Source organism: Bacillus sp. SA1-12, from assembly GCF_000981385.1.
In the GTDB taxonomy this organism is placed as follows: Bacteria; Bacillota; Bacilli; order Bacillales; family Bacillaceae; genus Metabacillus.
Map to the genome: position 1 here is coordinate 57,672 of NZ_LATZ01000135.1, position 57,671 is coordinate 115,342.

At 36.3% G+C, this 57,671-nt stretch carries 62 protein-coding genes (2 of these 62 cut by a window edge); 52 read left to right on the plus strand and 10 right to left on the minus strand.

Translation table 11 applies throughout. The annotated features are described in order from the left end of the window. The 27 genes from mtaB to WQ54_RS30785 form a co-directional block, all read left to right on the plus strand. Positions 1-531: the 3' portion of a tRNA (N(6)-L-threonylcarbamoyladenosine(37)-C(2))-methylthiotransferase MtaB gene (gene mtaB, locus WQ54_RS30655; RefSeq protein ID WP_046590622.1), read on the plus strand. It extends 831 nt beyond the left edge of the window; only the last 531 of its 1,362 coding nucleotides appear in the window; its start codon lies off the left edge, out of view; the stop codon is at positions 529-531. A 278-nt stretch (positions 532-809) separates the two neighbouring features. Further along, positions 810-1,481 carry a deoxyribose-phosphate aldolase gene (gene deoC / locus WQ54_RS30660; protein ID WP_046590777.1) on the plus strand — a complete coding sequence of 224 codons (672 nt, stop codon included), beginning with the start codon at positions 810-812 and terminating at the stop codon, positions 1,479-1,481. Between the two features lie 219 nt (positions 1,482-1,700). Beyond that, positions 1,701-1,874, plus strand: a complete 174-nt coding sequence (gene rpsU / locus WQ54_RS30665; RefSeq protein ID WP_010678174.1) for a 30S ribosomal protein S21 — start codon at positions 1,701-1,703, stop codon at positions 1,872-1,874. A gap of 14 nt (positions 1,875-1,888) precedes the next feature. Beyond that, positions 1,889-2,335, plus strand: coding sequence for a GatB/YqeY domain-containing protein (locus tag WQ54_RS30670; protein ID WP_046590626.1), 447 nt, complete (start codon positions 1,889-1,891; stop codon positions 2,333-2,335). A gap of 286 nt (positions 2,336-2,621) precedes the next feature. After that, positions 2,622-3,917, plus strand: a complete 1,296-nt coding sequence (locus tag WQ54_RS30675; protein ID WP_231597717.1) for a nodulation protein NfeD — start codon at positions 2,622-2,624, stop codon at positions 3,915-3,917. A 91-nt stretch (positions 3,918-4,008) separates the two neighbouring features. After that, positions 4,009-5,001, plus strand: coding sequence for a flotillin-like protein FloA (gene floA, locus WQ54_RS30680; protein ID WP_046590630.1), 993 nt, complete (start codon positions 4,009-4,011; stop codon positions 4,999-5,001). 73 nt (positions 5,002-5,074) lie between these two features. After that, positions 5,075-5,551 (plus strand): hypothetical protein, encoded by a 477-nt coding sequence (locus WQ54_RS32305; RefSeq protein WP_052738052.1) that lies wholly within the window; start codon positions 5,075-5,077, stop codon positions 5,549-5,551. Positions 5,552-5,622: 71 nt separating this feature from the next. Continuing rightward, positions 5,623-5,910, plus strand: a complete 288-nt coding sequence (gene yqfC / locus WQ54_RS30690; protein ID WP_046590632.1) for a sporulation protein YqfC — start codon at positions 5,623-5,625, stop codon at positions 5,908-5,910. A 123-nt stretch (positions 5,911-6,033) separates the two neighbouring features. Next, a complete protein-coding gene (gene yqfD / locus WQ54_RS30695; RefSeq protein ID WP_046590634.1) occupies positions 6,034-7,221 on the plus strand; it encodes a sporulation protein YqfD in 1,188 nt (395 codons plus the stop codon). A gap of 3 nt (positions 7,222-7,224) precedes the next feature. Further along, positions 7,225-8,190 carry a PhoH family protein gene (locus WQ54_RS30700; protein ID WP_046590635.1) on the plus strand — a complete coding sequence of 322 codons (966 nt, stop codon included), beginning with the start codon at positions 7,225-7,227 and terminating at the stop codon, positions 8,188-8,190. Positions 8,191-8,438: 248 nt separating this feature from the next. Continuing rightward, positions 8,439-10,565, plus strand: coding sequence for an HD family phosphohydrolase (locus tag WQ54_RS30705; protein ID WP_231597718.1), 2,127 nt, complete (start codon positions 8,439-8,441; stop codon positions 10,563-10,565). Continuing rightward, positions 10,562-11,044 carry an rRNA maturation RNase YbeY gene (gene ybeY / locus WQ54_RS30710; protein ID WP_046590639.1) on the plus strand — a complete coding sequence of 161 codons (483 nt, stop codon included), beginning with the start codon at positions 10,562-10,564 and terminating at the stop codon, positions 11,042-11,044. The genes WQ54_RS30705 and ybeY overlap by 4 nt, the downstream gene beginning before the upstream one ends. Beyond that, positions 11,016-11,390 (plus strand): diacylglycerol kinase family protein, encoded by a 375-nt coding sequence (locus WQ54_RS30715; RefSeq protein WP_046590640.1) that lies wholly within the window; start codon positions 11,016-11,018, stop codon positions 11,388-11,390. Before ybeY ends, WQ54_RS30715 begins: the two co-directional genes overlap by 29 nt. A 167-nt stretch (positions 11,391-11,557) precedes the next feature. Further along, complete coding sequence (locus WQ54_RS30720; RefSeq protein ID WP_046590642.1) at positions 11,558-11,956, plus strand: cytidine deaminase; 399 nt, start codon at positions 11,558-11,560, stop codon at positions 11,954-11,956. Then, positions 11,949-12,860 (plus strand): GTPase Era, encoded by a 912-nt coding sequence (gene era, locus WQ54_RS30725; protein ID WP_046590644.1) that lies wholly within the window; start codon positions 11,949-11,951, stop codon positions 12,858-12,860. Before WQ54_RS30720 ends, era begins: the two co-directional genes overlap by 8 nt. A 188-nt stretch (positions 12,861-13,048) precedes the next feature. Further along, the gene (locus WQ54_RS33220; RefSeq protein WP_084822393.1) at positions 13,049-13,192 is read left to right on the plus strand and encodes a YqzL family protein; all 144 of its coding nucleotides are present in this window, start codon (positions 13,049-13,051) and stop codon (positions 13,190-13,192) included. Between the two features lie 33 nt (positions 13,193-13,225). After that, positions 13,226-13,978, plus strand: a complete 753-nt coding sequence (gene recO, locus WQ54_RS30730) for a DNA repair protein RecO (protein ID WP_046590646.1) — start codon at positions 13,226-13,228, stop codon at positions 13,976-13,978. A gap of 456 nt (positions 13,979-14,434) precedes the next feature. Next, a complete protein-coding gene (gene glyQ, locus WQ54_RS30735; protein WP_046590647.1) occupies positions 14,435-15,325 on the plus strand; it encodes a glycine--tRNA ligase subunit alpha in 891 nt (296 codons plus the stop codon). After that, positions 15,318-17,381 (plus strand): glycine--tRNA ligase subunit beta, encoded by a 2,064-nt coding sequence (gene glyS, locus WQ54_RS30740; protein WP_046590649.1) that lies wholly within the window; start codon positions 15,318-15,320, stop codon positions 17,379-17,381. The genes glyQ and glyS overlap by 8 nt, the downstream gene beginning before the upstream one ends. A gap of 231 nt (positions 17,382-17,612) precedes the next feature. Further along, a complete protein-coding gene (locus WQ54_RS30745; protein ID WP_046590651.1) occupies positions 17,613-18,245 on the plus strand; it encodes a helix-turn-helix transcriptional regulator in 633 nt (210 codons plus the stop codon). A 27-nt stretch (positions 18,246-18,272) separates the two neighbouring features. After that, positions 18,273-19,088 (plus strand): pyruvate, water dikinase regulatory protein, encoded by an 816-nt coding sequence (locus tag WQ54_RS30750; RefSeq protein ID WP_046590653.1) that lies wholly within the window; start codon positions 18,273-18,275, stop codon positions 19,086-19,088. A 493-nt stretch (positions 19,089-19,581) separates the two neighbouring features. Beyond that, positions 19,582-20,034 carry a YaiI/YqxD family protein gene (locus tag WQ54_RS30755; protein WP_046590655.1) on the plus strand — a complete coding sequence of 151 codons (453 nt, stop codon included), beginning with the start codon at positions 19,582-19,584 and terminating at the stop codon, positions 20,032-20,034. A gap of 32 nt (positions 20,035-20,066) precedes the next feature. After that, on the plus strand, positions 20,067-21,878 hold the full coding sequence (gene dnaG, locus WQ54_RS30760; RefSeq protein ID WP_046590657.1) for a DNA primase: 1,812 nt from the start codon (positions 20,067-20,069) through the stop codon (positions 21,876-21,878). A 147-nt stretch (positions 21,879-22,025) separates the two neighbouring features. Next, a complete protein-coding gene (gene rpoD / locus WQ54_RS30765) occupies positions 22,026-23,144 on the plus strand; it encodes an RNA polymerase sigma factor RpoD (RefSeq protein WP_046590658.1) in 1,119 nt (372 codons plus the stop codon). Positions 23,145-24,074: 930 nt separating this feature from the next. Next, entirely contained in the window at positions 24,075-24,434 is a 360-nt protein-coding gene (gene cccA / locus WQ54_RS30775; RefSeq protein WP_046590662.1) for a cytochrome c550, read from the plus strand. A 293-nt stretch (positions 24,435-24,727) separates the two neighbouring features. Beyond that, positions 24,728-25,444 carry a tRNA (adenine(22)-N(1))-methyltransferase TrmK gene (locus tag WQ54_RS30780; protein ID WP_046590663.1) on the plus strand — a complete coding sequence of 239 codons (717 nt, stop codon included), beginning with the start codon at positions 24,728-24,730 and terminating at the stop codon, positions 25,442-25,444. Beyond that, positions 25,441-26,562, plus strand: a complete 1,122-nt coding sequence (locus WQ54_RS30785) for a Nif3-like dinuclear metal center hexameric protein (protein ID WP_046590665.1) — start codon at positions 25,441-25,443, stop codon at positions 26,560-26,562. The genes WQ54_RS30780 and WQ54_RS30785 overlap by 4 nt, the downstream gene beginning before the upstream one ends. Positions 26,563-26,692: 130 nt before the next feature. Here the strand turns inward: WQ54_RS30785 and WQ54_RS30790 are convergent, their stop codons facing one another. Further along, a complete protein-coding gene (locus tag WQ54_RS30790) occupies positions 26,693-27,646 on the minus strand; it encodes a 4-hydroxy-3-methylbut-2-enyl diphosphate reductase (RefSeq protein WP_046590666.1) in 954 nt (317 codons plus the stop codon). 160 nt (positions 27,647-27,806) lie between these two features. Then, a complete protein-coding gene (locus WQ54_RS30795) occupies positions 27,807-28,484 on the minus strand; it encodes a YqfQ family protein (RefSeq protein ID WP_046590668.1) in 678 nt (225 codons plus the stop codon). 215 nt (positions 28,485-28,699) lie between these two features. Between WQ54_RS30795 and WQ54_RS30800 the strand changes: the two genes are divergently transcribed. Then, positions 28,700-30,016 (plus strand): DEAD/DEAH box helicase, encoded by a 1,317-nt coding sequence (locus WQ54_RS30800; protein ID WP_046590669.1) that lies wholly within the window; start codon positions 28,700-28,702, stop codon positions 30,014-30,016. Between the two features lie 11 nt (positions 30,017-30,027). After that, the gene (locus WQ54_RS30805; RefSeq protein ID WP_046590671.1) at positions 30,028-30,921 is read left to right on the plus strand and encodes a deoxyribonuclease IV; all 894 of its coding nucleotides are present in this window, start codon (positions 30,028-30,030) and stop codon (positions 30,919-30,921) included. A 157-nt stretch (positions 30,922-31,078) separates the two neighbouring features. On the opposite strand, the gene WQ54_RS30810 is transcribed toward WQ54_RS30805, so the two are convergent. Further along, a complete protein-coding gene (locus WQ54_RS30810; RefSeq protein ID WP_046590673.1) occupies positions 31,079-31,333 on the minus strand; it encodes a DUF2624 domain-containing protein in 255 nt (84 codons plus the stop codon). 175 nt (positions 31,334-31,508) lie between these two features. On the opposite strand from WQ54_RS30810, the gene WQ54_RS30815 reads away from it, so the two are divergent. Genes WQ54_RS30815 through WQ54_RS30825 form a run of 3 tightly spaced genes read left to right on the plus strand, consistent with a single transcriptional unit; the run spans position 31,509 to position 33,534 of the window. Then, the gene (locus tag WQ54_RS30815; RefSeq protein WP_197089702.1) at positions 31,509-32,270 is read left to right on the plus strand and encodes a metal ABC transporter ATP-binding protein; all 762 of its coding nucleotides are present in this window, start codon (positions 31,509-31,511) and stop codon (positions 32,268-32,270) included. Positions 32,271-32,284: 14 nt separating this feature from the next. Further along, entirely contained in the window at positions 32,285-33,127 is an 843-nt protein-coding gene (locus tag WQ54_RS30820; RefSeq protein ID WP_046590675.1) for a metal ABC transporter permease, read from the plus strand. Then, complete coding sequence (locus tag WQ54_RS30825; protein ID WP_046590676.1) at positions 33,124-33,534, plus strand: Fur family transcriptional regulator; 411 nt, start codon at positions 33,124-33,126, stop codon at positions 33,532-33,534. Before WQ54_RS30820 ends, WQ54_RS30825 begins: the two co-directional genes overlap by 4 nt. A gap of 138 nt (positions 33,535-33,672) precedes the next feature. Here WQ54_RS30825 and WQ54_RS30830 read toward each other — a convergent pair whose 3' ends face one another. After that, the gene (locus WQ54_RS30830; protein ID WP_046590677.1) at positions 33,673-34,245 is read right to left on the minus strand and encodes a nucleotidase; all 573 of its coding nucleotides are present in this window, start codon (positions 34,243-34,245) and stop codon (positions 33,673-33,675) included. Between the two features lie 142 nt (positions 34,246-34,387). Here WQ54_RS30830 and WQ54_RS30835 point away from each other — a divergent pair, with 142 nt between their 5' ends. Continuing rightward, the gene (locus tag WQ54_RS30835) at positions 34,388-34,783 is read left to right on the plus strand and encodes a DUF4190 domain-containing protein (protein ID WP_197089703.1); all 396 of its coding nucleotides are present in this window, start codon (positions 34,388-34,390) and stop codon (positions 34,781-34,783) included. A 112-nt stretch (positions 34,784-34,895) separates the two neighbouring features. After that, positions 34,896-35,111 carry a hypothetical protein gene (locus WQ54_RS30840; protein ID WP_046590678.1) on the plus strand — a complete coding sequence of 72 codons (216 nt, stop codon included), beginning with the start codon at positions 34,896-34,898 and terminating at the stop codon, positions 35,109-35,111. A 73-nt stretch (positions 35,112-35,184) separates the two neighbouring features. Here the strand turns inward: WQ54_RS30840 and ispG are convergent, their stop codons facing one another. Continuing rightward, a complete protein-coding gene (gene ispG / locus WQ54_RS30845; protein WP_156178284.1) occupies positions 35,185-36,333 on the minus strand; it encodes a flavodoxin-dependent (E)-4-hydroxy-3-methylbut-2-enyl-diphosphate synthase in 1,149 nt (382 codons plus the stop codon). Positions 36,334-36,425: 92 nt separating this feature from the next. Further along, entirely contained in the window at positions 36,426-36,761 is a 336-nt protein-coding gene (locus tag WQ54_RS30850) for a hypothetical protein (RefSeq protein ID WP_046590682.1), read from the minus strand. Positions 36,762-37,003: 242 nt separating this feature from the next. On the opposite strand from WQ54_RS30850, the gene WQ54_RS30855 reads away from it, so the two are divergent. Continuing rightward, a complete protein-coding gene (locus WQ54_RS30855; RefSeq protein ID WP_046590684.1) occupies positions 37,004-37,507 on the plus strand; it encodes a hypothetical protein in 504 nt (167 codons plus the stop codon). Between the two features lie 504 nt (positions 37,508-38,011). Here the strand turns inward: WQ54_RS30855 and WQ54_RS30860 are convergent. Further along, entirely contained in the window at positions 38,012-38,791 is a 780-nt protein-coding gene (locus WQ54_RS30860) for a DUF1189 domain-containing protein (protein WP_046590686.1), read from the minus strand. Between the two features lie 230 nt (positions 38,792-39,021). On the opposite strand from WQ54_RS30860, the gene WQ54_RS30865 reads away from it, so the two are divergent. The 9 genes from WQ54_RS30865 (at position 39,022) to phoU (ending at position 48,320) form a co-directional block, all read left to right on the plus strand. Beyond that, positions 39,022-40,662, plus strand: a complete 1,641-nt coding sequence (locus WQ54_RS30865) for a Na/Pi cotransporter family protein (RefSeq protein ID WP_046590687.1) — start codon at positions 39,022-39,024, stop codon at positions 40,660-40,662. A 91-nt stretch (positions 40,663-40,753) separates the two neighbouring features. Next, positions 40,754-41,236 (plus strand): DUF456 domain-containing protein, encoded by a 483-nt coding sequence (locus WQ54_RS30870; protein WP_046590688.1) that lies wholly within the window; start codon positions 40,754-40,756, stop codon positions 41,234-41,236. A gap of 165 nt (positions 41,237-41,401) precedes the next feature. After that, complete coding sequence (sodA, locus tag WQ54_RS30875) at positions 41,402-42,010, plus strand: superoxide dismutase SodA (protein ID WP_046590689.1); 609 nt, start codon at positions 41,402-41,404, stop codon at positions 42,008-42,010. 234 nt (positions 42,011-42,244) lie between these two features. Continuing rightward, positions 42,245-43,534: an MFS transporter gene (locus WQ54_RS30880; protein WP_046590691.1), complete on the plus strand. Its 1,290-nt coding sequence runs from the start codon at positions 42,245-42,247 to the stop codon at positions 43,532-43,534. A gap of 300 nt (positions 43,535-43,834) precedes the next feature. Continuing rightward, on the plus strand, positions 43,835-44,815 hold the full coding sequence (locus WQ54_RS30885; protein ID WP_046590692.1) for a PstS family phosphate ABC transporter substrate-binding protein: 981 nt from the start codon (positions 43,835-43,837) through the stop codon (positions 44,813-44,815). A gap of 70 nt (positions 44,816-44,885) precedes the next feature. Further along, on the plus strand, positions 44,886-45,833 hold the full coding sequence (pstC, locus tag WQ54_RS30890) for a phosphate ABC transporter permease subunit PstC (protein ID WP_046590694.1): 948 nt from the start codon (positions 44,886-44,888) through the stop codon (positions 45,831-45,833). A gap of 1 nt (position 45,834) precedes the next feature. After that, positions 45,835-46,713 carry a phosphate ABC transporter permease PstA gene (gene pstA, locus WQ54_RS30895; RefSeq protein ID WP_046590695.1) on the plus strand — a complete coding sequence of 293 codons (879 nt, stop codon included), beginning with the start codon at positions 45,835-45,837 and terminating at the stop codon, positions 46,711-46,713. A 26-nt stretch (positions 46,714-46,739) separates the two neighbouring features. Beyond that, entirely contained in the window at positions 46,740-47,552 is an 813-nt protein-coding gene (pstB, locus tag WQ54_RS30900) for a phosphate ABC transporter ATP-binding protein PstB (protein WP_046590697.1), read from the plus strand. 108 nt (positions 47,553-47,660) lie between these two features. Further along, a complete protein-coding gene (gene phoU / locus WQ54_RS30905; RefSeq protein WP_046590699.1) occupies positions 47,661-48,320 on the plus strand; it encodes a phosphate signaling complex protein PhoU in 660 nt (219 codons plus the stop codon). A gap of 136 nt (positions 48,321-48,456) precedes the next feature. Here the strand turns inward: phoU and WQ54_RS30910 are convergent, their stop codons facing one another. Both WQ54_RS30910 and WQ54_RS30915 read right to left on the minus strand, forming a co-directional pair. Beyond that, positions 48,457-48,960 (minus strand): endolytic transglycosylase MltG, encoded by a 504-nt coding sequence (locus tag WQ54_RS30910; RefSeq protein WP_046590700.1) that lies wholly within the window; start codon positions 48,958-48,960, stop codon positions 48,457-48,459. Then, the gene (locus WQ54_RS30915; protein WP_046590702.1) at positions 48,957-49,316 is read right to left on the minus strand and encodes a hypothetical protein; all 360 of its coding nucleotides are present in this window, start codon (positions 49,314-49,316) and stop codon (positions 48,957-48,959) included. Before WQ54_RS30915 ends, WQ54_RS30910 begins: the two co-directional genes overlap by 4 nt. A 278-nt stretch (positions 49,317-49,594) precedes the next feature. On the opposite strand from WQ54_RS30915, the gene WQ54_RS30920 reads away from it, so the two are divergent. From WQ54_RS30920 to WQ54_RS30945, 7 genes are all read left to right on the plus strand, one after another. Further along, positions 49,595-50,059, plus strand: a complete 465-nt coding sequence (locus WQ54_RS30920) for a hypothetical protein (protein WP_046590704.1) — start codon at positions 49,595-49,597, stop codon at positions 50,057-50,059. Continuing rightward, positions 50,052-51,263 carry a glycosyltransferase family 4 protein gene (locus tag WQ54_RS30925; protein ID WP_046590705.1) on the plus strand — a complete coding sequence of 404 codons (1,212 nt, stop codon included), beginning with the start codon at positions 50,052-50,054 and terminating at the stop codon, positions 51,261-51,263. The genes WQ54_RS30920 and WQ54_RS30925 overlap by 8 nt, the downstream gene beginning before the upstream one ends. A 98-nt stretch (positions 51,264-51,361) precedes the next feature. Further along, entirely contained in the window at positions 51,362-51,511 is a 150-nt protein-coding gene (gene rpmG, locus WQ54_RS30930; protein ID WP_046590706.1) for a 50S ribosomal protein L33, read from the plus strand. A 491-nt stretch (positions 51,512-52,002) separates the two neighbouring features. Continuing rightward, positions 52,003-52,560 carry a 5-formyltetrahydrofolate cyclo-ligase gene (locus tag WQ54_RS30935; RefSeq protein ID WP_046590708.1) on the plus strand — a complete coding sequence of 186 codons (558 nt, stop codon included), beginning with the start codon at positions 52,003-52,005 and terminating at the stop codon, positions 52,558-52,560. A 1-nt stretch (position 52,561) separates the two neighbouring features. Continuing rightward, entirely contained in the window at positions 52,562-53,371 is an 810-nt protein-coding gene (locus WQ54_RS30940; protein ID WP_046590710.1) for a DUF92 domain-containing protein, read from the plus strand. Positions 53,372-53,671: 300 nt separating this feature from the next. Continuing rightward, entirely contained in the window at positions 53,672-53,839 is a 168-nt protein-coding gene (locus WQ54_RS34095; protein ID WP_156178278.1) for a hypothetical protein, read from the plus strand. 227 nt (positions 53,840-54,066) lie between these two features. Next, the gene (locus WQ54_RS30945; RefSeq protein ID WP_046590712.1) at positions 54,067-55,608 is read left to right on the plus strand and encodes a rhomboid family intramembrane serine protease; all 1,542 of its coding nucleotides are present in this window, start codon (positions 54,067-54,069) and stop codon (positions 55,606-55,608) included. On the opposite strand, the gene WQ54_RS30950 is transcribed toward WQ54_RS30945, so the two are convergent. Next, entirely contained in the window at positions 55,598-56,476 is an 879-nt protein-coding gene (locus tag WQ54_RS30950) for a hypothetical protein (protein WP_046590715.1), read from the minus strand. The genes WQ54_RS30945 and WQ54_RS30950 overlap by 11 nt on opposite strands. Before the next feature lie 180 nt (positions 56,477-56,656). On the opposite strand from WQ54_RS30950, the gene WQ54_RS30955 reads away from it, so the two are divergent. After that, a protein-coding gene (locus WQ54_RS30955; RefSeq protein WP_046590717.1) for a spore germination protein crosses the window boundary here: on the plus strand, positions 56,657-57,671 show its 5' portion. 449 nt of this gene lie beyond the right edge of the window; only the first 1,015 of its 1,464 coding nucleotides appear in the window; it begins with the start codon at positions 56,657-56,659; the stop codon falls past the right edge of the window.

Sequence of the window (57,671 nt, forward strand, 5' to 3'; positions counted from 1 at the left end):
GAATTTTTTGCTGATAGATTAGATCGTTTAAAAGAGGCTTTACCTGGTTTAGCAATTACTTCAGATGTGATTGTTGGGTTTCCGGGAGAAACCGAAGAAGAATTTTTGGAAACCTATAATTTTATTAAAAAGTATTCGTTTTCTGAGCTTCACGTTTTTCCTTATTCTAAGCGGACTGGCACTCCTGCTGCTCGAATGGATAACCAAGTCGATGAGGACATTAAAAATGAACGTGTACATCGCTTGATTGAATTATCCGATCAATTAGCAAAAGAATATGCTTCACAATTTGAGGATGAGGTATTGGAAGTCATTCCGGAGGAACCATTTAAAGAAACGGAAAACGAAGGCTTATATGTAGGTTATACGGACAATTATTTAAAGGTCGTTTTCCCTGCTACTGAAGAAATGGTCGGTAAAATTGTAAAAGTTAAAATAACAAAGGCAGGTTATCCTTATAATGAAGGTCAATTTGTAAGGATAATAGAGGAGCCAATTCAAACAGAAGAAAAGATTAGACTTTCTTCTTAATACAATCGGAAAGGGTTGACATTCGTCAATCCTTTTTTAAATAGTAAGAGAGTATAAAATTACTGTCTGGCTTCATGCGCCATCGGATAAAGGTATTAAGTTGAATAGGAATAGAAGGAAAAGAACACCTGCTATTCCTATTCCTTTGTTCTTTAATATCATTTTTTATAGTGTAAAATGTCTTAATTCGTACAAATTAAATTTGTACTCGTTTTTATTTCTCAAAAATGTTAAGATGTAAGAGGTCGGACAACTATATACATAAAAAGGAGCGATGGATTTTGTCAAATATAGCAAAAATGATCGATCACACAGCTTTAAAAGCGGATACAACAAAGGAAATTGTTGAAAAGCTTTGTCATGAGGCCAAAGAATATGAATTTGCATCTGTATGTGTAAATCCAATTTGGGTAGAAACCGCAGCACAGCTATTAGCAGGTTCGGATGTAAAGGTTTGTACGGTAATTGGTTTTCCTTTAGGTGCTAATACACCGGAAACAAAAGCGTTCGAAACAAAGGATGCGATCGAAAAAGGAGCAACTGAGGTTGATATGGTTATTAATATTGGTGCTCTTAAAGATAAAAATAATGAACTTGTTGAACAAGATATAAAAGCAGTGGTGGAAGCTGCTAAAGGTAAAGCATTGACGAAGGTAATAATCGAAACCAGTCTTTTAACGGAAGAAGAAAAGGTAAGAGCTTGTGAGATTTCAGTTCATGCCGGGGCTGACTTTGTAAAAACCTCAACTGGTTTTTCAACAGGAGGAGCGACTGTAGAAGATATTGAGCTTATGAGAAAAACAGTTGGTCCTGATATTGGTGTTAAAGCATCTGGCGGAGTTCGTGATACAAAGGGTGCAGAAGCATTAATAAATGCCGGTGCAACTCGTATTGGAGCAAGCTCGGGAGTAGCAATTGTAAAAGGTGAAACATCGAATTCTGATTATTAATGTTCGTGAGCCCATTTTTTTAAAATATACAATCAGTCATTTAAAGCCTGCATAAAATAATCAAATCATTCAAAGAATATTTTATAAACGGACTTTTTATGATATGAGTTGACCTGCATTATTCGTTATATTATAATTGCAAAGTACATGTTTAGTCATACTATAGACATGTTTTATTTAAAGATGTCGATTGGTTGTATTCGGAGGGAGGGAAAGAGAATGTCAAAAACGGTCGTTCGTAAAAACGAGTCGCTTGAAGATGCTCTTCGTCGTTTCAAACGTACTGTATCTAAAAGTGGTACAATACAAGAAGCTAGAAAGCGCGAATTCTATGAAAAACCTAGCGTAAAGCGTAAGAAAAAGTCTGAAGCAGCTAGAAAGCGCAAATATTAAAAGAGGGTGTACTTATGAGTCTTCTTGAGCAATTTAATCAAGATATGAAACAAGCGATGAAAAACAAAGAAAAAGACAAATTAGCTGTCATTCGAATGGTGAAGGCTGCTTTGCAAAATGAAGCCATTAAGTTTGGCAAAAGCGAATTGTCTGAAGAAGAAGAATTGACGGTTCTTTCTCGCGAATTAAAGCAACGTAAAGACTCCCTCCAGGAATTTAAAAATGCTAATCGTTTGGATTTAGTTGAAAAAACACAAGCTGAAATTGACGTTTTGGTCGATTATATGCCTGAACAGCTTTCAGAAGAAGAGATTCTTGAAATTGTAAAACAAACTATTTCAGAGGTCAATGCTTCATCTAAAGCAGATATGGGGAAAGTAATGGGAGCACTCATGCCCAAGGTTAAAGGAAAAGCAGACGGAAGTCTTGTAAACAAGCTTGTGCAACAACAACTATCATAAATGATAATAAGACACCTTGCTATGCAAGGTGTCTTTTAATTTTGGAAGTTTTTGCGAAACATCTTGTTATGATACTAGAAGTGATAACAACAAATGTGCACTGAATCCCACTTTTTTAGAAAGAAGCAAAAATCTATTAAAAAATAGCCTTAATTATAATGAAATGTTAAAACATACATAAAATTTATTAGGAATGAATGAAACTAATTGTAAACCAAAATCGTATTAAGAGTAGGGCTTAACTGAGAGGAGGGTTTAGACGATGAAAAAGCGCTTTTTTCAGCTTATGATCGCTTTTGCTTTTATTTTGGCCTTATTTGATGGATTTAGTCATGAGCTTCAAGCTGATTCACACCAGAAGGTATTTATTATTCCTCTTGAAGAAACAGTTGAGAAGGGTCTCGCTCAATATATTAAGCGAACAATCTCTGAAGCTAATGCTCAGGAAGCAGACCATATCATCCTAGAAATAGATACATTGGGCGGTGCTGTTGACGGTGCGATGGAAATTGCGGATATACTGCGTTCAAGTGAGATTCCTATAACGGCATATATTAATAGAAGAGCCATTTCCGCTGGGGCTTATATTGCATTGAATGCCGATCAAATCTATATGGCTCCTGGGAGTCAGATGGGTTCTGCAGCCATAATTACAGGAGATGGCAATGCAGCAGATGATAAGGCACAATCACTATGGCTGTCAGAATTAAAGGAATCAGCAGAACGTAATGGTCGTGATCCTAAATATGCGTTAGCTATGGCAGATAAGGATGTTGATATCCCTGAATACGGCGCTGGGAAAGGGGACTTGTTGACTCTTGAGTCAAAGAGTGCTTTAGAGGTTGGCTACTCAGAAGGGACTGCAGAAGACCGTGAAGACTTATTAAATCAATTAAATTTATCAAGTGCTGAGATCATTGAAGCAAAAGAGAGTTTTGCTGAAAAAGTTGCACGATTTCTTACACATCCGGTTGTTGTCCCCATTCTATTGTCAATCGGCAGCTTGGGTTTAGTTGTTGAGCTTTATTCACCCGGCTTTGGTCTTGCTGGAATTACGGGATTAACTTCATTATTTCTATTTTTCTATGGTCACTTAGTCGCGGGATTAGCAGGAATGGAATCAATTATTTTATTTGTATTAGGTATTATTTTTCTGATCGCAGAATTGTTTGTGCCGGGTGCCATACTTGGTGTTCTGGGCATTGGCAGCATTATCACAAGCTTATATATTGCTTCAGGTAATTTTGTAAATATGACGATTTCTTTAGGAATTGCTCTTGCTGTTTCTATTACAGCATCCATTTTATTAGTAAAGGTGTTTGGAAAACGTATGAATCTTTTTAAAAAATTAATTTTGCGTGATTCAACAAATACCGAAAGCGGTTATGTATCAAATAAATCGCGCACTGATTTATTAGGGCTAGAAGGGGTTGCTTTCACAACTTTAAGGCCATCTGGAACAGCAGTGATTGCTGAAGAACGTATTGATGTGGTAACAGAAGGCGGATATATAGCAAAAGGACAGCATGTAAAAGTTGTTAAAGTAGAAGGGGCAAGAATAGTTGTAAGAGAACTGAACTGAATGTTAATTTATCTTAGCATTGTAGTAAGAGTATTAAGTAAAGTAAGTCAATTTAATATGGATAGATTATGAAATATTAGGAGGAAAAACAATGGAAGCATCAGCGATACTGTTCATTGGACTTATTATTTTAGGCTTAATTTTTTTAGGCATTTTCTTTACTTTTGTACCAATAGCTTTATGGATTTCTGCGTTAGCGGCAGGTGTTAGAATAAGCATCTTTACCTTGATTGGAATGAGATTACGACGCGTTATTCCAAGCAGGGTTGTAAACCCCCTAATTAAAGCTCATAAAGCTGGCCTGGATGTAACAACTAATCAGCTGGAAAGCCACTACTTAGCTGGCGGAAATGTAGACCGTGTTGTTAATGCTTTAATTGCAGCAGAAAGAGCGAATATAGAATTAACCTTTGAAAGATGTGCGGCAATTGATCTTGCTGGTCGTGACGTGTTAGAAGCCGTTCAAATGAGCGTCAACCCAAAAGTAATTGAAACGCCGTTTATCGCCGGTGTTGCAATGGATGGGATTGAGGTAAAGGCAAAAGCAAGAATTACCGTGCGTGCAAATATTGAACGCTTAGTCGGCGGTGCCGGCGAAGATACGATTATTGCCCGTGTAGGGGAAGGGATTGTAAGTACCATCGGTTCATCTGATAATCATAAAAAAGTGCTTGAAAATCCAGACCTGATTTCACAAACCGTTTTAGGAAAAGGTCTGGATTCTGGTACTGCCTTTGAAATCCTTTCGATTGATATTGCAGATGTGGATATCGGTAAGAATATTGGTGCCGAATTACAAACAGAACAAGCAGAAGCAGATAAGAAAATTGCACAGGCTAAAGCTGAAGAAAGAAGAGCAATGGCTGTTGCTCAAGAACAAGAAATGCTTGCTCGCGTTCAGGAAATGAAGGCTAAGGTTGTAGAAGCAGAGGCAAAAGTACCTCTTGCAATGGCTGAAGCGCTTCGCTCTGGAAACATTGGTGTCATGGATTATATGAATATTAAAAATATCTCAGCAGACACAGATATGAGAGATTCAATTGGCAAAATAAATCAAGATCAAAATGATAATGACCAATATTAATCAATCCCTATCATCGGATTATTTTTAAACATGGCACTTTATCCCATTCCTCATGTAAAGGAGGGAGCAACTTATGGAGCTGCTTACAGAAATCATTACAAATCCAATCGTTTGGGGGATCCTTGCTTGGGTGTTCACAAAAATTTTCACATCAAAGAAAGACGATGCACCTGCCGAACAACCTAAAAAGCAGGTGAATCAACCAAAAGAGAGAAAAGACTCAAGACCGTATCCTACGCCTGTAAAGTCAACCAGTGAACAAAAGCACCGTAAAGAGGCTACTCAAGTTATTGAGACCGTTCAGCAGGCATATGAAAAAATGAAAAATTTGCAACCTGCAAAAGCTATAAATAATAACCAAGCAAAAGAACAACAAAAAAAGACACAGGTTAATCAAAAAGTATCGACCTCAAATGCAAAACGTATTATTAATAAGAATAGCCTTTCCGTGGATAAACAAAAGGCAGTTCAAGGGATTATTTGGAGTGAAATTTTAGGTCCGCCAAGGTCACAAAACCCGCATTATACCCGAAAAAGAAGACATTCATAACTTCTAACAATAATCGTGTTATAAGAACCCGCTTTCTCTCATACATATGAGATGAAAGGGGGTCTTTTTTTATGGCAAAAAAATGGCGTCAGCAGCTAACGAGATGGATTACAAATACAATTGAACTACCGCCGGATGTCATGATGGATCTTCCTAGAATTACGATGGTTGGTCAGCTTCATATTTACATAGAAAATCATCGAGGTCTCCTTAAATTTACTGATACGGAGCTTCGTCTTCTATTAAAGCAAGGACAGCTTTTAATTAAAGGAGAAGCCTTTGTCATAAAGACGATTTTGCCAGAAGAAATCCTTCTTGAAGGGAAAATAAATCAGGTTCTTTATCTTGATGGAACTTAAGAGAGCATTGCATAAGTTCGTTATTAGAAGTCTGCTGTGTAGTGCACATTTTTACACAGCAGGCAAGCATTGGACTTATAATTAATCACCATATCTATGTTGTTTATATATAGGGGGATGAGCATGAAAAATCAATGGACAAGTTTTTTATTCGGGGTTGTAAAAGTGAGTATTCAAGGACGAGGAACTGAACGTTTTTTAAATGACTGCATTCGTGAGAAGATTGTTGTTTGGAATGTAAGAAGAAATCAAAAAGATGGGATGCATTTTTTCATTCGCCTTCAAGATGTACATGCCTTAAGAAGAGTGGTAAGAAAGAATGAATGCAAATGCCGTTTTGAAAAAAGATTGGGCTTCCCATTTTTCTTGAGAAGATCCTGGCGGAACAGCGGATTTGTATTAGGTCTATTAGCATTTTTGTTTGTTATTTTTGCTTTATCAAATATGATATGGGGTATAAAAGTAGAGGGGGCTTCTCCTGAAACAGAGCATTTAATTAAAAAAGAGCTGTCACGGATTGGGGTTAAAACAGGAAAATTTCAATTTTTTGTAGAAAACCCTGATGAAATTCAAAAAAGCTTAACAGATAATATTGAGCAAATTACATGGGTTGGTGTAGAACTAACGGGCACAACCTATCATTTGAAGGTAGTCGAGAAAAATCAACCTGAAGAAGAAAAACTTGTGAGCCCAAGACATATTGTGGCAAAGAAAAAAGCAACCATTAAGAAAATGTTTGTTGAACAAGGACAGCCCCTAACAACGTTACATGAAAATGTTCAAAAAGGGCAAATATTAGTATCAGGTTTAATTGGAAAAGAAGATGAACAGAAAAAAGTGGCAGCGAAAGCAGAAATTTTCGGTGAGACTTGGCATTTATCGACGATAACCCTCCCATTAAAGACGACTTTTCACGTCTTAACTGGGGAAGATAAGCATAAGCATTATCTTCAACTAGGTTCCGTAAAGATTCCCATCTGGGGGTTTAAAGATCCTGAATTCACCTCCTATATTGTCGAAGATGATGCACGTCATGTTAATTTTTTAAACTTCACATTGCCGATCGCATATGTAAAAGAAACGTATCGTGAGAATGAAAAAGTCACCAGAGAATATACGGAAAAGCAAGCAAAGGAAGCTGCGTTGGATCGTGGCCGCAAAAATATTGAGGATAAACTTGGTGAAGGTGAAAAAGTAATTGGAGAAAAAGTTTTGCACGAGTCGATTGAGAATGGTAAAGTAAAATTAACCGTTCATTACCAAGTAATAGAAAATATCGTAAAAACTACACCAATTGTTCAGGGAGACTAAAGAATGCCAGAAGAATTAGTGACCATGAGTCAAGAATTAGAAAATCCAAATGAAGCCATCGCTTTATTTGGTAATCATGATGTTCATCTTAAGCGGATCGAGGAAGAATTAGCCGTATCGATCGTAACTAGAGGCGGGGCAGTTTTTGTTTCAGGTGACTCCGAACACGTTAAGCTGGTGGATGAACTGTTAAAATCACTGCTAGTTATTATCCGCAAAGGGGTAAATATTAGTGAACGTGATGTGATCTATGCTATCAGCATGGCTAAGGAACAACAATTAGATCAATTTGAAAACCTTTATGTACAAGAGGTAGCAAAAACAGCCAAAGGAAAATCTATCAGGGTCAAAACACTGGGGCAGCGTCATTATATTGCTGCTATTCAAAATAAGGACTTAGTTTTTGGGATAGGGCCAGCTGGAACTGGTAAGACATATTTAGCTGTTGTGATGGCTGTTAATGCTTTAAAAAACGGCAGTGTTAAACGTATTATTTTAACCAGACCCGCTGTTGAAGCTGGTGAAAGCTTAGGCTTTTTACCCGGAGATTTAAAAGAGAAAGTAGATCCATATTTGAGACCTCTATATGATGGACTTCATGATGTTTTAGGAATGGAGCATACCGGAAGGCTTATTGAGAGAGGGACAATTGAAATCGCTCCTCTAGCCTATATGAGAGGCAGGACGTTAGATGATGCATTCGTTATTTTAGACGAGGCGCAAAATACAACACCAGCACAAATGAAAATGTTTTTGACACGGCTGGGATTCGGCTCCAAAATGGTCATTACAGGTGATCGTACACAGGTTGATTTGCCAAAGGGAGTTAAATCAGGCTTAACGGTTGCAAGAGAGATCCTTGCGGACGTTTCTGGCATTTCATTTGTAGAGCTGGAACAATCAGATGTAGTTAGGCATCCGCTTGTTGCAAAAATTATTTCAGCATATGAACATGCCAATGAAGGTTAAGTGACCCGGCCTTAATTCGGGTCACTTCTTTTTTAGGGATGTAGAAAACAACAGAATGTTGTAAAATAAAAACGGAAAAATTCTTTTTGAAAAGGTGTTTTTTTACCGTATTTTGTCCTAAAGGTTGAACATTTTGGGGTAAAAAGAAATAATGAAAGAAGTGAACCAAAAAATTTTAGTTTTATGCGCAGTAAAAGGTGGTGCCTTTTGTGAAAAAAAAGACTGAGAAACAAAAACCAAAACAATTTATCGAAAAACTAAATAATTATAAGTTCCTTCATGTTTTTTTATATGCCATTTTAGCTGTGATCTTATTCGTATCTCTTTATAGTAATGTAAAGCCGGAAACATTGGACATCGAGCTTTTTACTGTTTCAGATGAAACAATTTATTCACCAACGACGGTTGATGATAAAGTTGAAACGGATAGAAAAAAGCAAGAGGCGTATGATTCGGTTGAAGATCAATATGTTTTAAAAAAGGAAATTTCAGAAAAACAGGTTGATCTCATTTCGTCTATATTCGATGCGATTATTGAAGTTCACCAGGAAGAAGAAGCAGAAAAAAATGCGGAAAACACTTCAGACGCTATGTTAACCCCTGAAGAAAAGGTAAAACGTTTACAAGATAAATTAACACCGTCAATTAACGAAAAAATTTCGAAGGAAACATTCATCCCTTTGCTTACAACGACCAAAGATGAGATAGTCCTTTCAAAGGATGCTGTTGTCACGGCGGTCAATAATATTATGAGCATGGAAATCCCGATTATTCAATTATCTGAAGCGAAAAAACAGGTGGTTGAAGAACTGCAATATACATCGCTGAAACCAGACGTTCTTCAAGCTTCTCAAGAACTAGCTCGTTATGCGATTACTCCAAACGTTGTGTTTGATTTGAAAGCGACAGAGGAAAAAAGACAGCAAGCTGTTGATGCAGTGAAGGAAGCTCAAATTAAACAGGGACAAATTCTTGTTGAAGAGGATGAACTGATCAACCGGGAAGTTTATCGGAAACTTGGATTAGTAGGATTGCTGGATAATCAACAATCATACAAACCATTTTTAGGATTAGGACTGCTCATTCTTTTAATTCTTATCGGAGTTATCTATTATTTTGAGAAGAAGGATCGTCCAATTTCTAAGAAAAACAATTCATTGCTTCTGTATTGCTTAATATTCGCTATTACCATTCTTTTAATGAAAATCGTTAGTCTGTTTCAAAAGATTGATTACACCCATATAGGCTATCTTGTTCCTGTAGCAATGGGTGCTATGCTTGTTAAGTTGTTGCTAAATGAACGTTTAGCGACTTTGACATGTATGATATTTGCAATTTGCGGCAGTGTTATATTTAATGAAGGTGTTACTGGAAGTTTTAACTTTTCAGTAGGGATTTATTATTTATTTGGCTGTCTTGCAGCGGTATTATTTTTCGGTGAACATAATCTTAGATCGAAAATTTTACAAGCAGGATTATTTGTTGCCGGAATGAATGTACTTGTCATAACAGCAATTATGCTCATTCGAAACAGCAGTTACTCCAATGTTGAAATTAGCTCATATTTTATTATGGCATGTGTGTCAGGGTTAGTTTCTTCCGTTTTAACAATAGGTTTTATGCCATTTTTCGAAACTGGATTCGGAATCTTATCAACGATGAAATTAATTGAACTATCTAATCCTAATCATCCTTTACTTCGAAAGATTTTGACGGAAACACCAGGAACCTATCATCATAGTGTAATGGTTGCCAATTTATCGGAGTCTGCTTGTGAAGCAATAGGGGCAAATGGGTTGTTGGCACGAGTTGGAGCCTATTACCATGATATTGGAAAAACGAAGCGTCCGCAGTATTTTATTGAAAATCAAATGAATATTGAAAATCCACATAATAAACTGTCAGCACAACTCAGTAAGAACGTTATTATTTCACATGTAACTGATGGCGTGGAGATGTTAAAAAAGAATAAAATGCCAAAGGAATTTATTGATATAGCAGAACAGCACCATGGTACATCCTTATTAAAATATTTTTATCATCAAGCAAAGCAAACAAATCCGTCCATCTATGAAGAGGAATTCCGGTACCCTGGTCCAAAACCGCAAACAAAGGAAATTGCGATTATATCAATCGCTGATAGTGTAGAAGCGGCTGTTCGCTCAATGTCAAATCCAACACCGGAAAAAATAGAAAAACTTGTTCGTTCGATTATTTCGGATCGGCTGCAGGACCATCAATTAGATGAATGTGATTTAACTTTAAAAGAACTTGATATCATTGCAAAGTCTTTCTGTGAATCGCTAAAAGGGATTTTCCATTCCAGAATTGAGTACCCGGAATTAACTAAAAAACAGAAGGTGAAACAAGCATGAGACTAATCATCGATTGTATTGACGAAACAAATGAATTATCAGAAGAGAAGCAAACAAAAATAGAGGATTTGCTGCAATTTGCAGCAGATGTTGAAAATGTAAAACAAGATGCGGAGCTATCTGTTACGTTTGTAACAAATGAACGTATCCAAGAAATAAATCGTGAGTACCGAGATAAGGATCAGCCTACAGATGTCATTTCTTTCGCTTTAGAAGAAATGGGAGAGGGGGAACTGGAAATTGTCGGATTAGAACAGCCTCCTATGCTAGGTGATATTATCATTTCCATTCCTCGCGCAAGAGAACAGGCGATTGAGTATGGCCATTCATTTATGAGAGAACTAGGATTTCTTGCTGTCCACGGTTTTTTGCATTTACTTGGATATGACCATATGAATGATGCAGATGAAAAAGTAATGTTTACTAAGCAAAAGGAAATTTTAGATAGCTATGGGCTTAAAAGATCAGCCGAACTCTGAGTGGAACAGATTTTATAAAAGTTTTAAGTTTGCGTGGAGTGGAATTACCCAGACGTTAAAAACAGAGCGAAATTTTCAAATTCATGTGATGATTTCAATCTTAGTCTTTATCGTTGGTTTTTTCTTTGAATTTACAAAAATTGAGTGGGTGATCATCCTGTTTTTAATCGGCGGTATGCTTGCTTTGGAATTAATGAACACGGCAATCGAGCATGTAGTTGATTTAGTAACCGAGGAAGTTAAACCACTGGCCAAAGCGGCAAAAGATGCAGCAGCAGGCGCCGTTTTGGTTTATGCGATTCTATCGGTTATAATAGGGATCATCATTGTGATTAATCATATTTGAATTTACATGGTTCTTATTAATATTCGATATTGTAAGTTTATTGCAAATGTATTGCGAAAATTCTTACATTTTAATTACAAAATTGATGAAAACATGAATTCACTGTGAAAATTAGGTAAAATAAAGGTAAGCAATGGAAATTGCCGTTAGGGAAAGGAAGAAAGATAGTGAACATTGAACAACTCATCAAAGAAGCTAAAGCAGCACGTGATTTGGCCTATACTCCCTATTCAAAGTTTAATGTAGGCGCCGCTTTGTTAACAAAAGATGGTAAAATATATAAAGGCTGTAATATTGAAAATGCTGCTTACAGCATGACCAATTGTGCTGAACGTACAGCCCTTTTTAAAGCTTTTTCTGAAGGTGACAAAGAGTATGCTGCAATAGCAGTTGTTGCAGATACGAAAAGACCGGTTCCGCCATGTGGAGCATGCCGTCAAGTAATTTCAGAGCTTTGTCCAAAGGATATGAAAGTAATTTTAACTAACCTCCAAGGTGATGTTGAAGAATTAACTGTACAAGATTTACTACCAGGTGCATTTTCAGCGGAGGATTTACATGAATAATAACCAAGGATATAAATCAGGATTCGTTTCCATTATTGGAAGACCTAATGTCGGTAAGTCAACTTTTATTAATAGAGTAATCGGCCAAAAAATTGCGATTATGAGTGATAAGCCGCAAACAACCAGAAACAAAATCCAGGGAGTTTATACGACAAACAGTTCACAAACTATATTTATCGATACACCGGGAATTCACAAACCGAAGCATAAGCTCGGGGACTTTATGATGAAGGTAGCTCATAACACCTTAAAAGAAGTGGATCTCATTCTATTTATGATCAACGCTGAAGAAGGCTATGGCCGAGGTGATGAGTTTATCATGGAACGATTAAAGCAGACAAATACACCTGTTTTCTTGATCATTAATAAAATTGATCAAATTCATCCAGATGAGCTTTTACCTTTAATCGAGCAATATAAAAATCTTTACCCTTTTAAAGAAATTGTCCCGATCTCTGCTTTGCAAGGGAATAATGTTGATAGGCTCTTGCAGCAAATTGAAGAAATCTTGCCTGAAGGTCCGCAGTACTATCCTGAGGATCAAGTAACAGATCATCCCGAGCGCTTTATTATCACAGAGTTGGTTCGTGAAAAAGTCCTTCATTTAACAAGGGAAGAAATCCCACACTCAGTTGCAGTTGTTATGGACACACTTGAAAGACGCGAAAATAATCAAGCTATTTTTGTAGGTGCTACGATCATTGTAGAACGTGATTCTCAAAAAGGGATAATTATTGGAAAAAAAGGAAGTATGCTCAAAGAAATTGGAAAAAGGGCCCGTGCTGATATTGAAGCTTTGTTAGGGTCAAAGGTCTTTTTGGAGTTATGGGTGAAGGTTCAGAAGGATTGGCGAAATAAAGCATCACAGTTAAGAGATTATGGATTTAGGGAAGATGAATACTGATCCATTTACTTTGTTCTGATCAGCCAAATAATGCAGCTTCATAACACGTCAAAAAATACACTACTTATTCATGAAATGTATTAGCAAAAATTGTTTAACATGAATCGGACTGAAGAAGGTCAAGATAACTATAAAGAAATTGGATATATATTGCTTGCTAGTCTTAACAACTGAAAGGTGGGGTTATTATGTTGGATTTTACCTGGAAGGTCTTTTCGCAAACAGGTAGCATTGATACGTATCTTCTTTTTAAAGAATTAGAAAAGGAGAATGATGACGGACCCGATTCTCATGATGATGAACTAGCTGAAATGGATTTTCCAATTTCCTAAATCTTGCCTAAACCTTTGGAAGGTGAGGGAAATTTGCTTCAAAAATGTGAAGGAATTGTAATTCGATCTACGGATTATGGTGAAACAAATAAAATTATTACCATATATACTCGTGAAGCAGGAAAAGTTGGGGTAATGGCAAGAGGCGCGAAAAAACCAAATAGCCGCCTCACGTCCATAACCCAACTTTTTACGTATGGAACGTTTTTATTTCAAAAAACAAGTGGTTTAGGCAGCCTTCAGCAAGGGGAAACAATCCGTTCTTTAAGGGGGATTCGCGAGGATATTTTTTTAACTGCATATGCATCTTACATAGCTGAATTATTAGATAAAAGCACAGAGAATCAAGAGCGAAATCCCTACTTATTTGAGTTGTTGAAACAGACTTTCGAATATTTGGATGACGGAGTCGATCCAGAAATCTTGATCAATATTTTTGAAATGAAAATATTGACAGTGTTGGGTCTTCACCCCCAGCTTGATGGTTGTGTTTTGTGTAAAAGCAAGGATGGCACCTTTCATTTTTCAATCCGGGAAGGCGGGTTTATCTGCCATAGATGCTTTGAACATGATCCATACAGGTTGCAAATATCCCAAATAACGGTGAAATTATTACGGCTGTTTTATTATTTTGATTTAAGCCGGCTTGGGAACATTTCAGTGAAGCCCGAAACAAAAAGGGAACTAAAAACTGTGATTCAAGCCTATTACCAAGAATATTCAGGGTTAACACTTAAATCAAAACGATTTTTAGATCAAGTGGATTCCTTAAAAGGCAAACTATAGTGTCTGCACAGTTGACATCCAATCATTTTTCGATTAAGATGCAAGTATAATTTAACATCTTGCGTTGAAGGAAAAGAGTACTTACGAAGTTTCCGATTAAAGCGACCTTAGGATGGTGAAAGCTAAGGATTGGCTCGTAACGAAAGGCATTCTGGAGCATTTTTTTTAAGTGGCTTATCTTCTTTTTTAATGATAAGCAATTAGGGTGGAACCGCGGGTATGCTCTCGTCCCTATGTCATGAATGGTGGCATAGGGACGAGGGCTTTTTGTTTTGTCGCCACTATTCTTAAATCTTAACGGTTAGTAACATTCCCCTTTCGAGATTCGAGAGAAGCTATAAAGAAAAGTGAGGTATTGCTGATCATAATGATCCGAAAAGCTGGGACTTGTACATCCTTACTTCGAGAAATGACGTAAGCATATGCTTTTATTTATTATGGAGGTGTAACAAATCAATGAATATTCAAGAAATGATTTTAACGCTGCAAAAGCACTGGTCTGATCAAGGATGTGTGTTAATGCAAGCGTATGATACTGAAAAAGGTGCAGGTACAATGAGTCCATATACGTTTTTAAGAAGTATTGGACCAGAGCCATGGAAGGTCGCATATGTTGAGCCTTCAAGAAGACCTGCTGATGGAAGATATGGGGAAAACCCTAACAGACTTTATCAACATCATCAGTTCCAAGTTATCATGAAGCCATCCCCGGATAATATTCAAGAATTATATTTAGATTCATTGCGTGCTCTTGGAATTAACCCATTAGAACATGATATTCGTTTTGTTGAGGATAACTGGGAAAATCCATCACTAGGCTGTGCCGGTTTAGGTTGGGAAGTGTGGCTTGATGGAATGGAAATCACGCAATTTACATATTTTCAACAAGTCGGCGGTATAGAATGTAAACCAGTATCAGCAGAAATTACCTATGGAATCGAGAGATTGGCTTCATATATTCAAGATAAGGAAAATGTTTTTGACTTAGAGTGGACAGACGGCTTTACAATCCGGGATATTTTCTTGATGCCTGAATACGAGCATTCTAAATACACATTTGAAACCTCTGATACGGAGATGTTGTTTCAATTGTTCTCTACCTATGAAAAAGAAGCAAATCGACAAATGGATGAAGGGCTTGTCCATCCCGCATATGATTATGTTTTGAAATGCTCTCATACATTTAACCTGCTTGATGCAAAAGGGGCTATTTCTGTCACTGAAAGAACCGGTTATATCGGCAGAGTGCGTAATTTAGCACGAAAGGTAGCAAAAACCTTTTACGAGGAAAGAGAAAAACTTGGTTTCCCAATGTTAAATAAGGAAGGAGGAGCAAAGGATGAGTAAGCAGGATTTATTGATTGAAATTGGATTAGAGGAAGTTCCGGCGCATTATGTAACAGATGCAATGAATCAGTTCAGTGATAAAGTAACAAACTGGTTAAACGATCAGAAACTATCTTTCGGAACAGTAAAGCCATATGCTACGCCAAGGAGATTAGCTGTCTTAGTAAAGGATGTTGCAGTTAAACAGCCAGATATAGAAGAGGAAGCGAAAGGACCGGCAAAAAAAATTGCTCTCGACGAAAACGGCAATTGGTCCAAAGCGGCAATTGGCTTTACAAAAGGTCAAGGTGCTTCTGTATCCGATATTTATTTTAAAGAGATTAAAGGTGTCGAATACGCCCATGTACAGAAATTTATTGCAGGAAAAGAGACGAAAGCACTTTTGACTGATATGCGTCAAATGATCATGGGTTTAACATTTCCTAAAAATATGCGCTGGGGAAGCCAGGAGATGAGGTATATTAGACCAATAAAATGGCTTGTGGCTTTATTTGGCAAGGATGTTATCCCATTTGAAATCGCAGGTATTCACACAAATTCCTTTAGCTATGGACATCGTTTTTTAGGCGATAAGGTTGAAATTGCTGCACCATCATTATATGAAGCGGTATTATTAGAGCAATTTGTCATCGCTGATCCTGTAAAAAGGAAAGAAGCAATTGTCAATCAATTAAATGATTTAGAGAAAGAACAGAATTGGGTTATTCCTGTTGATGAAGACTTACTTGAAGAGGTAAATAATTTAGTTGAATATCCAACAGCATTATTCGGGAATTTTGAAGAGGAATATTTGGCTTTGCCTGATGAAGTTTTGGTAACAACGATGAAGGAGCATCAACGTTACTTTCCAGTAAGAAATCAAAGCGGCAAGCTCCAACCGTTTTTTGTTACAGTACGTAATGGTGATCATAATCATCTTGAAAATGTAGCAAGAGGAAATGAAAAAGTATTACGGGCGAGACTTTCTGACGCAAACTTCTTTTATAAAGAAGATCAGAAGCTGAAAATTGAGAATGCAGTTCAAAAGCTAGATAAAATTGTTTTCCATGAAGAATTGGGAACCTTAGGGGAAAAGGTTAACCGTATTGTGCAGCTATCAAATTTATTAGCAGAAAAACTGGGAGTAAGCAGTGAAGAAAAACAAGTAATTGAACGTGCTGCATCAATTTGTAAGTTTGACCTAGTGACACATATGGTTTATGAATTTCCAGAGCTTCAAGGTAAAATTGGTGAAAAATATGCTCGGATTAGTGGTGAAAAGGAAGCCGTTTCTATCGCCATTAATGAACATTATATGCCGCGCCATGCAGATGATGAAGCACCAGCTTCCACAGTGGGGGCAGTTGTTGCACTGGCAGATAAACTAGATACAATCTCGGGATTCTTTTCGATCGGCAAAATACCGACAGGTTCTCAAGACCCTTATGCATTAAGAAGACAAGCGAGCGGCATTGTGCATATCCTACTTAATAAGAAGTGGAAGCTTGAAATTCCTGAGCTGATTCAAAATGCGCTTTCGCTATTTGGAGAGAGAGCAGCCAATGAAGCAAGTCAAGAACTCCAATCATTCTTTAAACTTCGCTTAAAATATTTATTAGCAGAAGAGGAAATTCGTTATGACATAGTCGATGCCGTGTTAGACTCTTCTACATTTGAAGTTACGTCGATGGTTGAACGGGCAAAGGTTCTTGAAGCAGCAACAAGCAAAGAAGGTTTTAAAGAAACTATTGAGGCCCTTGCGCGCGTAATGAATATCGCGAAAAAAGGAGCTGACCAAGAAATAAATGTACAATTATTTGATAGCGAATATGAGCGGTCACTTTATGATGCATATCTAGATTCAGCAGACAGAATAAACACATACAAAGCTGCGGGTAATGAAGAAGAAGTTTATCATGTACTTGCAAGCTTAAAAACTGTCATTAATGATTACTTTGATCACACAATGGTTATGTCGGAAAATGAAAACACCAAGCAAAATCGCTTAGCTCAAATGGTAAAGCTTTCAAAACTTATCGAATCTTTTGCAAAAATGAGTGTAATCATTGTTAAATAATTGCTATTAAAAAAACAAAAGGGTTTGGCAGATATGTCAGACCTCTTTCTTTTATGAATTGCTATTTTTGTAATCTTTGTTGTTATTTAAAGAAAGATAAAACAAACTACTTTTCAAAAAAATATTAAAGTATATAATAATTTTATATAGTATAACCTATTTGCTTATAAAGCAGCTCGTCTTTTTTTGAACGGTGATAGATAAGGCGATGAAATAGATGGGGCAAGGGTGGTGAGTAAAATCGAACTAAATAAACGGCAAGAACAAATTTTAGAAATTGTGAAGGAAAACGGCCCGATTACTGGAGAGCAAATTGCTGATCAGCTTCATCTAACGAGAGCGACCCTTCGACCAGACTTAGCGATTTTAACCATGGCTGGATATTTGGAAGCTAGACCGCGAGTTGGTTATTATTATACAGGCAAAACAGATACACAGCGTTTAACAGATGAGTTAAAAAAGCTGCGGGTAAAGGATTTTCAATCAATTCCTATTGTTGTAAGTGTGAAAATTTCCGTTTACGATGCGATCTGCACCATGTTTTTAGAGGATGTTGGGACATTATTTGTCGTTGATGACCAGTCTCACTTAGTCGGTGTTCTCTCTCGAAAAGATCTATTACGCACAAGCATTGGGAAACAAGAGCTCACATCCATACCTGTAAATATTATAATGACTAGAATGCCGAACATAACCGTTTGCAGGCCAGATGATCTGATTTTAGATGTGGCCAAAGCCCTAATAGAAAAACAAATAGATGCTTTGCCGGTTGTAAAGGACACTGATGAAGGTCTTGAAGTGATAGGGAGAATAACAAAGACAAATATGACGAAAATCCTGGTTGGTTTTGCGCAGGAATTTTAGCTAAGAAAAAGGAAATGGGGAAAAACGATGAGCTACCGTATGATTTATGTTGTATCAGATTCAGTTGGTGAAACTGCAGAGCTTGTTGTAAAAGCTGCTGCAAGTCAATTTAATGGCGTATCTGCGAACACAAAGATTAAACGTATTCCATATGTAGAAGATAAAGGAACCATTACCGAGGTTATTTCACTCGCGAAAGAAGATAAAGCGATTGTTTGCTTTACTCTTGTAATTCCCGAGTTAAGGGAGTTTTTAATTAAAGAGGCTACAAAACAAGGGGTTGTCTATTATGATATTATCGGCCCGTTAATTGATAAAATGGAAGCATCATACGGGACTGCGGCTAAATATGAACCTGGTCGAGTACGTAAGCTTGATGATGATTATTTTAAAAAGGTTGAAGCCATTGAGTTTGCAGTCAAATACGATGATGGTCGTGATCCAAGAGGTATTTTAAAGGCAGATATTGTATTAATTGGCGTATCAAGGACTTCAAAAACTCCTTTATCTCAATATCTGGCCCATAAACGCTTTAAAGTTGCCAATGTGCCGATTGTACCTGAGGTGGAACCTCCAGAGGAATTGTACAAAGTATCTGCACAAAAATGCATCGGCCTCCGAATTAGTCCAGATAAGCTAAACAATATTCGCAGAGAACGTTTAAAATCTTTAGGGCTTAATGATGAAGCATTCTATGCTAACATTAACCGCATTAAAGAGGAATTGGAATACTTTGACAGTATTGTTGATAAGATTGGCTGTCAGGTAATTGATGTTTCAAATAAAGCAGTAGAAGAAACAGCTAATATCATCGCAAATTTTATGAACAAACAAAATGGATAAGGGGATATAAGCGAGGAGGGTGGCTCCCAGAGATAATACGGACAAACATACTAAGAGCCAGCCTCTTCGCCTTTATTTTGCGACTTGGAATGTAGAGGATATATTATACATTTGAATAGCGCTTTGACATTCAGCTGCAGCGTCTTGCCCCTCGAGGTCATAAGCCACTTAGGAATTGAAGACAAAGAGCGTCTTCTATTCCTAAGTGTCTTATGCTTGTCGGGGCTGAGCAAGGCGCTTCCGCATTTCAAATAAAAAACAATAGATATTTAACTTTCTTTATATTATAATAAAAAATTGTGATAAAATATTTTTTTTAGGTTTAGAACTTGACATGTAGGAATAAACTATAAATTGTAAACTGTCAAGAATAAATGGTAAATATTTTTCGACAAAAGCTGGTGTGTGAATGTCACAAATTTTTAGTTTTTAGCATGTTTTAAGAAGGATTCTGTCGGAGTGATGTAGAATAGAGATTCATGACGAAATAACAATGAAAATATACGTTGATGCCGATGCTTGCCCTGTAAAGCAGCAAATAATGGAGGTGGCTAATAAATACAATATAAACGTCATCTTTGTTGCTTCCTATAATCATACCTCAGATAAAACATATGGTGGAAGCTGGGTCTTTGTTGATACAGGAAAAGAAGAGGCGGATTTATATATAGTCAACCACGTGCAAAAAAATGATCTTGTGATCACACAGGATATTGGATTAGCTGGACTTTTACTTAGAAAAGGCGTTCTTGTTGTTACTCCGAGGGGTAAGCGGTATACCGAAGAAAATATCGATACCGCCTTGCAATTTCGTTATTTATCCGCAAAGGAAAGAAGAAGCGGCAAGTATACGAAAGGCCCAAAAAAATTCACAGACGAGGACATCTTAAATTTTATCACAGCACTAGAAAAAATTTTGTCGAAAGATGCAGGAGATTTCATTTGAATCTCGAATAACATTAACACGGAGTTGTTACCATGGGAAATCGAATTCCCGAAGAATTAATCGAAAAAATACAACGAACTTCTGACATTGTTGATGTGATAAGTGAATATGTTCAATTGAAGAAACAAGGTCGTAACTTTTTTGGGTTATGTCCATTCCATGGAGAAAAATCTCCATCATTCTCTGTCTCAACTGATAAGCAAATCTTTCATTGCTTTGGTTGTGGTGCGGGAGGAAACGTTTTTTCATTTCTCATGCAGCATGAAGGATATTCATTTATTGAGGCAGCACAGCATCTGGCAGATAAAGCGAATATTGAGTTACCGGCAATCGCTGTTGAACAGGGAAGAACTATTTCAAAAGATGCCGAAAAAATGATTGAAGCACATGAACTGCTAAAGAAATTTTACCACCATTTATTAGTTAATACAAAAGAGGGGCAGACTGCTTTAGATTACTTATTAAATCGGGGGTTCACACAAGAAATCATTGATTCGTTTGAAATCGGCTATGCACTTGATTCTTGGGATTTCATAGCAAAATTTTTGGTGAAAAGGGGATTTAATCCTTCCTTAATGGAGGAAGCAGGGCTATTAATAAAGAAAAACAATGCTGATGATTATTTTGATCGATTTCGCAATCGAATTATGTTTCCAATCACAGATCATAATGGTATGACAATCGCCTTTTCTGGGAGAGTACTTGGCGATGAAAAACCAAAATATTTAAACAGCCCTGAAACGAAAGTTTTTAATAAAAGCAAATTACTTTATAATTTTCACCGTGCAAGAGTACATATTCGTAAAAATCAACAGGTCATTCTTTTTGAAGGCTTTGCAGATGTCATTTCGTCGACCCGGGCCGGAGTTGAACATGGCATAGCCACGATGGGAACCTCTCTTACTGAGGAGCAAGCAAAAATAATCCGTCGAAATGTATCTGAGGTTATTGTTTGTTATGACTCAGATTCTGCTGGAATTGAAGCGACAATGAGAGCTTCAAAAACGCTGAAGGAATTCGGCTGTCAAATAAAGGTAGCTGTGATTCCAGATGGATTAGACCCTGATGACTACATCAAAAAATTTGGAGCAGATAAATTTAAAAACGATGTAATAGGGGCAAGCGTACCGTTAATGACATTTAAGATGAATTATTACCGCAGAGGGAAAAACCTTCATAATGAAGGTGAAAGACTGCAGTATATTGATCATGTCATTTCAGAACTTAGCAAGCTTGAAAGCGCAGTTGAGAAAGAAATTTATTTAAAACAGCTTTCAAAAGAATTTGATCTTTCGATGGAGGTTCTAAAAGACCAGCTCCATCAAAAGGAACAGCAAACAAAACCAGAGCAGCATGCACCACAGCAAAAGCGGCCTGAACAGCAGTTTAAAAGGGCTCCTATTCAATCGAAAAGACTGTTGCCCGCATTTCACACTGCTGAGCGAATGTTGATCGGTCATATGCTAAGGAGCAAAGATATTGCTGAAAAAGTTCTCGAACGACTTGGACTTCAATTTAATATTGAAGAGCATAAAGCAATCGTTACTTATTTATATGGATATTATGAAGAGGGAAATGATGAAAATGTAAGTGCATTTCTTTCAAGGCTGCCAAGTCCAGAGCTCCAACATATTGTTTCCAACATTGCGATGATCTCGTTAAACACTGAAGTAAGTGAACAAGAACTATCAGATTATATAAAACAGGTGTTGAATCATCAAAAAATGTTAATGATAAAAGAAAAAGAAGCTGAAAAAAATGAAGCTGAAAGAAATAAGCAGTTCAAAGAAGCAGCTCAAATTGCAATGGAAATCATTCAATTAAAACAAGCGCTCAAGACATAGTTAATAAGCTAAAGATTAACGTTTATAGTAGATGTGTGTATTGAATTTCTTCGTAAACACATTCTTATTTAAATAGGATATTACCGGTAAACAATAATCCGATAGCTTATCTTTAATATGTGATAAGTTTTGGAAGGAGGGGATCCGATGGCTGATAAACAAACCCATGAAACTGAAGTAACCTTTGAACAGGTGAAAGAGCAATTAACTGAAATTGGGAAAAAACGCGGAGTTTTGACATATGAAGAAATAGCAGAACGTATGTCAAACTTTGAAATTGAATCAGACCAAATGGATGAGTATTATGAATTTCTTGGTGAACAAGGTGTTGAATTAATAGGAGAAGCTGGTGAAGGTAACGATGATGATCCGAATATTCAAGATCTTGCGAAAGAAGAAGAATTTGATCTAAATGATTTAAGTGTCCCGCCTGGAGTTAAAATAAACGACCCGGTAAGAATGTACCTAAAGGAAATTGGTCGTGTCGATCTCCTATCTGCAAATGAAGAGATTGACCTTGCAAAACGTATTGAAGAAGGCGACGAAGAAGCAAAAAGAAGACTTGCAGAAGCTAACTTGCGTTTAGTTGTAAGTATTGCTAAACGATATGTTGGTCGCGGAATGTTATTTCTTGATCTTATTCAAGAAGGTAATATGGGCTTAATGAAGGCTGTTGAAAAGTTTGACTATCGAAAAGGGTACAAATTTAGTACGTATGCAACTTGGTGGATTCGCCAAGCGATTACTCGTGCCATTGCCGACCAAGCACGTACGATTCGGATTCCCGTTCATATGGTTGAAACAATTAACAAGCTGATCAGGGTTCAGCGTCAATTACTTCAAGACTTAGGCAGAGAACCTACTCCCGAAGAAATTGGGGAAGATATGGAATTAACCCCTGATAAAGTAAGGGAAATTTTAAAAATTGCACAAGAGCCTGTTTCACTGGAAACACCAATTGGTGAAGAAGATGATTCACATTTAGGTGATTTTATTGAAGATCAGGATGCAACTTCACCGTCTGAGCATGCTGCATATGAGCTTTTAAAAGAACAGCTGGAAGATGTGTTGGATACATTAACTGACCGTGAAGAAAATGTTTTGCGTCTTCGCTTCGGACTTGACGATGGTAGAACAAGAACGCTTGAAGAGGTAGGGAAAGTCTTTGGCGTCACTCGTGAACGTATTCGTCAAATTGAAGCTAAAGCACTTCGAAAATTGCGTCATCCAAGTCGCAGTAAGCGTCTTAAGGACTTTCTTGAATAAAATGAGGCGGACATCATTTGTCCGTCTTTTTATGTATGGACGATCAACTAAGAAGGATGCCCTTTTTGAAAACGGATAAAAGAACCATTATTATCAACGAAATTCATCATTGGAAAAGTAATGAAATGCTTCCGGAGACATATTGAGACTTTTTGTTAGCGCTTTATACAGAAGGGAATCAATCGGATAAAGAATTCCAATTACATAAGCAGCGTGAAATGCTTACTTCTTCCTATTGGGTTTTACATGGATCACTACTTTCTTTGTTCATCGGAATGCTTCTTATTGTATATTTTACTGAATTGTCTTTCGTTTTGCAAATGACCATAGCATGTTTTTCTCTTTTATTTTCAATTTCTGTTACCGCTTACTTTATCGGAAAAAGAGCATTTTTTCAAGTGTCTTTAAGGGTTATGGTAATTAATTTCTTAATCCTTTCACTCACTTTAACAGAGTTCTATACCTATGGAGATTCTCTTTGGATTGATGGAGTGGTTGTGGCAAATTGTTTACAGTGGGTTCAAATCAGATCTCTGTATCGTCTCCTATATATATTCATTAGTAGTATCATGAGAATCATTCTATTTGGTGAGTATTATATTCTGACAATATTAAAAAGGCGAAATGTCAATGAAATTATTGGAAGAAATAAATCTCTTTTTTTATTTTTGTCTAAAGTGTGAAAAACATGGAGATGTTAGAAGATAGGTCTTTTACTTATTGTAAAATTACAGTAAAATAGAGGTTGTTTACAAAAACAAGTACTTATAAAATTTATCCCGCAGCAACAGGCAGCGGACATTGTAAGCGTTAAATTTATAAAATATATGTATGAACTGCCTGTAAAAGCTAGATAATTTAAACGACATTAGGTGGCAAAGAATGCCTGACTAATGAAGATTTACTTATTTACATAAGGGAGGTTACATGATGAATCGCAATCCACTTATACCATTTTTATTAATTGCCGTTTTAGGTATCGGCCTTATGTTCCTTTTATCATTTAAAGGTATTGGCGATCATGAAGAACTGGCAAAAGGTGATGAAGAGCCAAAAACAGACGATGTTGCAAACGCTAAACCCGAGGATATCTACAAACAAAGCTGTGTTTCCTGCCATGGTCAAAATTATGAGGGTGCAGCAGGTCCTGCGCTTAAAGGTGTAGGAGAAAAGCTTAGTGCAGATGAAATTAAAGAAACCATTAAAAATGGTAGAGGAATCATGCCTGCTGGTTTAGTTCCAGACGAAAAGCTTGATGAAATGGCTGAATGGGTTTCTCAAATTAAATAACGAGAATGCTCGTGAAATGCCAAGATAGAAAAGTTTTTTAAAACCTTGTATATGAAAAAGTCCTTTGCATTTGTGAAGGACTTTTTTTATACTTGCTATGTTAAAGGTTATTGTGAATAATTTAATTATTTTCTTTGGGTGAAGCTGGACAAGGGAAAGCTAAGCAAGAGCACAGTACTAAAAATGGAGGCTCGAACCACCTGTAATAAGTGCGTCCCCAGTGAAAATCAATAGAGACCATGATACTTTTTAGTACTTATTAACATGTAAAATAAAATAAAAGTGGTGACAAAATGAATGAATTGAAGTTATCAAAAAGGCTGGAGACAGTTGCTGACTATATTCCTAAAGGGGCTGTTTTTGCCGATATTGGTTCAGATCATGCCTACCTGCCTTGCTACTCAATCTTAAAAGGCATCGCAAAAGCAGCTATTGCAGGAGAAATTACCGATGGACCTTTTTTATCTGCCAAAAGCCAAGTGCTAAAAACTGAGTTAACTGATAAAATTTCAGTCCGTCTAGGTGATGGTTTATCTGTTATTGAAGAAGGAGAAGCCGTCGATTGCATTACGATAGCAGGGATGGGCGGAAGCTTAATAAAAAAAATATTAGAAGATGGCAGCTCGAGGTTAAATCATGTGAAACGTCTTGTTTTACAGCCGAATATCCATGCTATTTCTATTAGGAATTGGTTAATTGACAATGGATGGACACTTATAGATGAAGAAATTCTTGAGGAAGATCATAAAATCTATGAAATACTTGTGGCTGAAAAAGGAGATCCGTTGCTTCCATATCAATCCATTTCCCAAGAAGCGAACCTGTTACTAGGGCCAATATTAGCACGGAAAAAATCTCCCGTATTTATAAAAAAGTGGTCCCAAGAATACAACCATTGGAAAACAATCGTTCAAAAGCTCGAACAGGCAGGACATACATTTGAAAATAATGAAAAGTATAGAGAATTAACAAATAAAATGAAGCTTGTTGAGGAGGTATTGCAATCGTGAGCAAAATTCCAAATGGTCATGAAGTGATTCAGCTTTTTGAGCAATTCTCGCCAAAAGCTTATGCAGTTGAAGGAGATAAAATCGGTCTTCAAATAGGCACTCTTAATAAGCAGGTCCATCAAGTAATGATTACATTGGATGTTATGGAATCAGTGATTGATGAGGCGATTGAAAACAATGTCGATCTGATTATTGCCCATCACCCGCCAATTTTTCGTCCAATTAAGAAACTCTCAACAGATAATACATATGGCCGAATGTTGGAAAAGTGCATTAAACATGATATCGCTGTTTATGCGGCACATACAAATTTGGATGTTGCTAATGGCGGAGTAAATGATTTGCTAGCTGAAGCGTTAGAGCTAACAGATTTAGAAGTTCTTGTTCCTACATATGAGGATAAGTTAAAAAAATTAGTTGTATTCGTGCCAGAAAGTCATGAAAAGGCAATGAGAGATGCATTGGGTAATGCAGGTGCAGGTCATATTGGAAACTACAGTCATTGTGCCTTTTCAACGAGCGGGGAAGGCAGCTTTTTGCCGCTTAATGGGGCAGAGCCATTTATAGGGGAAAAGGGGCAAATGGAGTTTGTAAACGAAGCCCGAATTGAAACAATATTCCCAGAGTCTATTCAAAAAAAGGTTGTGCAAGCCATGCTAAAAAACCACCCTTATGAGGAGGTTGCCTATGATATTTATGCTTTAGATCAGCCGGGTACTTCGTTAGGACTAGGGAGAATTGGAAAGTTGAAAAAGGAGATAACTCTTCAAGAATTTGCAGAGCATGTAAAAACATCTCTTCAAGTTGAACGAGTTAGAATGGTAGGAAATCCAAACTCAGGAGTAAGAAAGATTGCTGTATTAGGCGGGGACGGTAATAAATATATTCAACAAGCAAAATTCAAAGGTGCTGATGTCTATGTTACTGGCGATTTATATTTCCATGTGGCACAGGATGCATTAATGATGGATTTAAATGTAATTGACCCTGGCCACCATGTTGAGAAGGTAATGATTAACGGTGTATCGGCTAAATTAGGAGATATGTGTAAAGAAAAAAAATATGAGGTACAGGTATTTGGGTCAATGGTTAATACAAATCCATTTAGATTTGTTTAATTTACAAAAATGGGCTGTGGAGACAGCCCATTTTTAACTTTGACTTATTAATTTTGTGGTTACATTTACGACATCCAGCTACGGCTTTAGACCCTAGAGGGGCTTTTCAAGAGGCTTTCGCTTTTGTACTTTAACTAGTTTTTTTCGTAATTTTAACCTTAGGAAGAATCTTAGTTAATGGAACTTGGTGATCCAAATTCCAGGTTGACTTGTCCTCAGGTTTATATTGTTCAAGGAATTGAATAACTTTTTTTGTAATAGGTGTTGGTGTTGAAGCACCTGCTGTTACCGCAACTTTTTTCACATCTTTTAACCATTCAAGCTTAAGCTCGCTTAAATCTGAAATACGATAAGCTTTTGTTCCGGCGATCTGTTCTGAAACCTGAGCGAGACGATTGGAATTATTGCTTTTCGGATCACCGACAACAATCGTTAAATCAGCATCTTTTGCTTGCTCTGCAACCGCTTCTTGACGTACTTGTGTGGCTAAACAGATTTCGCGGTGAATCTCAACATGCGGAAATTTATCCTTAACCTTATCCATAATATCTGCAACATCCCACTGACTCATTGTGGTTTGATTTGTGACAATAATTTTCTCATTGTCAATTTCTAATTGCTCAACATCCTTAGTCGTTTCTACTAAATGAACAACATGTGGTGCTACACCAACAGCACCCTCTGGCTCAGGATGTCCTTTTTTTCCAATGTAGATGACATGATAGCCTTGCGCCTCTTTTTCACGGATAAGCTCATGTGTTTTGGTCACATCTGGGCAGGTTGCATCAATTGTGACAAGTCCTTTTTCTTTTGCAATCTTTCTAACTTCAGGTGATACTCCATGAGCAGTAAAAACAATGGTTCCTTGATCAACTTTTTCTAGGATTTCTAAACGGTTTTTACCATCAAGCGTAATAATTCCTTCTTCCTCAAAGGCATCTGTCACATGTTTATTATGAACAATCATACCTAAAATGTAGATTGGTCTTGGTAATGATTTATCTAATGCAGCGTTTTTGGCAATCACCATAGCGTCTACTACGCCGTAGCAATAACCGCGTGGAGCGATTTTAATTACGTCCATTATCTTGCCTCCTTAAGAGATCAAAAAAGGATAAACGAAGTATTTAGTCTGTATGCTTCGTCCCTTTTTCCTACTTAAAAAAAGCCGTAAAACCGGCTTTTGTACTCTTATAATCTCTTAATATTATAACGAACATTTGGTAAGATTACAAAGAGGAAAATTAGATATACATTTTCGGCTTGGAACGCTTCGAAGCAGATGAACGATTTTTCGGATCATGATGAGTTGAATTTTTTTCGTCTGAGTCAGTGTTTTGCTTCTGCCTATCCATTTCTTTATCTTTATTCTTATCCTCATTCTTTTCCTTTTGTTGATTTGATGATGTCTCATTTGAAACGGTTTCTGTCTCTTCCGACGAATTATCAGATCCATCTTGATTTTGATCGTCGCTGTCGTCACTATTTTTTAATTCACGATATATTTTAATCATTGCCGGTAAATTTCTTACTAATGGACCGTATTGTTGAACCATCGGGGTCACCTGCTGGGCAACACCTAATACCTTTTGAACATTGCCAAGCATGTTTGATATATTAGCAGGGCTTGTTAACCCTTGAATGGCCCCTGTAGCCCTTGAAGCAACTGATGCACCTTGAATAAAGCTTTGAGGGTTCGCAGCACGAGCTGCCCCTTGGCTTCCTGGCAAGATACGGGATAATAAACCTTTTAATCCACCTCCCCTTGCTTGCATTTGCGGATTAAATGGTCTGCCGCTCATGCCCATAAAGGATCCTTGAAAAGGCGATCCTTGAAAAGGCTGCCTTCCTATCGGCATACGACCTTGATGTGGAAAAAAACCTCTTGAATTCATTGGAGGCATTGGTCTTTGTGGAAACATTAAAAATCCTCCTTCCTTAGTTGGTTGCCCTATCAATAGACTATGCAATAAGGTGGAGAATGGTTTCTGAACTTTAACTTTGCACATTCCAATTTAGTGAGCTACATTTTTTACATAGCTTTACAAAATTTGAGTTTTTTCTTTCATTTGATATAATTTAATGATGGATTGATAAAGTGCACATATAAAGCTTTATCGAAAAGGAGATGATGTGTATGGAACAAACAAAATTTGAGAAATTTTTGTTTAAGCCATTTATTATAGAAGCAATAACAAAGGAATTGAAATTTTTTGAACCGACAGAAATTCAAGAAAGACTTATTCCATCGATCTTAAAAGGTGAAAGTGCAATTGGACAATCACAAACAGGGACAGGTAAAACACATGCTTACTTATTACCATTATTAAATAAAATTGAACCTGAGCGTAAAGAGGTTCAAGTCGTTATCACTGCACCGACTAGAGAATTAGCTACACAGATCTATAATGAGGCTGTTAAGGTTATCTCATTTTCAAAAGAGGCAATCTCCGCAAAATGTTTTATCGGTGGAACGGATAAGCAACGAGCAATAGAAAAGCTAAAAACACAGCCGCAAATTGTTGTAGGTACACCTGGCAGGATTAATGACTTAGTTAAGGAGCATGCATTAAACGTTGGAAGAGTTAAAACCTTGGTTGTCGATGAAGCGGATTTAATGCTTGATATGGGCTTCATTAAAGAGGTTGATATGGTAGCAAGTCAAATGCCTGAAGATTTACAAATCCTTGTCTTTTCTGCAACGATTCCAGAAAAGCTAAAACCATTTTTAAAAAAATATCTAGATAATCCGAAGTTTACACATGTTGCTCCTAAACAGGCAACAGCGGCAAAAATCGATCATGTTTTAGTTCCTGCTAGGCATCGTGATCGAATAAAATTGGTTCATGATATGCTGGTTAACTTCAATCCTTTTTTAGCGATTGTCTTTACGAATACAAAAAAGGCTGCAGATGCAGTAGCAGATGCTTTAATTGAAAAAGGCTTAAAGATTGGCCGAATACATGGGGACCTAACTCCTCGCGATCGTAAAAAAATGATGAAGCAAATCAATGATCTTGAATTCCAATATGTTGTTGCCACTGATTTAGCCGCACGTGGCATCGATATAAAGGGTGTCAGCCATGTTATTAACTATGAGCTGCCTACAACAGAATTAGATTTTTATATTCATCGTGTTGGCAGAACAGCGCGTGCCGGCAGTTCGGGTATTGCTGTTACACTTTTTGAAGATTCTGATGAGGATGCATTAAATAAATTAGAAAAGCTGGGCATTGAATTTATAAATCGTGATTTTGTTGGCGGAGAATGGAAAGAAATTGAGGACCGTAAGCGACGTCAAAAACGAAAAAGAACGACTGACGAGGTTGATGCTTTAGCGAAAAGCATTGTCCAAAAGCCGAAAAAGGTAAAGCCTGGGTATAAGAAGAAGATGAACCGTGAGATGGAACAAATTAAAAAGAGAAAAAGAAGATTAACAAGAAAAAGCAAATAGGGGGAAGAAAGATGCTAAAAATAGGTTCACATGTCTCAATGAGCGGTAAAAAAATGCTCTTAGCTGCAAGTGAGGAGGCAGTTTCATACGGAGCAACGACATTTATGATCTACACTGGTGCACCGCAAAACACGAGACGTAAGAAAATCGAGGATTTAAATATTGAAGCAGGCATCGCACATATGAAGGAAAATGGTATCGATGAAATCGTTGTTCATGCACCTTACATTATTAATATTGGCAATTCAACAAATCCCGCGACGTTTGAGCTAGGTGTAAACTTCCTTCGTTCAGAAATCGAGAGAACTCAGGCAATTGGTGCCAAACAGATTGTCCTCCATCCTGGCGCACATGTTGGAGCTGGGGCAGAGGCAGGCATTAAGAAAATTATTGAAGGCTTGAATGAAGTGCTTGAGCAGAATCAAGAGGTACAAATTGCACTAGAAACAATGGCTGGCAAAGGATCAGAATGCGGCCGCTCATTTGATGAGCTAGCTAAGATCATTGATGGGGTTACGCATAATCAGCACTTATCGATCTGCTTTGATACATGCCATACACATGATGCAGGGTATGACATTGTAAATAACTTTGATGGGGTATTAAATGAGTTTGACTCGATCATTGGGTTAGATCGACTAAAGGTTTTGCATATCAATGATAGTAAAAACCCAACAGGAGCAGCTAAAGACCGTCACGAGAATATCGGCTTTGGTCATATCGGCTTCCAAGCATTGAATACAATTGTGTATCATCCATCTTTAACCGAGGTCCCTAAAATCCTAGAAACACCGTTTGTTGGTGAAGATAAAAAATACAAAAAACCACCATATAAATTCGAAATTAATATGTTCAAGGAACAAACATTTGATGAAGGATTATTAGAAAAAATTATTAATCAATAATCAATTATGCCTAAAGAAATAAAAGGCTGTCTCAATACATTTAGTCCCCATCTTAAAAAAATACAAAATTGGCCTTCCATCCGGTTAGGTCCTCTTTTGAATTTATCTTTTGATTTAGGGCTTTTTACGTGTGACAGCCTTCAAACATTAAGTACTTTTAGTTCGTAAATTTTTGAAAAATTTGATTAACCTGCTGAGCAGTTTCAAGAGATGTAATTTTGGCGATTTTTGCTAGCAGTTTTTTTCGTTCATTCTGATTAAATATATTGATATTTTGGCCATTCATGGCTTTCACTACCTCAATGGCTTGAGCCCGACCGATGGTAATATTAAATTGCTTCGCATATTGCAATAGTTCCTCGACAGATATATTGTTTAGCTTTTGATTGATAATTTTTTGAAATAAGATCATTTTCAAACCTCCTCTAACACAATGTATGGAGGTATTTTTAAAATGTGCGGTTTTTATCCCTTTATTTTAAACTTTACATGAAAGATAAAATTCTGTATAATTTTCATGTTAAAGAGTATCGTTGTATTACTTTTTGTAAATCGTAACGATTCTTAAATTTAGAAGGGTGAAGACAATGAACCAGCCTATAATCGAAATAAACGATTTAAACTTCACATATGAGAGGCAAAGAGTGTTAGAGCACATTAATATGACAGTTGAACAAGGAAGCTTTGTGGGACTTGTTGGTCCAAATGGTTCAGGAAAAACAACATTATTAAAATGCTTGTTAGGTTTATTAAAACCTCAGCAAGGAGATATAAGGTTATTTGGACAACCGATACAAAAGTTTAAAAACTGGCATGAAATTGGCTTTGTATCACAAAAAGCAAATAGCTTTAATACAGGATTTCCTGCATCTGTTTTTGAAGTGGTATCAAGCGGCTTAACATCAAAGTTAGGCTTATTTAAATTTATGGGTCCAAAAGACCGAAAAAATGTGGCAGATGCTATTGAAGCAGTAGGATTAGCTAAGTTTGCAAAACGAAACATTGGAGAGCTTTCAGGCGGGCAGCAGCAGCGTGCATTTATTGCTCGAGCGATTGTTTCAAATCCTAAACTTTTAATTTTGGATGAGCCTACAGTAGGTGTCGATGCCCAAACTGTTCAAAATTTCTACGAAATGCTGACACATCTAAATAAGGATTTAGGAATTACCTTAATTTTAGTTACTCATGATATCGGTACGATTACAGATAAAGTGTCACATGTGGCATGTATTAATAAACATCTGCACTTTCATGGTAATGCTAGAGAATTTGAATTATTAAAGGATGATGAGATGTCCGAGTTTTATGGACATTCTCTACATGTGTTAACACATGACCACTCCCATTAATGGAGGATGTAACAATGTTAAGCAGTCTTTTTGAATATGAGTTTTTAAAAAATGCATTTTTATCTGGAATGCTAATTGGAATAATTGCACCGCTTTTAGGGGTATTTGTGGTTGTGAGGAGAATGTCTCTTATTGCTGATGCCTTGAGTCATGTTACATTGGCTGGAATTGCTGCCAGCTTATTACTTGAAAAAAAGGTTGCGGCATTTACTGGCCTTAACCCCATTTATTTAGGAATGGCCTTTTCGGTCACAGGTTCACTATTTATAGAGAAACTGCGTACAGTTTATAAGCATTATCAAGAGCTTGCAATTCCCATCATTCTATCCAGCGGAGTAGGAATTAGTGTCATTTTTATCTCGTTAGCAGATGGATTTAATACAGACCTATTTAGCTATCTATTTGGCAGTATAAGTGCTGTTAGCCGGACAGACCTATATGTTATTATTGCAATTACAATCATTGTGATAGGGATCGTTTTCATCTTATATAAAGAGTTATTTTTACTATCATTTGATGAAGAGCATGCAACGGCATCAGGTATCCATGCAAAATGGATTCATTTTATTTTTATTCTGATTGTCGCTTTAGTGATTGCCGGGTCAATGAGAATTGTTGGAATTTTGCTTGTTTCATCGTTAATGACATTACCTGTTGCTGCAAGCATCCGGATCGCAAAAGGCTTTAAGCAAACAATTTTCTTTTCTGTACTATTTGGTGAACTTTCTGTTATTATTGGATTATTCCTAGCATTTTATTTGGATTTAGCTCCAGGAGGAACCATTGTCATATTATCTGTACTCATTCTTATTTTTGCTATTTTATGGACAAAATTAACAAAGGGGAAAGTTTCATGAATGTTCAAGAAGCTCTCGACTTATTAAAAGAAAAAGGCTATAAATATACGAGTAAAAGAGAGGAAATGCTTCAGTTATTTGCCGATCACGATAAGTATCTGACTGCAAAAGATGTTTTAGAATCCTTAAAGGATGATTATCCTGGATTAAGCTTTGATACCATTTATAGAAATTTATCATTGTTTGCGGAATTGGGAATTTTTGAAATGACTGAGCTGTCAGGGGAGAAGCATTTCAGATTTACCTGTAATGCAAAACACCATCACCATCATTTTATTTGTTTACAATGCGGGAAAACAAAAGAAATTCCTGGATGCCCCATGGGAAATTTAGAAGAAAATTTAGCAGGCTATGATATAAGCGGCCATAAGTTTGAAGTATATGGAACATGCCCGCAATGCCATTAAATAAAAAATGCTGTCTCACTCTAAGAGACAGCATTTTTATTTTTTTAAAAGGTAAGAAAGTATAAAAATATGTCTAAACGACTTCAATTAGCCTCAAATTTTTCCATAGGCAGATCAAGGCTATTGCGCTTTTCTTAATTAGAATACTTTAATCTCATACCATTGATTTACCCAGTCTCTGGCCTCCAGCCAATCATTAACCCTAATAACACCTTTTGGTACAGGGTCCTGGTTATAAGGAGTATTAAACAAGATAACCGGGATTTGATGTTCTTCACTTATCATACATGCATTATCATGCTTGTCCTCAAAAAAAATCGAAATTTCATTTCGTTTAACAGCTTCTAGCTTATCATGACTGCCGATTAACTCAATATGGTGATAATAAACGTCCTTTTCTTTAAACCAGTTGTACGTTATATCAAGCAAGTGGTTTCTTCTTGCACTAATGAATAATAGTTGATGGCGATCCTTCCAATTATCTAATACATGCTTAGAGTGCAAGGAAAGAGGAGCTTCTTTATAAATAATTGGTTCAAATTCATCCATCCAATGCCAAAAATCTTCCTCGGTTATGTTTAATACCTTTGTTAAATCATATTCCTTTAAATCATTGTAAGTTAATTGTTTTTTAAAAGATTTGTTTAAATATGGAATGAATGTTTTTGGGTCTGTAATGGTACCATCTATATCAATTCCTAGACGCAACATATTATGCCAACTCCTTCGCTGATTCCCTAATAGTAGTGTACCATAATGAAAATTTAACGGACAGAAAAGTTTTACAGTAATAGTTCAATCCTCAATGCCTATACTATAAATGCTCCTTTATTTCAGAAAGGAAGGGATCTGAATGGCAGACGAAAATAAGTTCGATAATCAAGAACGCGATCGTTTAGACAACCTTAATTACAAGGGATTTACGCCACTAGATCGAGAAATTGACGATGACTATCAAACAGAAGCTGCTGCAGAAATAGCGGCGCCGGTAAATGTAGGCAGAGACAATGCTGCAGATGAAAGAGTCAATGACCGCAATCAAGTAGTAGGCCAAGGCAGAGGAATGGGATATTTAGCTTTAGCACTTTCCATTATCTCGCTGTTTATCTTACCTGTTATTTTAGGAGCAGCAGGTATCATTGTCGGATTCATTGCCCGCAGAAGAGGAGCAAATGCTTTAGGTGCATGGGCAATTGGTATTGGTGCTGTTTCCCTCGTTTTAGGAATATTTATTACGCCATTTTTCTAAAACGACTAAAATATTGAGATTGACTTAAGGCATTGACCCCTCAATAAACACAATAGTGTGGTTGAGGGGTCTGCCTCTTTATTTTTAAAATGTTGTGAAGGAGGAAAAGAGTATGAATGAAAACAATGCAAATATGAAGATTCAAAAATTATTGGGCGATAATGGTCCTAATCCTGAGAGACAGGCCAGTGAAACTGATTCAGCCAATTTTGCCATCAATAATCGTTTTTATGAAGAAAAAGAAGTTAAAGATGATATTGAAACCACTATCTCTGCCAGCAGTAATATCGGTGCTGTTTTGCTTCCAGTGAATAATGATCCTCGTTAGTAAGGATTTTATTGAGGAAATAATAAGGGTCAGTCCTCGAACAACAGTTAGAGTACTGACGCTTATTAAAAACTTAAGCTTTTAATTTTTCCGCTTCTTGCTTTGCAAAGTATTCTTCGGCTAATTTATCAATTTCCTTTTTCAGTTCCTCAACCATTGTTTCTTCAGGCACTTTACGAACAATTTCTCCTTTGCGGAATAGAAGTCCCTCTCCACGGGCACCTGCAATCCCAATGTCAGCTTCACGTGCTTCACCTGGTCCGTTAACAGCACAACCTAATACAGCTACTTTAATTGGTGCTTTAATTTTTGAAATATATTCTTCAACTTCATTTGCAATGCTGATTAAATCAATTTCAATTCGGCCGCATGTTGGGCAAGAAATTAATGTTGCAGCATTTGCAGCTAAACCAAATGATTTTAATAGCTCACGTGCTACTTTAACCTCTTCAACAGGATCAGCACTTAATGAAACACGAAGCGTGTTACCGATCCCTTTATTTAAAATAACACCTAACCCGGCTGCACTTTTTACTGTACCGGCAAAAAGGGTACCTGACTCGGTAATACCTAAATGAAGCGGGTAATCAAATGCCATTGCGGCTTTTTCATATGCTTCAATTGCAAGGTTAATATCGGAAGCCTTCATGGAAACAATAATATCGTGGAAATCCAAATCCTCTAAAATCTTAATGTGATGTAAAGCACTTTCCACCATCCCATCTGCTGTTGGATATCCGTATTTCTCAAGAATTCTCTTTTCAAGGGAACCGGCATTTACACCAATTCGGATTGGGATTTTTCGTTCTTTTGCCGCTTTTACAACAGCTTCGACCTTTTCTCTTCTCCCAATATTCCCCGGGTTGATTCTAATTTTATCTGCTCCGCCTTCTATCGCTTTTAATGCCAGCTTATAATCAAAATGAATATCCACGACAAGCGGGATATTAATTCTTTTTTTTATCTCAGCAATTGCATTTGCTGCGCGTTCATCAGGACAGGCAACACGTACAATCTGACAGCCTGCTTCCTCTAAACGTTTGATTTCAGCAACTGTTGCTTCAACATCATGTGTTTTGGTTGTGGTCATACTTTGAATAACAACTTCATTATTACCGCCAATTGTTAAATTCCCAACTTTTACTGGTCGGGTTTTAGTACGATGTATGATTTCACTCACGTGTAAATCGCTCCTTAAGTTAAGTTTAATGCAAAACTTCATCATTATAATGATAATTGACTTTGGCTATTTATTCTACTAAATGAACTTCCATCCTCATTTTACAGGGAGGACTCATAAATGACAAGGATCATCTACTGTTCATAATTTGGAAAACGGTAGGTTTCCCCTGGCAAAATCTCTTCTGCTTTTACATCTGAATTTAGCACTTCAAAATCTTTGATGATTTCTTCAATTGAGGCAGGAAGACCGTTATGATGTTTTTCAATAATGGTTAAAACTGTGTCGCCTTGTTTTATTTTTACTTCAAAATAGGGGATAGAGGCTGGCTCCTCTTTTATTTTTTGCTCTTTTTCTGATACTGGAGGCAACTGTGCCATACTAAGAGCTGGCAATGTCCCTACTTGAAAGTCGTAATACACGATATAACAAAGGAAAGTCATTAGTAAAAATACGAAAAGTCGCTTCATTCTTTGGTCCTCCATAACCGGTTTAATATATAAATAAAAAAATAAATACTTCTTAATACTTTCATGCATATGGCTTGTCCAAAAGAAATATTCCGGTTGAAGAAATAAATTTAATAAATGGATGATATGATAAAAAAGAATCATGACTTTATAACTAAAAATAACGAAAATTCACAAGGTATTTACACTTGCTTAATATTTCCCTGTCATAATTTTAAAGGAATTGGGATAGGGGTGTTAACATGCCAAAAAGAATAAACATATTGAAGCGAATACAAATTCCTCTGCCTAAACGTTCTATCGTTAAGCTAAAAACAAAATTTAAATATGCAAAACAAACGATTTTCTCAAAAATGACTCTTCAGACAAGGTTAATCATCTTGGTTTTATCTTTATTATTAATATCAATTAGTATTGTAGGATTTACCTCCTACAATAAGTCCAAAGACTCAACAATGGAGATTATCGAGGAACGATTATATCGTGAAGTTAACACGACCTCAGATATCGTTGAGAATCTCGCTTTTGCTTATATTGGGGATCAAGAGAAATTTATGGAAAGAGTAAATGAGGTTGTGGTACCTGGACAAGCTTCTGCATTAATACAAGATGGTTTGCCTGCACAATTTTTCCTTGTTACTGAGCAGTCTGCAGAACCAACGGAAATCAATAAAAATGCAAGTGTTACTCTTACAAATCATCATGTAAGCGAAATCCGCAAAAAAGATCATGGCGTTTTGGCATAAAAGAATAGCTGGTATTGACTACACAATATCCTTTAAGGAAGTTCAAGAATTAAAGGGATTTTATCTTATTCTAGTACCAACTGATAAATATATGAAGTCTGTTAATGATCTTGCTGCATTTATCGGTATCGTAGTATTATTAAGTGTTTTATGACTACCGTTATGCTTATTCTGCTTGTTAGAAACATAATCATCAGAGAGTTTTGTGTCGATTTCTCAAGAGACATTAGTAAGTGCTGAGCAAATCCTTAAATGATCTGAGGAACAAATGACGCAAATTAAGCGTACCCAAGAAATGGGCCTCACTCTAACAAAATTATCAAGAACATTATCTGATTATACAAAACAATATATGATAAAATAAAAAAACGCGGGAACGCGTTTTTTTATTTGCTTTGAAATTTTATAAGATTCTTGAAACTCTTGCTGAAAGCTCAAAATTCATCTGGTCCGATGTAGTAGCAATGCAAGTATATTCTTGAAATTGATGTCCTGCTTTTGTATTTAAGCAGGTTTTGAGTGTTTTTTAGATGCTGGCACTTCTTTTATGGTTAAGTAAAGGACGATTAAATGGACAAACCAATTTAATAAAAATCCGCTTGGTACGATTACTTGTAAACCATCCATAATGAAGAAAAAGACAGTTGCTAGTGTTGAGGCATATGCTGATAATACCCAAACCTGTTTGAAATTCAATCTTCTTTGAAGGCTGTTTTTGAAGGCTAATCCAAAAAGCGCTAAAATCGTTACTTCTATAAATTTAATGAAAGAACTGAATAAATAGATGCCAACAATTAAGATTGAGATAAAGACAGGGAGAAGCTGGTTAAATTGTTTTGAAACTTCAATAAGGTCTTCTTTAGATAATGACATATTTAATAGGCTGTATTCATATGATTGGGCCTGACCATTTGCTGCAAAAACAAATCGATCGTGCAAAATGCCGATTGCGTTTTCCTTTGCTTCAATTTCATCTTCACCGTATGTTGCTGTATCATCTAAAATGATAATAAAATCTTCTTTTTTAATTTCAACCGGTTTGTCTACTTCTGCTGAAAGCTTGCCATCCTCAATTGAAAAGGAAGGTAATTCATCTGTCAGCGTTTGGTCAAAACCTTTTAACCCTTCTGTTAGCCCGTTTGACAAATAATAGGCAGCAGGTATGGTACTTAATATTGATAAAATAAATACATAAAGTATTGTTTTACCGATCCCTTGAAATCGAAAAGTGGAGATGATCTTTGGGGAGTAAAGACTGGTAAGCAGTTGTTTAAATACATTCATCAGATGACACATCCTTCTTCATTATACGACTATATTTTATATCCCTATAAAGAAGAATACAAGAAAGAACGCACTTAATGAAATGAAACAGTTTATGAAAGCGTTATCTATTGCGATGGCAAATAATTTGTAAAGAATTTGAGGAAATGCCTTTACAAAAAAACTAAAAATCGTTAATAATTGTAAGGGTTGTAGATATTTGTCGACAAAAGACGAAGTTAAATGAGGGGATGAAAGCGGTGGAACTCGATTTCCAGAAAATGATATTTGAATTTCTGGGAGGCCTTGGGATTTTTTTGTTTGGAATAAAAATCATGCGCGATGGCCTTCAAAGATCTGCAGGGGACAAGCTGAGAGATATTCTAGATAAGTTTACAACTAACCCATTAATGGGTGTTCTAGCAGGTATCATTGTTACAGTCTTAATTCAATCGAGCGGCGGTACAACAGTCATTACTGTCGGGCTAGTTAGTGCTGGATTTATGACACTTAGACAAGCAATCGGTGTCATTATGGGAGCAAATATAGGTACGACTGTTACCGCTTTTATAATAGGTATCGATGTTTCCGAGTATGCTTTACCGATTATTTTTATTGGAGCAGTCATGTTTTTCTTCTTTAAAAATAACCGATTACATAGTATGGGACAAATCCTTCTAGGCTTAGGTGCATTATTTTATGGATTGGAACTAATGGGTTCAGGAATGAAGCCATTAAGATCCTTGCAGGACTTTCAAGACTTGACCCTTAGTATGAATGATAATCCGTTATTAGGGGTTTTAATCGGAACTGTTTTTACTGTTATTGTTCAAAGCTCAAGCGCAACTGTTGGAATCCTTCAGGAATTATTTGGACAAGGGCTTATTGATTTACAAGCAGCTTTGCCAGTTTTATTTGGTGATAATATTGGGACAACAATAACAGCAGTCTTGGCATCAATTGGCACATCGATTGCAGCAAGACGAGCTGCATTAACACATGTTCTTTTTAATCTAATTGGCACAACCATTTTTATGATTTTCTTGCCATTGTATTACTCCTTTATTCAATATTTGCAGGCGATGATGGGATTAAATCCAGAGATGACGATTGCTTTTGCTCACGGATCATTTAATATTTTTAATGCTATTATTCAATTCCCTTTTATTGGAGCTTTAGCTTGGATCGCTACAAAGATTATCCCAGGTGAAGATTCATCGATTAATTATAAACCAAAGCATTTGGATCCAATCTTTATTGAACAATCTTCTTCTATTGCGTTAGGGCAAGCAAAAGAAGAAGTGCTGCGAATGGGGAAATTTGCAGCTCTTGGATTGGAAGAAGCCGATTTGTATCAAAAAACCTATTCCAAAAAACATGCTGATACTGCTATGCAATTAGAAGAGGCAATTAATAACTTAGATCGGAAAATTACAGATTATTTAATATTAATTTCAAGAAACGAAATGTCTAATTCTGAATCTCAACAGCATAGCATGCTTCTTGATACAGTTCGTGATATTGAGCGTATTGGGGATCACTTCGAAAATGTAGTTGAATTAGTTAGTTACCAGTTAACAAACAAAGTGAAATTAACGGATTCTGCCAAACAAGATTTAGAGGATATGTTCCGACTAACCATCCAAACATTTAAAGATGCAATTATAGCTTTAGACGATAAAGACACAGCTTTAGCTTCCAAGGTGTTAAAATCTGAAGAACAAATTGATAAAATTGAGCGTATCCTTCGCAAGAAACATATTATGAGGATTAATGAAGGTGAATGCTCAGGTTCAGCAGGAATTGTATTTGTTGATATTATTAGTAATTTAGAGCGAATTGGAGACCATTCGGTAAATATCGCAGAGGCAGTTTTAGGTTATAGAAATTAATGCTTAGGAAATAAAAACGATATTAGGTATAATGATTCTTGGGAACCCCTTGCTTTTTTTATTCCAGTACCTATCTAATGGAGGTTTTATGATGGAATATGTATATTGGTCTCTGATCGTTTTAATGTTTATTATTGCATTTGTTGGGCTGGTTTACCCTATTATTCCAAGTGTAGTTTTTATTGTCGCAGGATTTATTTTATATGGATTTTTGTTTGGTTTTTCAAAGCTTTCGATTGTCTTTTGGATTATTGAAGGGTTGTTTGTTGCCATATTGTTTGCTGCAGATTATCTGACAAATTTAGTTGGAGTGAAGAAATTTGGAGGGAGCAAAGCTGCAATCTGGGGAAGCACAATTGGTTTAATCGTTGGTCCATTCGTTATCCCCTTTCTGGGAATTATCCTTGGGCCATTTATTGGAGCAGTCATTGCCGAATTGATTGTTCATAAAAAGGATTTCTCATCGTCAATAAAAAGCGGCGTTGGTTCACTTATAGGTTTTATATCTGGTGTTGTAGCAAAAGGTGTTCTGCAACTTATTATGATTGGTTATTTTTTTGTTGTCATTTTATAAGGGCAATGATCTGAAAAATATAGTACATAATTATCTGATAAAAGCAAAAAATGATAGATGTGTTGTGTGCTTTTCAATTGAAAGTAACGGCCAAATTTGGTAACCTTAGGTTGGAAAGCAAATTCATTGCTTTTGACTTGTACATATTAAAGGAGGAAATAGAAAATGGCTTATGAATTACCTCAATTACCTTATGCATATGATGCACTAGAACCACATATTGACAAAGAAACAATGAATATTCATCACACAAAACATCACAACACATACATCACAAATGTGAACGCAGCTTTAGAAGGTCAAGCTGATCTTGCAAGCAAAAGTGTTGAAGAATTAGTATCTAATTTAGATGCTGTTCCTGAAGCAATTCGTACAGCAGTACGCAACAATGGTGGTGGACATGCTAACCATAGCTTATTCTGGACAATTCTTTCACCTAATGGCGGTGGAGCACCATCTGGTGAGCTAGCTGATGCGATTAACTCTAAGTTCGGCAGCTATGACAGCTTTAAAGAAGAGTTCGCAAAAGCTGCAACAACTCGCTTCGGTTCTGGATGGGCTTGGTTAGTTGTAAACAATGGTGAATTAGAAGTAACCAGCACTCCAAACCAAGATTCTCCATTAATGGAAGGTAAAACACCAGTTTTAGGCTTGGATGTATGGGAGCATGCATACTACTTAAATTATCAAAATCGTCGCCCAGACTACATTGCTTCTTTCTGGAATGTAGTTAATTGGGATGAAGTAGCAAACCGTTATAACGCTGCAAAATAATATATATTTGATTGAAGAGCTAACATTTGTTGGCTCTTTTTTATTTTTTTACTAAGCATAACAGGGACATCATTTTTAAAATCAAAAGATAGATCTCCTTCCTTTTTAAAATAAGAACTCTTCCTTCATCCTTTCATATAAGAAACATCCAAACCACATCAATTTTAATAAAAATACATATCTCCAAAGTGATAAGACAGACTATGTAGTAGAAGTTGAAGGGGAGTAGTTCTTATGTCAAAACTGCAAAAGATTATTGGTAATGTGCATGTTAGTAAAGATCTAGTTTTATTATTAGTTATAGGCGGCCTATACTCATTAAGCATTTCTTTATCCAATACCTTTGTAAACGTCTATCTATGGAAGCAATCAGGTGAATTTGTTGATTTAGGTATATACAACTTATCAATAGTTGTCATGCAGCCGCTCACGTTTATATTCGCAGGGAGGCTGGCTAAAAAGATTGACCGTGTCATTGTATTTCGGCTTGGTGTTATTTTTTTGGCAATTTTTTTTCTCACCGTGCTAATGATCGGTGATTCAGCAGCAAAATATCTAGTTTTATTAGGAGGAACTCTTGGTGTCGGGTACGGCTTTTATTGGCTGGCCTTTAATGTACTTACATTTGAAATAACAGAACCTGAAACAAGAGACTTTTTTAATGGCTTTATGGGGATTATGAATTCAACTGCTGGAATGGTCGGACCAATTGTAGCAGGCTATGTGATCTCCAGGTTAGTAAATTACTCAGGATATACCATTATTTTTTCCATATCACTATTATTATTTTCCGGTGCGGTTGTTCTTAGTTTTTTTTTAAAAAGAAGACCTGCAGAAGGAGAGTATTTATTTAAACGGATCTTGGCGGAAAGAAAAAAGGATAAAAATTGGAGACTAATTTTACACGCTCATTTTTTTCAGGGACTTCGTGAAGGAACCTTTGCGTTTGTAATTGGCGTTTTTGTTTTTATTACGACCGGAAGTGAATTAGCGCTTGGTAAATTTGGTTTGGTTAACTCAAGTGCAGCATTTCTGGCTTATTATTTAGCAACTAAAATCATTAAAAAATCCAAAAGAAAGATGTTCATTTTAATGGGGGGGATTTTTCTCTATTTGTCCATCTTCATTCTTCTTTTTGATTTGACCTATACCAAGCTGTTAATTTATGCCGTTTTAATCGCATTTGGATACCCGATGCTTTTAGTTCCCTACTCATCAATAACATATGATGTTATCGGCAGGGCTTGGAATATAGCAAAGGCTAGAATTGAATATATTGTTGTAAAAGAAATATTTTTAAACTCAGGACGCATCATGTCAATTCTTGGATTTTTGGCGGCGGTTATCTTTTTTAATGAAAAACAAAGCATCCCTATTTTATTAGCGATTATAGGAGCTGGACATTTCATTATTTACTTTTTCGTAAGAAACGTGAAAATTGAGGAAAGTCCCGTACCTATAGACGAAACTGGCCAAAAGCCTATTCGTAAACGGCATCTTGCAGATGGAGATAGCGGTGGGTAATTGGAATTAAGTGCAATTATGATAAAAAAGTAGGAAAGAATAGGAAAACAGTCATAAATGTTCCCTATTCTTTTTTTATTTTTTGTAAATGCATAAGCAAATTGTAAACGTAGGAGACTAATAAAAACGCTTTGTATAATAACAGTTTTCGCACCTTATATACCCAAAATCATACAAAATATGACAATCTACATCACGAATTTACAAAACCTTTACATTAAGTTAAAACGTTATTAATACTCAAGCGTTATTCTAATACACGTAGGACAAAACAACCAATATTCTAGGGGGAATTAAAGAATGAAAAGCTTTAAATTTCTAGCATTATCAATTATCCTCTCTTCACTTGTAGCATTTGCTGCAGCTTGTGGAAATGGTGAAGATGCGGCTACAGGTGAAAATGGAAATACTGAAACTGCTGAGCAAGAATCTGCTGAATTAGAAGGAGAAATCGGCATTGATGGTTCTTCAACTGTAGCTCCTATTGGTGAAGCTGTATCTGAAGAATTTTCAATAGATAACCCAAAGGTACAAGCACCAATCGGAGTATCTGGAACTGGCGGCGGATTTGAAAAATTCACAGTAGGTGAAATAGATATTGCTGAAGCATCTCGTCCAATTAAAGATGAAGAAAAACAGGCAGCTGCTGATAATGGTGTTGAATTCACAGAATTTAAAGTTGCATTCGATGGACTTTCAGTTGTTGTAAACAAAGAAAATGATTTTGTTGATAAATTATCTGTAGAAGATTTAAAGAAACTTTGGCTTGAAGATGGGACTACAAAAAAATGGTCTGATATTAATCCTGACTGGCCAGCAGAAGAAATAAAATTCTTCTCACCTGGAGCTGACTCTGGTACTTATGATTACTTCGACGAAGTGATTTTAGAGGAGCAGCCAATCGTTAAAAATGCAACATTATCTGAAGATGACAACACATTAGTAAAAGGTGTTACTGGTGATAAAAATTCAATTGGTTACTTTGGATATGCATACTATTTAGAAAACAAAGATAACTTAAAAATTGTTCCAATTGTTAACGAAGCTGGTGAAGCTGTAGAACCAACAAATGAGACTGTTGAATCTGGTGATTACAATCCACTTTCACGCCCATTATTCATTTATGTGAATAATGCTTCTATCAAAGAAGATGGTCCTGTATATGAATATGTAAAATTCTACCTTGAAAATGCTGGAGCATTAGCAGAAGAAGTTGGTTATGTATCTCTTCCTGAAGAAGAATATACAAAACAACTTGAAACTCTTGAGGGTTTAAAATAATTACTAAATATTGCGGATGAGGAGCATTGCTTCTCATCTTTCTTCCTATGTTTGGAAAGGGGTATTTCAAATGGCTTTAACAAATCAGCAAAATATTAGTGTGAGAGAGTTAATCAGAGAGAAAAAATCTAAAAAAAGCACTAATCAAGTCGTAGAGAAAATGGTTCCTGGAATTTTGTTTATTTTAGCACTAATATCTATTATGACTACAATAGGTATTGTATTAACTTTAATATTTGAGACAGTTACCTTCTTTAGCAGAGTACCAATCGTTGAATTCCTAACTGCAAAGGAATGGTATCCTTTCTTTGAAGAGAGCGCAACATATGGAATTGGTGCATTGGTATCAGGTACTCTATTAATTACATTAATCGCCATCATCGTAGCTGTTCCAATTGGATTAGCTGCTGCTATTTTCTTGAGTGAATATGCATCAGATCGTACAAGACGAATCATCAAACCGATATTAGAAGTATTAGCCGGAATACCAACAATTGTTTATGGTTTTTTTGCTTTAACATTCGTCACACCATTATTGCAAAAAATCGTTCCGGATTTAGGATTATTTAATGCACTGAGCCCTGGTATTGTTGTTGGGATTATGATTATCCCAATGATTGCATCTCTTTCAGAAGATGCAATGAGCTCTGTACCGAATTCCATGAGAGAAGGAGCTTTAGCTTTAGGGGCTACTAAATTTGAGGTAACGATGAAGGTAATAGTTCCTGCTGCTATGTCAGGTATTGTTGCATCGTTCGTATTAGGTATTTCTCGTGCTATAGGTGAAACAATGATTGTCTCCTTAGCTGGCGGAGCTACTCCAAAGCTAACATTTGACCCAACACAATCAATTCAGACAATGACGGCGTATATCGTTCAGGTTAGCGGCGGGGATGTTGGTTATGGTACAACTGTTTATTACAGCATCTATGCAGTTGGAATGACATTATTCTTGTTTACACTTATCCTAAACCTTTTGGCACAATATATTTCCCGACGTTTTAGGGAGGAATACTAATATGAAATTAATTGATCAAAATATTGTAAAAAACAAAATGGGTGGACGTTTAGCGTTAAATAAAACATTTAGATGGATTTTCTTTGCAGCTACTTTTGTCGCGTTAGTTGTTTTAGCAATTCTCTTATATCGGATATTCACTCAAGGATCTAGTTACTTTTCACTTGAATTTTTCCAAAATTATGCATCTAGAAGACCGGAGCGTTCCGGTATTAAAGCTGCAGTTGTGGGTTCATTATGGGTAATGGCTGTAACAATTCCAATTGCATTAATATTATCTGTTGGAACAGCTATTTATTTGGAAGAATATGCAAAGAAGAGTAAAATCAACACATTTATTCAAACGAATATTTCAAACCTAGCAGGTGTACCTTCTATTGTTTTTGGATTATTAGGTTTAACAGTATTTGTTCGTTTCTTTGACTTTGGACGAAGCATTTTAGCTGGTGGATTGACAATGGCTCTCCTTGTACTCCCTGTAATTGTTGTCGCATCACAAGAAGCAATTCGCTCTGTTCCAAAAGAACTTCGCGAGGCGTCCTACGGAATGGGTGCAACAAAATGGCAAACGATTATGAGAGTTGTGTTGCCAGCTGCAATTCCTGGTATTATAACTGGAAGCATCTTAGCCTTCTCACGTGCAATAGGTGAAACAGCTCCATTATTAGTTGTTGGTGCATTTGCTTTCGTTAACTACTTGCCAGAAAACGTAATGAGCACATTTACAGTAATGCCGATTCAAATCTATAACTGGGCGGCGAGACCGCAGCCAGAATTCCAAGATGTAGCAGCTGCTGGTATTATTGTGTTATTCATTTTCTTAATTGTGATGAATTCAGTTGCAGTGTTAATTCGTAATAAGTTTCAAAAACGTTATTAAAAAGCTTTATCTGGAGGGGTTTTCATATGGAAAGTGTAAAAATTAAAAGAGAAACTACACAAAATGAACAAGTAAACCAAAATAAAAATGTTGTATATAAAACTGATAATTTAAATTTATGGTATGGGAAGGATCAAGCGTTAAAAAATATTGATCTTGATATTTATGAAAATGATGTAACAGCGATTATCGGGCCTTCCGGATGCGGTAAATCAACTTATATCAAAACACTTAATCGAATGGTCGAATTAATTCCAATTGTTCGTACTTCTGGACAAATTCTTTATCGTGGAAAGAATATATTCGATAAATCTTATGGAGTAGAAGAACTTAGAACAGAAGTAGGAATGGTTTTCCAAAAACCAAATCCTTTTCCAAAATCTATTTATGACAATATTGCATACGGTCCTAGAATCCATGGAATTAAAGATAAAAAAGTTATTGATGAAATTGTAGAAAAAAGTTTACGCGGTGCAGCGATTTGGGATGAAGTAAAAGACCGTTTAAAGGAAAATGCATATGGGCTGTCTGGCGGGCAGCAACAACGTTTATGTATTGCACGCTGTCTAGCCATTGAGCCTGACGTTATCCTAATGGACGAACCGACTTCTGCACTTGATCCAATCTCTACATTGAAAGTTGAAGAATTAATTCAGGAGTTAAAACAAAATTATAGTATAATTATCGTAACTCATAACATGCAACAAGCAGCTCGTATTTCAGATCGTACCGCATTCTTTTTGAATGGAGAGGTAGTTGAATATACGGATACAGATCGCCTATTTTCAAATCCGTCTGATAAAAGAACGGAAGATTACATTACTGGTCGATTTGGATAATAAAAAAATAAGCCGTGCATATTTAATGTCACGGCTTATTTTATTACTAGCTTTCCATGTTATGAAATCTCATTTTTAGGGAATAAGATAGTATAAGGAGGTATGAGTATGTCTGTAAGAGAAAGATTTGAGTTTGACCTAAAAAACTTAAGAGATAAATTAATTGAAATTGGAAGCTTAACTGAGATTGCACTTAGCAAAGCAATAGATACCCTTGAAAATCAAAATATTGAGCAAGCATTAGAAATTATAGATGATGACAGCAGGGTGGATGAGCTAGATGAGGAAATTAATGATATCGCTATCTTGTTAATCGCTAAGCAACAACCAGTGGCTGTTGATCTACGAAGAATAATTGTTGCCATCAAAATCTCAAGTGATATTGAAAGAATGGCTGACTTTGCTGTTAATATTGCAAAATCAACGATTAGAATTGGTGATGAACCTTTAGTTAAACCGATCCATAGTATTAAAAAAATGCATAAGATTGCGTCGGAAATGCTATCTCTTTCCATAAAAGCCTTTAATGAAGAGGATATTGTATTAGCTAAAAAAGTAGCAGATATGGATGATCAAGTTGATGACCTATATGGGGAAACAATCCGTGATATCTTAGATCTTATGGAAATGAAAAAGGAAAATTCCCAACAACTGACTCAGCTATTATTTATCTGCCGTTATATTGAACGCACAGCAGACCATGCAACAAACATATCGGAAAATATCATGTTCTTAGTAAAAGGTCAGCGATATGATTTAAATAGTTAAACCATTCATCATTATGGTGCACTACTCATCTGTGGAATTACATATATTACCATTATCTGTTTTAAGATAAAACCACAAAAAAACAGCCATTGTTGATCAAATGGCTGTTTTTTCGTGGAATTCATATGTCTATGTTCTACCTTGTTAAGGCATCTGCTAACTGTTGGAAAGTCATTCCTCTTTGCACTGCAAAAGTGCCGAGTTGAATTCTTTGATGATATTTACCTTTAATTAAGAATTGATCGAAATTAAAAGAATCATCAATGATCCCATTTTGCTCTAATAAATCAGAAATCTCACTAGTTGTCATCCCTGATCTAACAACAAGATTATATTTAATGACCTCTTTTTTCGGTTCTTCAGAAGTCTCTGTTGGAGTACTTTCTTTTTGTTGTGTATTATTTTCTGCTGGTTGTTGTACTGCTTTATCCTTTGCAGCTAATAATTCTTCATACTCGCCAGTTGTCAAAGCAATTTTCCCATTACTTGTCAAATATGATTCAATATCCTTTTGAGTTACTTTCTTATTCTCTTCATCTGCTGATGCAGATTTGTTATCAGATATTAAATATGTTCCACCAAGTACAGATGTAGCTACAATCATGCCAGCTGCAAATGCTCGAAATCCAGTTTTACTCATGTTAAAACCCTCTCATTCCTTTCAACAATTGAACGGATTTCCTTAACGGAAGTACCTTCTGATAAGGCAATTGCTTCAATAGACATACCTTGACGATATTTAGCTAAAATACGAGATGTGTTTAGTTGGTTGTCATCTGAAGCTGATTTAGAATCTTCCTTAAGTGGCGTATCATTTTGTAAGAGTTCTTCTTCAAGCACCCTCATTTTCTTTTTTAGTTTATAGATTTCCTGCATCGATGACATTTGCAAATGATCTAGCTCCTGCTCTAGTTCCTTTACATTATCGCGCTGGAAAAATGATATGCCGATAAGCGCAATGCTTATTATAAACAAGATAATAATCATGACTGTCATTTTATTCACCTTCTAATTGATTATTTCCCTCTACCTTTATATCATAAATTGCCAAATTAAAGAAGGGATTTTTTCTAAAAATGTAGATTTTTGACGATTAATCTTTGAAATCTGTTCACATCTTGTTTTATCCTCATGATAAGATAGAGTGAGACTTCCATCTATGGGGTTTTCTCCACTGAAAGTTAGCATTTTTTATCGGATCTAAATTCCGAGTTCCTGCCCGTTAAGCTGGGATAAAGTGAGAGATAAGCATAAAATAGAGAGATGAGGCTGCTATGAAAAGAAACGACAACAGTCAAAACAATACCTATAATATTCGTGGGCAATCGACAATTTGTGAGGACATTGTAAAAATAATTGCTTATCCTTTTTTCTTCCTTATTACATGGAATATTGGAGCTACTACGAAACTTTTACTAGAGAATATGTTAGGGGAAAAGTTTGAAGATTTATATACAAGAATTATCTTAAATAAAAACTGTGAGGAGCAGTATGCCACTGATTTTCCCATCAGTAAGTCGTGCGGGGTTTTACGAATAGAACATCTTTCAACAGGTGTTTACGATTGTGAAGTGGTTGTTTCTAACTCTCGTAATGAAATGATTACTGTTAAACGATCAAATTCATTGCATTGTATCCAATCTAAAGAGAGCAGCAATCATCCTTATCGATGGAAGAAAGTCATTCATGAAGATCCTTTTTGGCTAAAGGCCTACGCAGGTTATACACTTTATGAATAAAGAAGGTGTCAATATGGGTGAAGGGTTTAATCCCACGGTGTTAATTCTCACAAGTGAGTATCGAGAAAACATCATTGGAGGACTTGGCAGGCACGTAACAGATCTGACTTCAGAAGTCTCTAAACGGGGAATAAATTTTATTGTTGTAACGATATCGAACAAAAATGAAGAATCGTATAAGATTGAAAATGGTGTTCATGTTTTTCGTTTGTTATCATGGCAAAGAAGTCCACAGGACTTCCTGGATTTTATAAGAAATATGAATTTCCGTTTTGTTCAATTTGTATTACAGGAAATGAAGTTATCCTTTGATCTCATCCATGTACATGATTGGTTAACTGGGCTCGCAGGGGAGCAAATAAAACAAATTCTACATAAACCACTTATTACAACAATACATGCTGCTGAAAGGGGCAGAAAGCTAGGAGAGGACAATTTACTAACTAATAAAATCACTGATTATGAATCAAAGCTTATCAAGGTTTCTGATCGAATTATTGTATGCAGTCAGTTTATGAACAATGTCTTGCAAAAAGAATTTGGATGTCCAATGCACAAGCTTGAAGTCATTCCCAATGGGATTATTCCACGAAACTATTTGGACAAACTTAAAAGGAAGGAATTAATTCCGTTTGGGAAATCTAAGTATTTTCTTGGAATGGGCAGGCTTGTAAAAGAAAAAGGCTTTCAGGTTTTAATCGATGCTTTTGCTGATATTCATAAAGATTATCCTCAGATTAAACTTGTTATTGCGGGTGAGGGACCTTATGAAGATGAACTAAGGGAACTAGCAAAAAAACTCCATATAGAAGAGAATGTTTATTTTACAGGTTTTATACAAGACACGGCCAGGAATACATTATTAAAGCATTGTGAACTTGTCATCATACCAAGTTTATATGAGCCATTTGGCATTATCGCATTAGAAGGAATGGTTACGGAGAAGCCTGTTGTTGCATTTCACTTAGGGGGGCTAGCTGAAATCCTTAAAGAAGACAGAGGCATCTTAATCGGAGAAGCGACTGTTAGAAACCTTAGGGAATTTCTTCGGCATTATTTGACTGATCCTAAACAATATCAAGAGATTGCTCATAGAGGGTATTTGGCTGCAAATACAATATATAACTGGTCAAATCTTTCTTTTGAGGTGATTGATCTTTATAAAAAAATGATAAAAACAGAAGATTTTTCGGAAGATATATAAAATATAATGAAAATGGTATGGAATTTGTTTTGTAAAAATGCTATTATATTAAAGTCTGATTTGTTTTATTAGTTTTTTAAGTTTGGAGGGAAAGAAACATGCGTGTGAATATTACTTTAGCTTGCACTGATTGTGGCGAACGTAACTATATTTCTAAAAAGAATAAACGTAATAACCCAGATCGTCTTGAGCTTAAAAAATATTGCTCAAGAGAGAAAAAAATGACTTTACACCGTGAAACAAAGTAACAGTAGGAATGATTATTCCTACTGTTTTTCTTTTTGGCTGTATTTCGTATACCTTTACTTGATTAAGTCTCAGTTGCACGCTTTCCTCAGGAGCGGGCGGTGAACTCCTCGGAGTACGGCTACTGCGGTTCTCAACTGCCTTACAGCTCTTTCACGAGTCTCGCTTATTCGTTCAAATAACCATTTTTCGCAATAATACATAAAACGAAAAACAACAATCTTTTAGAAAAGATCAAGTATATGAGGTACAAGTGCTGATATGGCGCTTAACGCCGAGCTTTTAACTGCAAGCAGTCTAGCCTCGATAAGGTTTAGCGGATTCGGAAGTAAAGGCACAGAATATCTTCTTTCAAAATGTCTAATTTGCCTAGGATGTTCAAGGAGCTAGTACATCTATCCTTTCAGATAGTATTTTAAGTTTGTACATTTTTGATAAAATCAGTGATAGCCATTCACACTACCAGCTATAATGAAAGGAAGGAGGAAAGTAAATGGATAAGAAAGAGCTACGAAACCTCATTAAGAATAAATTGGCTGCAATGACTGAAGAGGAATATTGGAGTTATTCAAAAGACATCCAGCAAAGATTATTTTGTTTGCCAGCTTGGAAGAATGCACAAACCATAGCGGTGACAATTTCAAATGGACGAGAGGTTGATACAAAAAGAATCATTGAAAAGGCATGGGGAGAGAAGAAGCGCATTGTTGTACCAAAATGTGATCCAGCCGGAAAAATAATGGCTTTTAGACAGATTGCCTCCTTTAACCAGCTTGAACGTGTCTTCTTTGGTTTGTTAGAGCCAAAGGTAGAAGAGACGGTTGAAATAAGCCCGAATCAAATAGATATGATGATTGTACCGGGAATTTGTTTTGATCGTAAAGGGTACCGTATCGGCTATGGAGGAGGGTACTATGACCGTTATTTGACGATATATCATAATGATACATTATCACTGGCATTTTCGACGCAAATAGTTGAAAAGGTACCAAAGGAGGAACATGATATCCCGGTATCAAAAATCATAACGGAATGTGAGGAAATAAACTAAGATGCCCGAGGTTCGTCACATTATGGCTGTGCTATTTATCCTGTTGATCGCTTATGGCGGCTGGAAAGTAAAATCATTAACTATCAGCGGAGCAATTGGTGCGTTTATCGTTGGTTTCCTTGTTTATCTCGGATTTTCCTTTCAGGGACTTCTATTATTAGGCAGCTTCTTTGCAAGCTCCAGTTTGCTAAGCAAGTTTCAGCGATCGAAAAAGTTATCCCTTGAAGATATGCTGGTAAAAGGGGACCGCAGAGATATCATTCAAGTTTTGGCAAATGGAGGAGTTCCAGCACTGCTTGGCCTGTTGCAATATACTGATAAAATTTTCTCAGAGCAAACGCTGCTACTTGGCTTTTGCATCTCAATTGCCGCAGCAAATGCAGATACATGGGCTTCAGAAATTGGTACGCTAAGCAAACAAAAACCAAGATTGCTGTTAACCTTGAAAAAGGTTGAAAGAGGTACATCAGGTGCCGTATCAATTCTGGGTACTTGTGCTGCTATTGCAGGAGCTTCATTTATCAGTATTTTTGCTTGGTTTATGTTTTCTCTATCACTCCATTTAACCGTGTTGATTATTGCGTTCGGTTTTCTTGGGAATCTTATTGACACTCTGCTGGGGCAGACATTTCAACTTAAATATAAGTGTAAAGTGTGTGGAAAAATAACGGAAAAGCAATATCATTGTGAAACTTCTGGCATAAAACAGACGAAATTTAGTTTTCTAAATAATGATGCGGTTAATTTCCTATCCATCATTTTGTCTTCGTTATTGGCATTCATCCTCCTATCCCATATCAACGGGCAGTAAATTTCCCCATCAATAATACAGAAATGCTAAGAGAAGTTGAGGATAAGTGTCGGCAAGGGGAAATATCCTGCGAAGGTCAGGTTGATTAAGTCAGACGGGACATAAGGATGTAGCTGTTTTAGCGTGATAGGTTTCGCTAATCAACAATTGTGCTGAAGAAAACCAAACTGTTGGAGTCTCACTTTATAGCTTTAAATAAACAATACATAATTTTAGCTTTCGTGTTAAAGGACAATATTGTCATTTTAAAAAGGATAAAAAAGCTCTTTCCTACTCATGATAAGAATAGGAGGGATGTAAATGAGACGACTTATTATGCTAATGGCAGGATCATTTGCGATATATCGATATCGATATCAAATTGTAAATTTTGTATTAGGTCAGCCAGAGCTACGCAGATTTTTTATTCAATTATCAATGAGAGTTCCGTTTTTGAGAGATCGTTTTGTCAATCGCGCCTTTCATTAAAAATGAATTTCAGATTAGAGGCTGTCTCAAAGCCAAAGAATACAGACCCCTTGATTACAAACAATAGGATGTAAAAATTTGAAGTCCTATATCTTACTCGTGTTTGTTTGAGGAGTCAATCCTTTTTGAGGCAGTCTCTTTTCTTAGGATTAGCCATAAGCAGGATTCTTCCTTTTCGTTTTTAAATCTTGATATAATGAAGAAAACTGATGGTCGGAGCGGATAATATGGTGTTAGAACAGGATTATTTATATTGGAAGCTAATCGAACAGCTAGTGATTGAACAGAGGTATACCATTTTGGCGCTATCTCAGGATGGTCAAGAGGTTTTGCTTGAGCCGTATAAGCAAAAACAATTTACACTTGTTCGATTGAGGAGAATGGACATTGATTGGGGAAACACGATTGCTCAAGATATTCAACAAGCTGGGGAAAAGTTTGAACATCTATTAAGAAATGGGGTAAGAGGCCCGATTCATGTAATGAATATTTATGTGACGTCCTTGCCGCCCGTAGATGATTTACCAGAAGAATTTGTAAAGGGATATAGCAGATCAAAAGGGAAGATTGACATTACTTCATGCTTGTTAGTAAAGGATGAGAAGGAGAAAGAGAAAGAATTATCAAAACTAACTGAAGCATTACATATACCGATCAGGCTTGACATTGAGAGTTTCCAGGAAAATATTGAAATCGAAGATATTCAGCAAGTAAGGAATCATGTCATTACCTATCATAATCAACAAAGAGAAGAAGAACGAAAAGTCTTTCAATATGGCAAGCCATTTTGGACATATGTTTTTTTAGGGTTGCAAATTATGATGTTTCTTGTTCTTGAACTATTTGGGGGAAGCACTAATACAGAAACATTAATTCGGTTTGGTGCTAAATTTAATCCGCTGATTTTTGAAGGGGAATGGTGGCGTTTTGTGACGCCTATTGTTCTTCATATTGGGTTTCTTCATTTATTGATGAATAGCTTTGCACTTTATTTTATTGGCCCTGCAGTAGAACGAGCATATGGTTCATCAAGATTTTTGTTTATTTATTTAGTTGCAGGCATTTCTGGTTCCATTGTCAGCTTTGCATTTAGTCCATTCCTTTCTGCAGGAGCTTCAGGGGCCATTTTTGGCTGTTTTGGTGCGTTACTATACATAGGGGTCCTTAATCCGAAAGTGTTTTTTAGAACGATGGGCTCGAATCTTTTAGTAATCGTTGCTATTAATATAGCAATTGGGTTTGCGATACCGAATATCGATAATGCCGGACATATTGGCGGTTTAATCGGAGGCTTTTTAGCTGCACTGATTGTTCAGCTTCCTAAGACCAAGAAAATTCCCCTGAGGCTTTTAGGAATAGTGTTGACTGTGGCATTAATGGCCGTCATGGTACAAAATGGTCTCAAAGACGCCAAAGACCAGCATTCTCAGTATATGGTCCTTCAAGGGCAAGAGCTTATACAGGGTGAAAAATATGAAGAGGCCTACACATACTTAAATAAAGCGATCAAAACGAACAATGATTCAAATGATGTCTTATTTCTATTATCAGTAACTGAAATTGAATTGAAAAAATATGATCAGGCGATGGGGCATTTAAAACAAATTATTGCAGATGATGATACTTACCATCAAGCACATTATAACCTTGGCGTGTTATATGCAAACGCCGGTAATATGTCATTAGCTTTGGAACAGGTAAACAAAGCATTGGAACATGATCCGTCAAATGATAATTATTTAGCTTTTAAAGAAAGAATTATTCGTTAAGCTGAATCTTCTGAATCAGCTTAAATGGAAGGCCATTTTCAGCTTGGATAAGAATAACAATATGTGAATTATCTTTAGCTATTAAAAGAAGAGGCATTGTGCTGCCAATTTGGGAAATCACCTTGCCTTCTTTTGTTTTAAGCCCAAGAAAATAATTTTTATATAACCCCTCCCACAGGCTGCCAATCACTTCCTGTGTTTTCGCCATAGTTAAACCTAAGAGCGGCTTAGTATTGTATGCGGCAAGCTCGATTAACGGGATCGTTTCATATTCCTCTTGTTTGATATGATAAAAATTAATTAATTGCTTCCAACTCATTTCAAGTTGCTTTTCTGTTACTTTGTCAAGGATATTTTTCCACTCCTGTTCTTCCTCTGTATGCGGCTTTTTAAAAGCAAACCTATTTGTATATTCGGAATCAATTACATATAAATGATCGCGTGTCATTTGATGTTGACTGCGAATAAGATCATTTTCCAAATGAATTTCTCCATAATGTAAACTGATGGCTTGATAATAGCTGCTGTCTCCCCCTTTTATCTTTTTATCCTGTGCAAGTTTTTGGCTATGATCCTCCCATTTGGATAGAGTATCAAATAATTTACCATCCGCGAATAACAATGAAATATCTTGTCTTAAAAAAATCTCTTTATTTGTTAGAGAGGTAACATTCCAATTAATTGTATATTCGTCATCATGATTTTTTCCAATAAACTGAAGTGTAGTTGAGGCTTTCTCGAAAATTACTGATTCATCGATCGGGAAAAAAATAATACTCTCACGAACTGATTTTCCATGATAGAAAGCATAAAGAAAACCAGAAGTAATTAGGGCTAATAATAGGACAAAGATCCATTTTGACCGCATTTACATCAACTCCGAAGTAGGACAGGTTGCTAAAGTGTATGAGAAACTCGCTCAAAATATGAGTAAAGAAGGAGCTTAATAAGAAGAAAAGATGCAAAAACAAAATGTCATTACAGGTATGTTTTTCCATATTTTCGTCTAGGATGAGTAACAAATTGTGTAACGAAATGGAGATATCTTATGACATATGAGGGAGAAAAGAAATACGTGTCAAAAGACTTTCAGGAAAATATAGATTATTTATCTGAACGTTTAGGTGTAAAGAAAAGTTTTGATGTGATCCGTCTGGACCTTGAATATGCAGATCGAAAAATGGCATTATTCATGGTTGATGGATTTGTGAAGGATGATATACTTCATTATTTAATGAAATATTTATCTCGTCTAGTGCAGGAGCAGCTTGAGGAAAACACTCTTGAAAAGTTATTAAAGACGTATATTCCATATGTTGAAATTGAAAAAACAAATGATTTAAATTCGATTGTTCATACGGTCTTAGCAGGGCCTACCGCACTAGTTGTTGATGGGATTAACGAGGTCATCTTAATTGACGCTAGGACATATCCAGTCAGAGGTCCTGAAGAGCCTGATATGGAGCGGGTAGTACGTGGCTCCAGAGATGGTTATGTAGAAACAATCGTCTTTAACACGGCTTTAACAAGGAGAAGAATAAGAGACCGTTCTTTACGAATGGAATACATGCAGGTTGGCAGACGATCAAAGACAGATGTAGTTATTTGTTATATAGAGGATATTGCTGATTTAGAGCATGTTGAGGACCTGAAAAAATCGCTAAAAGCAATTGATACCGATGGTTTGCCAATGGGAGAGAAAACAATAGAAGAATTTATCGCAGGCAGGCATTTAAACCCCTATCCAATGGTTCGGTACACAGAAAGACCAGATACGGCAGCAGCACATCTGTACGAGGGCCATGTGATTATTTTCGTGGATGGTTCACCAAGCGCTCTTATTACACCAACAACATTTTGGCATCATCTTCAGCATGTTGAGGAATATCGAAATAAACCCGTAGTTGGAGCTTATTTACGATTCGTTCGCTTTATAGGAGTTTGGGCCTCGCTTTTTCTTTTGCCCTTATGGTACTTATTTGCGGTAAATCCAGAACTGTTACCCTCTGGAATGGATTTCATCGGTGTCAATGATCATGGGGAAATTCCGTTGCTAATCCAAT

Coding starts and splice junctions, on each gene's coding strand:
- pstC (WP_046590694.1), top strand. CDS start 44,886: ATGGCTTTAACAAATCAGCAAAATATTAGTGTGAGAGAGTTAATCAGA.
- phoU (WP_046590699.1), top strand. CDS start 47,661: ATGTCTGTAAGAGAAAGATTTGAGTTTGACCTAAAAAACTTAAGAGAT.
- WQ54_RS30850 (WP_046590682.1), bottom strand. CDS start 36,761: ATGAAGCGACTTTTCGTATTTTTACTAATGACTTTCCTTTGTTATATC.
- WQ54_RS34095 (WP_156178278.1), top strand. CDS start 53,672: ATGAGACGACTTATTATGCTAATGGCAGGATCATTTGCGATATATCGA.
- WQ54_RS30925 (WP_046590705.1), top strand. CDS start 50,052: ATGAATAAAGAAGGTGTCAATATGGGTGAAGGGTTTAATCCCACGGTG.
- WQ54_RS30865 (WP_046590687.1), top strand. CDS start 39,022: ATGAAAGCGGTGGAACTCGATTTCCAGAAAATGATATTTGAATTTCTG.
- WQ54_RS30950 (WP_046590715.1), bottom strand. CDS start 56,476: ATGCGGTCAAAATGGATCTTTGTCCTATTATTAGCCCTAATTACTTCT.
- WQ54_RS30795 (WP_046590668.1), bottom strand. CDS start 28,484: ATGTTTCCACAAAGACCAATGCCTCCAATGAATTCAAGAGGTTTTTTT.
- WQ54_RS30670 (WP_046590626.1), top strand. CDS start 1,889: ATGAGTCTTCTTGAGCAATTTAATCAAGATATGAAACAAGCGATGAAA.
- dnaG (WP_046590657.1), top strand. CDS start 20,067: ATGGGAAATCGAATTCCCGAAGAATTAATCGAAAAAATACAACGAACT.
- WQ54_RS30880 (WP_046590691.1), top strand. CDS start 42,245: ATGTCAAAACTGCAAAAGATTATTGGTAATGTGCATGTTAGTAAAGAT.
- WQ54_RS30910 (WP_046590700.1), bottom strand. CDS start 48,960: ATGAGTAAAACTGGATTTCGAGCATTTGCAGCTGGCATGATTGTAGCT.
- glyQ (WP_046590647.1), top strand. CDS start 14,435: ATGAATATTCAAGAAATGATTTTAACGCTGCAAAAGCACTGGTCTGAT.
- yqfC (WP_046590632.1), top strand. CDS start 5,623: ATGGCAAAAAAATGGCGTCAGCAGCTAACGAGATGGATTACAAATACA.
- WQ54_RS33220 (WP_084822393.1), top strand. CDS start 13,049: ATGTTGGATTTTACCTGGAAGGTCTTTTCGCAAACAGGTAGCATTGAT.
- WQ54_RS30750 (WP_046590653.1), top strand. CDS start 18,273: ATGAGCTACCGTATGATTTATGTTGTATCAGATTCAGTTGGTGAAACT.
- WQ54_RS30935 (WP_046590708.1), top strand. CDS start 52,003: ATGGATAAGAAAGAGCTACGAAACCTCATTAAGAATAAATTGGCTGCA.
- WQ54_RS30825 (WP_046590676.1), top strand. CDS start 33,124: ATGAATGTTCAAGAAGCTCTCGACTTATTAAAAGAAAAAGGCTATAAA.
- WQ54_RS30790 (WP_046590666.1), bottom strand. CDS start 27,646: ATGGACGTAATTAAAATCGCTCCACGCGGTTATTGCTACGGCGTAGTA.
- WQ54_RS30860 (WP_046590686.1), bottom strand. CDS start 38,791: ATGAATGTATTTAAACAACTGCTTACCAGTCTTTACTCCCCAAAGATC.
- WQ54_RS30715 (WP_046590640.1), top strand. CDS start 11,016: ATGGGCTTAAAAGATCAGCCGAACTCTGAGTGGAACAGATTTTATAAA.
- WQ54_RS30885 (WP_046590692.1), top strand. CDS start 43,835: ATGAAAAGCTTTAAATTTCTAGCATTATCAATTATCCTCTCTTCACTT.
- WQ54_RS30675 (WP_231597717.1), top strand. CDS start 2,622: ATGATCGCTTTTGCTTTTATTTTGGCCTTATTTGATGGATTTAGTCAT.
- WQ54_RS30815 (WP_197089702.1), top strand. CDS start 31,509: ATGAACCAGCCTATAATCGAAATAAACGATTTAAACTTCACATATGAG.
- WQ54_RS30805 (WP_046590671.1), top strand. CDS start 30,028: ATGCTAAAAATAGGTTCACATGTCTCAATGAGCGGTAAAAAAATGCTC.
- sodA (WP_046590689.1), top strand. CDS start 41,402: ATGGCTTATGAATTACCTCAATTACCTTATGCATATGATGCACTAGAA.
- WQ54_RS30870 (WP_046590688.1), top strand. CDS start 40,754: ATGGAATATGTATATTGGTCTCTGATCGTTTTAATGTTTATTATTGCA.
- pstB (WP_046590697.1), top strand. CDS start 46,740: ATGGAAAGTGTAAAAATTAAAAGAGAAACTACACAAAATGAACAAGTA.
- WQ54_RS30755 (WP_046590655.1), top strand. CDS start 19,582: ATGAAAATATACGTTGATGCCGATGCTTGCCCTGTAAAGCAGCAAATA.
- yqfD (WP_046590634.1), top strand. CDS start 6,034: ATGAAAAATCAATGGACAAGTTTTTTATTCGGGGTTGTAAAAGTGAGT.
- WQ54_RS30830 (WP_046590677.1), bottom strand. CDS start 34,245: ATGTTGCGTCTAGGAATTGATATAGATGGTACCATTACAGACCCAAAA.
- WQ54_RS30835 (WP_197089703.1), top strand. CDS start 34,388: ATGGCAGACGAAAATAAGTTCGATAATCAAGAACGCGATCGTTTAGAC.
- WQ54_RS30855 (WP_046590684.1), top strand. CDS start 37,004: ATGCCAAAAAGAATAAACATATTGAAGCGAATACAAATTCCTCTGCCT.
- WQ54_RS30840 (WP_046590678.1), top strand. CDS start 34,896: ATGAATGAAAACAATGCAAATATGAAGATTCAAAAATTATTGGGCGAT.
- ybeY (WP_046590639.1), top strand. CDS start 10,562: ATGAGACTAATCATCGATTGTATTGACGAAACAAATGAATTATCAGAA.
- rpoD (WP_046590658.1), top strand. CDS start 22,026: ATGGCTGATAAACAAACCCATGAAACTGAAGTAACCTTTGAACAGGTG.
- rpmG (WP_046590706.1), top strand. CDS start 51,362: ATGCGTGTGAATATTACTTTAGCTTGCACTGATTGTGGCGAACGTAAC.
- WQ54_RS30945 (WP_046590712.1), top strand. CDS start 54,067: ATGGTGTTAGAACAGGATTATTTATATTGGAAGCTAATCGAACAGCTA.
- rpsU (WP_010678174.1), top strand. CDS start 1,701: ATGTCAAAAACGGTCGTTCGTAAAAACGAGTCGCTTGAAGATGCTCTT.
- WQ54_RS30700 (WP_046590635.1), top strand. CDS start 7,225: ATGCCAGAAGAATTAGTGACCATGAGTCAAGAATTAGAAAATCCAAAT.
- WQ54_RS32305 (WP_052738052.1), top strand. CDS start 5,075: ATGGAGCTGCTTACAGAAATCATTACAAATCCAATCGTTTGGGGGATC.
- glyS (WP_046590649.1), top strand. CDS start 15,318: ATGAGTAAGCAGGATTTATTGATTGAAATTGGATTAGAGGAAGTTCCG.
- WQ54_RS30915 (WP_046590702.1), bottom strand. CDS start 49,316: ATGACAGTCATGATTATTATCTTGTTTATAATAAGCATTGCGCTTATC.
- ispG (WP_156178284.1), bottom strand. CDS start 36,333: ATGAAGTTTTGCATTAAACTTAACTTAAGGAGCGATTTACACGTGAGT.
- era (WP_046590644.1), top strand. CDS start 11,949: ATGAATAATAACCAAGGATATAAATCAGGATTCGTTTCCATTATTGGA.
- WQ54_RS30940 (WP_046590710.1), top strand. CDS start 52,562: ATGCCCGAGGTTCGTCACATTATGGCTGTGCTATTTATCCTGTTGATC.
- pstA (WP_046590695.1), top strand. CDS start 45,835: ATGAAATTAATTGATCAAAATATTGTAAAAAACAAAATGGGTGGACGT.
- floA (WP_046590630.1), top strand. CDS start 4,009: ATGGAAGCATCAGCGATACTGTTCATTGGACTTATTATTTTAGGCTTA.
- WQ54_RS30800 (WP_046590669.1), top strand. CDS start 28,700: ATGGAACAAACAAAATTTGAGAAATTTTTGTTTAAGCCATTTATTATA.
- WQ54_RS30780 (WP_046590663.1), top strand. CDS start 24,728: ATGAATGAATTGAAGTTATCAAAAAGGCTGGAGACAGTTGCTGACTAT.
- WQ54_RS30810 (WP_046590673.1), bottom strand. CDS start 31,333: ATGATCTTATTTCAAAAAATTATCAATCAAAAGCTAAACAATATATCT.
- cccA (WP_046590662.1), top strand. CDS start 24,075: ATGAATCGCAATCCACTTATACCATTTTTATTAATTGCCGTTTTAGGT.
- WQ54_RS30820 (WP_046590675.1), top strand. CDS start 32,285: ATGTTAAGCAGTCTTTTTGAATATGAGTTTTTAAAAAATGCATTTTTA.
- WQ54_RS30920 (WP_046590704.1), top strand. CDS start 49,595: ATGAAAAGAAACGACAACAGTCAAAACAATACCTATAATATTCGTGGG.